Genomic DNA, 57,671 nt, shown 5'->3' on the forward strand with positions numbered 1-57,671 from the left:
CTGAGTTATATTTGGGATAATGCGCTTTAATTCACTCGTTCTCTTTGGTCCATTCATTAAAAAGTATAATACAAGGCCTTTCCATTTTCCTCCAATAACTTCCTTTGTCACTTCAAACCCACAGCTAAATTTTTTCATGTCTAAAGCTCTCCATTCCACATTTATTACTTTTTAGTTACTATATCACAAAAAAGTGGGTACTTCCGATAATGTGCTTACTGAAGGATACTATATCTTGTAAGTTGTTCTTCAAGTACTTAAAGGTACTAGACATAAAATAAAATTAATTCTAAAGGAGTGTTAAGTATGGGTAAATTTGAAGGTAAAATAGCGCTTGTAACGGGTGGAACAAGTGGGATTGGTCTTGCTACAGCACAAAAATTTGTAAACGAAGGTGCATATGTTTATATTACGGGACGTAGACAAAACGAACTTGATAAAGCTGTTAACCAAATTGGCAAGAACGTAACCGGTGTTCAAGGTGATATTTCTAAGCTTGAAGACTTAGACAAACTATATGACATTATAAAGCAGGAAAAAGGTAAGTTGGACATTCTTTTTGCTAATGCAGGCATCGGCAACTTCCTTCCATTAGGTGAAATTACTGAAGAGCAGGTTGATAGAACGTTCGACATTAACGTTAAAGGAACCATCTTTACTGTTCAAAAAGCATTATCACTATTCCCAGACAAAGTAGGTTCTATTATTGTAACGGGCTCTACTGCTGGATCAATTGGCAACCCAGCGTTTAGTGTATATGGAGCATCTAAAGCAGCATTAAGAGCACTAGTTCGCAACTGGATTCTTGACCTAAAAGGTACTGAAATCCGTGTAAATGTGGTTAGTCCAGGAGGTATTCTTACACCTGCCTACGATGAGCTTTTTGGTGATGCACTTGAAGAGGTACTGGAAAATAGCGGAAATACTGTTCCGGCTGGAAAAGTTGGGACACCTGAAGAAGTAGCAAACGCTGTATCTTTCCTTGCTTCAGACGAAAGCAGTTACTTGACGGGTGTTGAATTGTTCGTAGATGGCGGGCTAGCACAGGTATAATTTCACTGCGCAGAGATTACAAATAGTCCCCAAAAAAGGTTAATGGGGATTTACTTGAAGAAGTCGTATAAAAAAGTCGTTTTCCTTAAAGGACAGGGAATTCGACTTTTTTATATTTGAATTTGATTAACGTTGTAAATTCGCATTTTCCTGGGGCTACCACTAAATGACCTGTAAAAAAGATTACATTGTGAATAAATGTACTTAAAGTAACGGGGGCTCTTGACTTTTAATAAAAAATAATATCCCTGTCCTTGTATTCTAATACTTTTAAAAATATTTAAAGGAATCCTTATGTCCTGAATAACCACATAGGAAAATATGTTGTAGGTTGCTTTCTTTTTTTGTGGGGCATCCCACACAAGCTATCTCGTGATCTCACACCTGAACGTTTTTTATAGACTAGTACCGCGACAAGTTATATTACATATACATACCAATAAAGTAGACATTAAAAAGTGAAAGAGAGGATGGAAATGTGTGAAAATTCTTTTCCTTGAGAGTCATCCCATGTGGCTCTATGGTTTACCGAATGGGTTTAGGGAAGCAGGACATACCGTAATGATTTCCGGTCCTGTAAGTCGGGAAAATATCACTGAAATGATAGACGAATTTAAACCAGATCTAATAGTATCTATGGGATGGACACCAGAGCATTCAAGGGAAAAGCAGGCCTGGATTCGCAACGCTACTAAAAAGGTGAATATCCCTCTCGTTTATTGGGCAACTGAAGACCCGCTGCACACTCAAAACTTTACTATCCCGTTAATTAAAAAGATGAAACCGGATTTTGTTTTCACGGTTACGCCTTCTCTGTGTAAAACTTATGAAAGCATGGGGATTAAAGCAGCTCACTTAGACTTTGCATTTCACGAAAGTATACATCACCAGATTAAACCATTAGCGAAATACAGTTGTGATATAGCAGTGGTGGCTAATGCTTACCCTAATTTTCTTGAAGAACATCCGGAAGTGTTCCGTTCGTCCTCTTTAAAAACGCTTATTCGTCCTCTTATACGGAAGGGTATTCGCATTGATTTTTGGGGGAGAAACTGGGAAAAAATGAGTAAATATATAGGAAGAGAAATTCCCCGCAATTGGATCCATGGATACCTTGATTATACTGAAGCATATAAAGTTTACAGTTCAGCAAAAATCATTATCGGTTTGCAAAACTGTGAAAGCCAACTTACACAACGCACCTATGAGATTCTTGGTTCCGGGGGGTTTTTATTGACATCGGATACACCAGCAGTTCGAGGTAAATTCAAACCTGGCCGCGATCTCATCGTTTCTTCCTCCCCAAAAGAAACATTGGAAAAGGTTAAATACTATTTGAATCATGATAGCGAGAGAAAAAAGATTCAGATAAACGGTAAAAAGGCTGTAAAGAATGATTCCTATCGGCATAGAGCCGAGAGAATGCTTGAGGTGCTAAAAAGCAGAGGAATCATAAGAAACTTAGGGGAAACCATTCATTATGTAGATGTTCTCAAAGAAAAATACGTGATCCATCATGTTACTCCCGGTGAAACATTATCAATAATTGCCAGTAAGTATAATGTTTCCCTGCAGCAACTCATGGAGCTTAATCATTTCAAATCAGATCAAATATATGCTGGACAAATCATTAAGATTAGAGAGAAACTGTTTAGAAATATTAATAACAAATTATTCTAAAGGAGAGTAATATGAATGAAGGGGAAAATACCTAAAATAAGAAATCAAGCGAATAAAGTAAAAAGAACGCCTCGTTATATGGAATTTCCCGTGACATACGAAGTATATCATGTGGAATCCGGCGATACATTATGGACGATTGCCAAATCCTTTGAAATTCCGGTACAACAACTTATGAATCTTAATAAGCTTTCTTCAGATAGAATTTATCCTGGACAAATTATAAAGATAAGAGAAAGATAATCTTTGAGGTTTCGGAAGCGAATCAAATTGAAATGACAATCCTCATTTTTTTATTTGTGGGGAACTTGATATTTTTGGGGATGAAGGGGTTATGAGATGTTTCAAATGAGCTATTACTATTCTGGATTAGGATGGGACTTTATTCAACACGTTGATCAAACGAACGGAGTATTAAATGTTGTGTCTCCTGATTTTTTCTATATCAGAAAAGATGGATCATTACTTCTCCGTTCAGCTAATCCCGATGTGATTAAAGCTCTTCATAGAAGAAAATTAAAAGTAGTTCCTTTTCTAAGCAATCATTGGGATCAGGATTTGGGACGATTTGCATTAATGAACCGAGTTCTTTTAGCTAAACAAATTTCTCATGCAATAGAAGAACTGGATTTGGACGGAGTTATTATCGATATAGAAAACCTTACAGAAAAAGATCGGAATCTATTTACAGATTTTATTAGATTAGTAAGGAAAAGTATTCCTAAACATAAAGAAGTATCAGTTGCAGTGGCGGCAAATCCTTTTGGCTGGACGAAGGGCTGGCACGGATCATATGATTACGAGTATTTGGCTAAATATGCAGATTATCTTATGGTTATGGCCTATGATGAAAGCCGCCTTGCTGGGCCTACCGCAAGTGTAGGATGGGTGGAAAAGTCCATTCAATATGTTCTGACCCAAAAAATCTCTCCTCAAAAACTAGTTTTAGGATTGCCATTCTATGGCCGCTGCTGGATGGAAGGCCAATCTGCCTCTCAAGCCATTCCCCTTTACCTTGTTGATTCCTTAGTAAAAAGGCATAGCGGGACAATTATTTTTGACACCAAGAGTCAATCTCCAAAAGCTATTTTTACTGTCAATCACGATAACAAGGGGCCGTTGCCTTCGGGAACATATACATTATGGTTTGAAAATGAACAGTCACTCAGAGCAAAAATAAAACTCGCTCAAAAATATAATCTGAAAGGTCTTGGCAGCTGGAGTCTTGGACAAGAAGATGTGTCAGTCTGGAATACAGTGTTTAAAAATATATAATGATTTATAGTTCAGAAAAAAATTCGAAGATAATTGCAATGAATCTCTAAATGGACATACTGAAAGGAGTTTATTACGGGTGCGGGTAAAACAGTGAGGGCATTCCATAGGCCCTTCTCCCGAAATGTTCCATACGAGGCATTACATTGGGCTTGAAATACACATTCAAACTTATGTTATAGTACGCATTTCAAGTAATTACGGATGTGTTGAATTTATTCTGCTTCCATGATTCAAGTCATACACATGCTACCTTGATAGCAGGATTATTGCGTTTCATTCAGAATTGTTCAGGATCGATATGGAAGCGCACGAATAACTAGAACTTTAAAAGCATACACTCATATACTTCCTGAATGGATGCTGGTTTATCTAAAAAACATGATGAGAATTGATTGACCGCTCTCATTAAAGGATGGGGAAATCCAAGGCGCCAAAGTACGCATGGTGAAACATGACTTGTTGATAATCGACCATATAGTTTCTCCTTAGAAATGAGGCGGTTTTTACATAAAAAAGACGAGCGAATCCGGGGGGGGAATTCCACTCGCCGCTTTCTAATGAAAAGACGGGATGCTGGATGGCAGCTCGTCTGTTTTATTATAATTTAACGAACGTATGTTTGTAAAGGTGTCTTTTCGAATGAATTGGTTCATATAACCGTTAAGAACATATTCATTGTAAACATTCGCTAAGGTATGCTAAGATGCATGGACTATAAAGGAGTGATATGAAGTGAAGACATTGCGGTTAAACAATGTAACGTTAGAAATGGCTGCATATCAAGAGGAGAGCGAGCCGAAGCGAAAAATTGCATTTACCTTAAACGTTACGAGTGAGACTTACCATGATATCGCTGTCCTGTTGTATGAAAAAACGTTTAATGTCGAGGTTCCGGAACGCGATCTTGCCTTCCGGGGGGAAATGACAAATTATTCAACATCATTGACCAACCTGTACGAACCAGGGGCCGTCAGCGAGTTCTATATAGAAATAACAGAAATAGACAAAAACGCCGATTCATGATCGGTGTTTTTTATGTAAAAAAGCTGCCGGCCGGCAGCTTTTGAGAAAGCGAATTTCATATGTAAGGTGTTAAATTGTCCGTCTTGCAGTTTTTTGAATAAATGTGGAAATAAGGAGGTTTTAATAGGAGTCTCTGATGATCTTATAATTTTTATGATTAACAACTGTCAATGAATCTAACTCAAGATCCCGATAGTTATCCATGATCGTCACATCAACGATAACAGAATTCTCATTTACTTTTTCAACAACACCGGTTAATCCGTTTTTAAATTCAATGACATTCCCAACCTTAGCGATTTTCACAAGCTTCCTCTCCTTTAAACATAATAATGCCTTTTGAAAGTATTTTGCAGTATTTTCATTGAGAAGTAAAGCGATAAGGAGTTTTATCTCCCTTATGAATTGTTCTGTCGCTATAAAGATGATATATTGATTTTCGTCAATAGAAAGAAAAGGGGGGAATTTTTGTTGCGTCCCGAAGAAATAACAGAAATGATTGAACAGCTGCGCACCGGCGCCATAAATGAACTGAGAGTCCAGAAAGAGCATTTTCTTGATTTCAGGGCCGTGTTATCTAAACAAGATGATTTTAAACATTTCCGAGGAATTGCCCAGCAAGGCGGAGATGTTATCTTTCAATACTTAGAACAGCCAAGAAGCTGAAGGTTTCTCATACGTGAGAAGCCTTTTTATCATATATGACAGAATACAAGCCTTTTATTACAGCTGTCTGTAACAGGTGTAAATAAAATGTAAAGTGCCAAAGATGGATAAACATGTTTTAATTTAACAATATTTATAGAATTTCAGACTGTTTTTTTGCCATTAAGCAGTGAGTCATCCTCTTTATTCCATCCTGATACCTCCTTGGGAGAGTTGGAAAATCTTTTTCCGTGAAAATGAATGGATCTCTTGTTAAGGTTATGAAGTGTTTTTTGGAGCACTTTAAGGAGGAAACTGTATGACAACGAAATTCACTGCTCTGGCTGTTTTTCTTCTTTGTTTCATGCCTGCAGCCAAAATTGAGCATACACAAGCTTCACTACTGAGCGCAAAGAAGACAAAACATGAAGAAGCGAAATGGCTTACACATATAGATCGAAATACGAATGAATCTTTCCCTTCACTGTCTGCTGATAAAGACAAGAAAATAAAACCGATTAAGCTATCAGCACACACTGAAAAGAAAGATAAAGATAAACCGGACAAAACAAATGATGAGAAAGAAACATATACACAGTCTGAAAAAGAGTTGCTGTCCCGTCTCGTTCACGCAGAGGCCAAAGGAGAATCATATAAAGGCAAGGTCGCTGTAGCAAGCGTTGTACTGAACAGGACGGAGAAAAAAGGTTTTCCTGATACGATAAGAGGAGTTATTTATCAGAAAAACGCCTTTGAACCGGTCGCAAACGGGAGCATTAACCAAAAGCCTGATAAAGAATCGATTGAAGCTGCCGAAGAAGCGCTGTCCTCAAAAAATAGAGAAACAGATGCCATATTCTTTTATAATCCGAAAACAGCGTCAGATAATTGGATTCGTTCAAGAAAAATCGTAGAAAAAATCGGCAGACACGTTTTTGCCGTCTAAGCATAGAAGAGACAATTTGTCTCAGCTGTGCTTTTTTTCATATAAAGAGTAAAAATAAAATAATTTTTGAACTTGTCTCATATGATGTTGGTAGTACAAGAGACAAGGAGAGACATCATGAATCGATTTGTGAAAGGGATCATTCTTTTATCCATTGCCGCCTTTTTCGCTGAATGCCTTGAATTTGTCGTCAATATGATTTTGGCGCGGGAGCTTGGCGAGCATGGGATGGGGCTTTACATGAGTATTTTGCCCACGATCTTTTTAATTATTGTCATCGCGAGCCTGGAACTGCCGATATCCATTTCTAAATTCATTGCCGAGTCAAATCCTAAGCTTCATGAAAGCATGCTGAGGCACGCTTTCAGAATGACAGCCATTTTTACTGCTTTTTCTACTGCCGCCGCTAGTATTGCGCTTCCGTTTATTCCGGTATTTGATACATACCACCCGTTTATTAAAGGGATTGTCATCGGCTTAATTCCTGTTGTCGCCTTTACTTCAATCGCCAGGGGCTACTTTATGGGTGTGCAGAAAATGGGGAAGATCGCAATTGCCAATGTGCTGAAAAAAATCATCCAGCTCTTGTGCTTATTCCTCTTTTTTCAATGGTACTCATTTGAATTGGACATGGCTGTGCTGATTTCCTTGTTTGTTCTAGTCGTGAGTGATGTGGTCGTGCTTGTTTATTTATATTCACAATTTATCATGGCAAGGCGGGCGTTATCCGGCCAGCAGCACATTCATTTGCGCGGAAAGGATGTAAGGAAAAGACTGCTTGCTGTTTCAATTCCTACAACAGGACTGCGTATTTTTCATGCGGTTGTCAATGCAATTGAACCCTTTTTAGTAAAAGGAGCTCTTTTGGCTGCGGGCGTTGCCGGGACAGCGGCGATCGATCAATACGGAATGCTGGCAGGAGTGGCTGTGACGATAGGGTCGTTCCCTGCTTTTATTGCCCATTCGTTAATGGTCGTCATGATACCGAGTATTTCGGAAGCTTATGCACTTTCTCAGTATGACATCGTGTTAAAAAGGCTGAAGCAGTCGATTTTCATTACATTAGGTTACGGTATACCTGCCGTCTGGGTCATGTTCCAGTTTGCGGGACCTCTCACGCATTTGTTTTTTCACTCTCCTGAAGCGCAGTATTATTTGCAGCTGTTGTGGCCTTACTTTCTCTTTCATCTGTTTGTCATGCCGCTGCAGGCGTGCTTAATCGGGATGGGTTTTGTGAAAGAGGCTTTTTATCACAATGTATGGAGCCATATCGTTGCGCTAAGTATGATGTATGTACTGGGATCAATGGAGAATCTGCAAATGCTCGGGATTATCCTTGGAATGAACACTGGCATGATTCTTTTGACGAGCCTGCACTATGCCACGATCTGCAAAGCATTGAAGGTATCCGTATTCCTTACGGGAGGGACCAGAACGCCGCGAATTGAAGGATGATATAGGAACTGCAGGGGCAAGCTAATTGAAAAGCATGAAAGGAAGATTCCATGTTGACGAAGCGCTTGCTTACTATATACATTATGTTATTAGGGTTGATTGCATGGTTTCCATGTGCGGCACAAGCTGAGGAAAAACAGCCTGCTGTTCCCGCTGTTTTTCTTATGAAAACGATAGAAGGGGAGGACATCTCGATTCCGAATAAAGGGCAAAAAACAATTCTCCATTTTTGGACGTCATGGTGTCCGCCCTGCAAAAAGGAGCTTCCCCAGTTTCAATCGTTTTATGATGCCCATCCATCCGACAGTGTAAAGCTGGTAACGGTGAATTTAGTGAATTCGGAACAAAATCAACAAGTCGTTGAAGATTTTATTAAAGCAAACAAGCTGACGTTCCCGATTGTCCTTGACTCAAAAGGGGAATTGATGAAGGAGTATCATATCATTACGATCCCAACATCATTTTTGCTGAATGAAAAGGGAGAAATTGAAAAAACAAAAATTGGCCCGATGACAGCGGAACAACTGAAGGAATGGACGGAAGAATAGCTGAGAGCATAGACTCTCAGCTTTTTTCATATAGAGAAGAAGTGAATAAACATTAATGATAATTATTATCAAAAAGAAATTAAAATAATTATAATTGAAATTCTCTTCGTGCGTGCTATAATAAAGGAAGACATCAAGAATTAACTGACGATAAAGCTGCCTTTTGGGCAGCGATTTTGTTTTTATAAGAGAAATGAAGATGATTTACGTTCTCAATTAGAGAGGAGAATTCGATATGAATGAACAAGTTATCGTTCAACGCGACCCGCACGAGCCATTGAAAACAGACAAGAGGGAAAAAAACTGGGCACAGCACGCGGAGCTTATTGCAGCACTTGTATCAGGCGCTCTTATTTTGGCAGGCTGGCTCTTATCCGGATATCAGGTATTATCCATAATACTTTTCTTGCTGGCTTTTGTGATCGGCGGATTTGCTAAAGCAAAGGAAGGAATCGAAGAAACACTCGAATCCAAAACGCTGAATGTAGAACTTTTAATGATTTTCGCTGCCGTTGGTTCCGCCTTGATCGGATACTGGGCAGAGGGTGCTATTTTAATATTTATTTTTTCCTTAAGCGGAGCTTTAGAAACATACACGATGAATAAAAGCAGCAGAGATTTAACGTCTTTAATGCAGCTTGAGCCTGAAGAAGCGACATTGATGGTCAATGGTGAAACCAAAAGAGTTCCGGTTTCAGACTTGCAGGCCGGTGATATGATTGTGATCAAACCTGGAGAACGCGTAGCGGCAGACGGTATCATTGAATCGGGCTCGACAAGTCTTGACGAGTCGGCTTTAACAGGTGAATCAATGCCTGTAGAAAAAAACACAGGCGACACTGTATTCACAGGAACGGTGAATCGTAATGGCTCCTTGACTGTCCGTGTCACGAAAGCAAATGAAGATTCGTTATTCAGAAAAATTATCAAACTGGTTGAATCAGCGCAAAATAGTGTTTCACCCGCGCAGGCTTTCATCGAACGATTTGAAAATGCTTATGTGAAAGGTGTGCTAATTGCGGTGGCGCTCCTTTTATTCGTCCCGCACTTTGCGCTGGGCTGGAGCTGGAGTGAAACCTTCTACCGCGCAATGGTGTTTATGGTTGTCGCGTCACCTTGTGCGCTTGTCGCCTCTATTATGCCAGCGGCGCTGTCCCTGATTTCAAATGGCGCCCGCAACGGTATGCTTGTGAAAGGAAGCGTCTTTCTTGAACAGCTGGGCTCAGTGCAAATGATCGCCTTTGATAAAACCGGCACTGTAACAAAAGGCCAGCCTGCTGTAGAGACGATCAGAATAGCTGAAGGATTCAGTGAAGCGGAAGTTCTTGAGGCTGTCTATGCCATCGAAACGCAATCAAGCCATCCGCTCGCCCAAGCCATAACGGCGTACGCTGAAAGCCGCGGCGTGAATCAGTCCGGCTACATATCTATAGAAGAAACCTCAGGGTTTGGCGTTATGGCAGAAGTGTCGGGTGCGAAATGGAAGGTCGGTAAAGCAGGTTTTATCGGCGAGGAAATGGCAGCACAATTTTTGAAACAAACAGCATCAGATGTCATTCAAAGCGGTCATACAATTGTATTTGTGAAAAAGGATGATCAAATAGCAGGCTGTATCGCACTGAAGGACCAAATCAGGCCTGAAGCAAAAGAGGTCATGGAAGAACTGAACCGACTTGGGATTAAAACGGCCATGCTGACAGGAGATCACGAAGACACGGCTCAAGCGATTGCCAAGGAAGCCGGCATGACAACTGTCGTAGCAGAATGCCTGCCGGACCAAAAAGTGAATGAAATCAAACGGTTAAAAGAAGAATTCGGAACGATTGCAATGGTGGGTGACGGAATCAATGATGCGCCGGCACTCAAAGCGGCGGATGTCGGCATTGCGATGGGCGGCGGAACAGATGTAGCACTTGAAACCGCTGATATGGTCCTCATGAAAAACGATTTGAAAAAGCTCGTAAACATGTGCCGCTTGTCTCGGAAAATGAACAAGATCATCAAACAAAATATCGTGTTTTCTCTAGCTGTAATCTGCCTGCTGATTTGTGCAAACTTTTTGCAGGTGATGGAATTGCCATTTGGCGTGATTGGTCATGAGGGCAGCACGATTTTGGTCATACTAAACGGTTTAAGACTCCTAAAATAAAACCAGCAGCCCTAATCAGGCTGCTGGCTTTTTATGTATCAAGCTTTCCCTTCATTTTTGTCTTTTTCAGATCTTTTCATAACCAGGATGAGAGCGAGGATGCAGCAAAGGAAACCCGCTGCACAGCCTATGATAGAGCTGTAATAATAAAAGCCCACCATCTTCATCCCGATAAAAGGAGCGGAAATTCCCAAAACCGTTAAGAGCATGACTGCTTTTCGTCTGAAAAAATTCATCAGCAAACGGAACAACCCCCCTGCGATTGAACGTTACTGTCAGTATACAGGATGAGAAGCAGGAAATAAAATGCATTAGAAAATGAAGGCGTCGTGAAAGGCAAACACCGGTAAAACCTGTTACAATGGAAGACAGAACAATGCATTGCAAATGGCAGGGAGGAACAAGAAGTGAATAGAATACAACGCGTCTCTTCATGGCTGAAGGAAGCGGGGCATACTGCCGCATTTATTCATACAAAAGAAAATGTTTTTTACTTAACCGGTTTTTACACAGAGCCGCATGAAAGATTAATGGGGTTATTTGTTTTTCAAGAAGAGGAGCCTTTCTTTGTTTGTCCAGGAATGGAAGCAGGACAGGCCCGCAACGCAGGCTGGAATCATGAAATCATTGGCTATGCGGATCACGAAAATCCGTGGGAGCTGATAGAGAAGGCCTTGAAAAAGCGAAATATCAGCATACATACGCTTGCGGTAGAAAAGGATTCAATCTCGCTATCACGTGCAGAACAGCTGAAGCATGCGACTGGCGGGGCTCAATTTGTTTCAGCAGAAGAAACACTCAATCAATTTCGCCTGATTAAAGATGACAATGAGATTCGTTTGCTGAAAGAGGCGGCAAAGCTTGCAGATTACGGTGTTGAAGTCGGCACAGCCGCTTTGCGTGAAGGCATCAGTGAAGTGGAAGTGCTCGCTCAAATTGAGTATGAGCTGAAGAAAAAAGGAATTCAGGGCATGTCTTTCTCTACAATGGTTTTATTCGGAGAAAAATCTGGCCAGCCTCATGGAAATCCTGGTACAGCCACGTTGAAGAAAGGTGATTTTGTTTTATTTGATCTCGGTGTTATTCTTGATGGCTATTGCTCTGATATTACAAGAACGTTTGCATACAAAACCATCAATTCGAAGCAGGAGGCCATTTACGAGACTGTGCTTCAAGCGGAAAAAGCCGCGATTGAGGCAAGCAAACCCGGTGTGAGAATCGGAGATCTGGATTTAACTGCCCGCGGAATCATTGAAAAAGCGGGATATGGTGATTATTTTCCTCACCGGCTTGGGCATGGACTCGGAATTTCTGTCCATGAGTATCCATCAATGAGCCAGGCCAACGATACACTGCTGCAGGAAGGCATGGTCTACACGATCGAACCGGGGATTTATGTGCCTGAGATCGGCGGCGTGCGCATTGAGGATGACGTTCACGTAACAAAGGACGGAGCAGTTGCTCTGACCCAATATCCAAAGGAGTTAATCATACTGCCGTAATAGAAATAAAAAAGGACTTTGTTCTCGACATCGTCCTTTTTTATCTGCATTAAATAAAAAAATCATCAAATGTTCGAAAGGGTTTAATTTCATGTTTTTGGTTGAGAGGTTTTACAGCAAGACAGCTGCCACCGAGAACAGTGAGACATAACCCAATTAAAATGAAGAAACCCATGTGATCTTCTCCTTTCAGCTTAAAACACAAAAAGATATCTGGTACGTCCATATCATATTGTATGAAACGCATTCCAGATCAAGGGGATTTAGAAAGAAGGGAATCTATGGCTAATATTAAAGACATTGCAGAAAAAGCCGGTGTCTCTGTTACAACGGTTTCCCGAGTCATAAACAATCATCCATACGTCAGTGAAGACAAACGAAAAAGAGTGTTTGAGGCAATGGAATCATTGGAGTACACGAGAAATATTCACGCTGTACATTTGTCGAAAGGATTTTCAAACATGATTGGTGTTGTCTTGCCGACGGTTAATCTGCCATATTTTGCAGAGCTGATTGCAGGAATAGCCGACGCAGCCGCGGAATCCGGGGTTCACCTCTCTTTATTCCAAACAAACTATGAGGTACAAAAAGAAATCTTTGCGCTGTCCCAATTAAAGCAGTGCCAGGTTGACGGCCTGATTTTTTGCTCAAAGGCGCTTGCTGATGAGAAACTCATGGAATGGGAGGGCCCGATTTTGCTTTGCCAGAATTCAGATAATGCCCGCTTCCCAACCATCAGCATTCCTCACCAAGAAGCATTTCGGAACGGCTTGGACTATTTAATTGCCAAAGGGCACAAAAAAATAGCCATCTGTTTGGCAAGAAAAAAAGGCATGAACAGCCATTTTCGAATCAAAGCCTATAAAGAGGCATTGGAAGAGATCGGTGAGGCATTTCGTGAAGGCTGGGTAGTTGAGAAAGCGATTACAATCAATGATGGGAAGGCGCTTTTTCATAAATGGAAAACGTGGAAGGAAAAGCCGACGGCTATTTTTGTTGCCAATGACCAAGTCTCAGCAGGGCTTTTTCTTGAAGCAAAGAACCAGCGGGTGTCAGTACCGGATGAGCTTGCAATCTTAAGCGTTGATAACCACGAAATCAGCCAAGCGCTTGGAATCACAACGATCGATATTCAGACAAGGGAAATGGGAAAGCAGGCATTTGCCATACTGGAAAAAAGAATTCAAGGGCAGCCGATTGAAAGGAAAGTTCTGGATTACCGTCTCATCGAAAGATCGACTGTTTAGTGAATGCATTGAAAAAAGGTTTGACGTGCCTTCCGTTCGTTATGTACGATATGAGGTATTGAATGACAAAGGAGCTGAGGATCGTGAATGGGTCCTTCACAGTGAAAAAGGTACTGAATAATAACGTATTAATTGCTTCTCATCATAAATACAGCGAAGTCGTTTTAATCGGAAAAGGTATTGGTTTCGGAAAAAAACAAGATGATGTCATTGAAGATAAAGGCTACGATAAAATGTTCATTTTAAAAGACGAGAAGGAACAAAAACAGTTTAAAAAGCTCCTTGACTATGTTGATGAAAACCTCGTTGATATTTCAAACGATGTCATCTATCACATAAGCAATAGGACTAATCACTCATTAAATGAACATATTCACATTGCGTTGACAGACCATATCGCATTTGCGATCAAAAGGCAGCAGCAGGGATTTGATATGAAAAATCCATTTTTAATGGAGACTCAGTCACTATATCCTGAGGAGTACCAAATTGCCAAAGAAGTCATAGATATGATCAATGAAAAAGCGGGAATCTGCCTTCCAGAAGGGGAGATTGGTTTTATCGCTCTGCATATCCATTCAGCGTTGACAAACCGTCCGCTGTCCGAGGTCAATCAGCACTCTCAGCTCATGGCGCAGCTTGTCGAGGTGATTGAAGACTCATTTCAAATGAAAGTAAATAAGGAAAGTGTCAACTATTTGCGGCTGATCCGACATATCAGATTTACAATAGAAAGAATTAAAAAAGAAGAACCGACTAAAGAACCAGAAAAATTAATGTTGTTATTGAAAAATGAATATCCGCTATGCTACAATACAGCTTGGAAATTGATTAAAATCTTGCAGCAAACATTGAAGAAACCAGTTCATGAGGCGGAAGCGGTTTATCTGACGCTTCATCTGTACCGATTAACCAATAAAATGTCATAAATTCAGTTTATCCTTATAACGTGTTACTGATTCGATCAGGCATGAGTGATTGAGGGAAAAAAACGGGAAGTTCATTCTCGTTCTTTTGCGCACCCAATTTTGCTCATGCCTTTTTGTTGTGTAAAAGGGCAAATGTAAACGGTTAAACTGGAAGACTTACGCCTGTGAATTCGTTGTCATGATTTTTAGCTGTAAGGTCAGACTAGTAAAAAGAGGAGGTCAATTCTTATGTTTAAAGCATTATTCGGCGTTCTTCAAAAAATTGGGCGTGCGCTTATGCTTCCAGTTGCGATCCTTCCGGCTGCGGGTATTTTGCTTGCGATCGGGAATGCGATGCAAAATAAGGACATGATTCAGGTCCTGCATTTCTTGAGCAATGACAATGTTCAGCTTGTAGCAGGTGTGATGGAAAGCGCTGGGCAGATTGTTTTCGATAACCTTCCGCTTCTTTTCGCAGTAGGTGTAGCCATCGGGCTTGCCAACGGTGATGGAGTTGCAGGGATTGCAGCAATTATCGGTTATCTTGTAATGAATGTATCCATGAGTGCGGTTCTTCTTGCAAACGGAACCATTCCTTCGGATTCAGTTGAAAGAGCCAAGTTCTTTACGGAAAACCATCCTGCATATGTAAACATGCTTGGTATACCTACCCTGGCGACAGGGGTGTTCGGCGGTATTATCGTCGGTGTGTTAGCTGCATTATTGTTTAACAGATTTTACACAATTGAACTGCCGCAATACCTTGGTTTCTTTGCGGGTAAACGTTTCGTTCCAATTGTTACGTCAATTTCTGCACTGATTCTGGGTCTTATTATGTTAGTGATCTGGCCTCCGATCCAGCATGGATTGAATGCCTTTTCAACAGGATTAGTGGAAGCGAATCCAACCCTTGCTGCATTTATCTTCGGGGTGATTGAACGTTCGCTTATCCCATTCGGATTGCATCACATTTTCTATTCGCCGTTCTGGTATGAATTCTTCAGCTATAAGAGTGCAGCAGGAGAAATCATCCGCGGGGATCAGCGTATCTTTATGGCGCAGATTAAAGACGGCGTACAGTTAACGGCAGGTACGTTCATGACAGGTAAATATCCATTTATGATGTTCGGTCTGCCTGCTGCGGCGCTTGCCATTTATCATGAAGCAAAACCGCAAAACAAAAAACTCGTTGCAGGTATTATGGGTTCAGCGGCCTTGACATCCTTCTTAACGGGGATCACAGAGCCATTGGAATTTTCTTTCTTATTCGTTGCTCCAGTCCTGTTTGCGATTCACTGTTTGTTTGCGGGACTTTCATTCATGGTCATGCAGCTGTTGAATGTTAAGATTGGTATGACATTCTCCGGCGGTTTAATTGACTACTTCCTATTCGGTATTTTACCGAACCGGACGGCATGGTGGCTAGTCATCCCTGTCGGCTTAGGGTTAGCGGTCATTTACTACTTCGGATTCCGATTTGCCATCCGCAAATTTAATCTGAAAACACCTGGACGCGAGGATGCTGCGGAAGAAACAGCAGCACCTGGGAAAACAGGTGAAGCAGGGGATCTTCCTTATGAGATTCTGCAGGCAATGGGTGACCAGGAAAACATCAAACACCTTGATGCTTGTATCACTCGTCTGCGTGTGACTGTAAACGATCAGAAAAAGGTTGATAAAGACCGTCTGAAACAGCTTGGCGCTTCCGGAGTGCTGGAAGTCGGCAACAACATTCAGGCTATTTTCGGACCGCGTTCTGACGGGTTAAAAACACAAATGCAAGACATTATTGCGGGACGCAAGCCTAGACCTGAACCGAAAACATCTGCTCAAGAGGAAGTAGGACAGCAGGTTGAGGAAGTGATTGCAGAACCGCTGCAAAATGAAATCGGCGAGGAAGTTTTCGTTTCTCCGATTAGCGGGGAAATTCACCCGATTACGGATGTTCCTGACCAAGTCTTCTCAGGGAAAATGATGGGTGACGGTTTTGCGATTCTCCCTTCTGAAGGAATTGTCGTATCACCGGTTCGCGGAAAAATTCTCAATGTGTTCCCGACGAAACATGCGATCGGCCTGCAATCCGACGGCGGAAGAGAAATTTTAATCCACTTTGGTATTGATACCGTCAGCCTGAAGGGCGAAGGATTTACGTCTTTCGTATCAGAAGGAGACCGCGTTGAGCCTGGACAAAAACTTCTTGAAGTTGATCTGGATGCAGTCAAACCGAATGTACCATCTCTCATGACACCGATTGTATTTACAAACCTTGCTGAAGGAGAAACAGTCAGCATTAAAGCAAGCGGTTCAGTCAACAGAGAACAAGAAGATATTGTGAAGATTGAAAAATAAGGGTGTTAGTACGCCGTGCTTGTCAGATGACAAGTACGGTTGTATGATATAATATTGTGAAGTAATTAAGCTTTAAGTTAAAAGGAGAATGATAAAAATGGCACAAAAAACATTTAAAGTAACTGCAGATTCTGGAATCCATGCTCGTCCTGCGACAGTTCTTGTACAAACTGCTAGCAAATACGACGCTGACGTTAATTTAGAATATAACGGCAAAACAGTTAACCTTAAATCTATTATGGGTGTTATGTCTTTAGGTATCGCTAAAGGCGCTGAGATCACAATCTCTGCTTCCGGAGCTGACGAAAACGATGCTCTTAACGCTTTAGAAGAAACAATGAAAAGCGAAGGACTCGGCGAGTAATGCAAGAATTAAAAGGGATTGGTGCTTCAGCCGGCATCGCGATTGCAAAAGCATACCGGCTTGAAGAGCCAGATTTAACGGTTGAAAAGAAAAACATCTCTGATTCTGAAGCGGAAGTAAGCCGTTTTGATGAAGCGATTGCACGTTCAAAAGAAGAGCTCGAAAAAATCAAAGAGCACGCTTTGAAAGAACTGGGTCAGGATAAAGCTGATATTTTTTCTGCTCACCTTTTAGTTCTCAGTGACCCTGAGCTTCTGAACCCTGTGAAAGAAAAAATCAGCACTGATTCAGTGAACGCTGAATTCGCTTTAAAAGAAACGTCTTCTATGTTCGTTACCATGTTTGAATCTATGGACAACGAATATATGAAAGAGCGTGCGGCAGATATCCGCGATGTAACAAAACGCGTAACCGGCCACCTGCTTGGCGTTGAAATTCCAAACCCAAGCATGATCTCAGAAGAGGTTATTATTGTAGCTGAAGACTTAACACCGTCTGACACAGCCCAATTAAACCGTGAGTTCGTAAAAGGATTCACTACTGATATCGGCGGACGCACATCTCACTCTGCCATCATGGCACGTTCTCTTGAGATTCCAGCAGTTGTTGGAACGAAAGCGGCGACAGGCACGATCCAAAACGGCGTGACTGTTATCGTTGACGGTATCAATGGCGATGTCATTATTGACCCATCTGCGGAAACTGTAAAAGAGTATGAAGAAAAACATAATGCTTATTTGGCTCAAAAAGCTGAGTGGGCGAAGCTTGTCAATGAACCGACTGTCTCAAAAGATGGACATCATGTAGAGCTTGCAGCGAACATCGGTACTCCTGATGATGTAAAAGGTGTTCTTGAAAACGGCGGAGAAGCAGTTGGCCTTTACCGTACAGAATTCCTTTACATGGGAAGAGATCAGCTGCCTACAGAAGATGAGCAGTTTGATGCTTACAAAACGGTTCTTGAGCGTATGGAAGGAAAATCAGTCGTCGTGCGGACACTTGATATCGGCGGAGACAAAGAGCTTCCTTACCTGCAGCTTCCTAAAGAAATGAACCCGTTCCTGGGATATAGAGCGATTCGTCTTTGCCTTGAAGAGCAAGAAATCTTCAGAACACAGCTTCGCGCGCTGCTTCGTGCAAGTACATACGGAAACTTGAAAATCATGTTCCCTATGATTGCGACAGTTAACGAATTCAAAGAAGCAAAAGCGATCCTTCTTGAAGAGAAAGAAAAGCTCGTAAAAGCGGGACAGGCTGTATCTGACGATATTGAAGTCGGAATGATGGTTGAGATTCCGTCAACTGCAGTCATCGCTGATCAGTTTGCTAAAGAGGTTGATTTCTTCAGTATCGGAACAAACGATTTGATCCAATACACAATGGCAGCTGACCGTATGAATGAACGTGTATCTTACCTGTATCAGCCATACAACCCGGCAATCCTTCGCTTAATTACACTCGTAATTGAAGCAGCACACAAAGAAGGAAAATGGGTTGGCATGTGCGGAGAAATGGCAGGAGACGAGATTGCGATTCCGATCCTTCTCGGCTTAGGCTTAGATGAGTTCTCAATGAGCGCAACGTCTATCCTTCCGGCAAGAACACAAATCAGCAAATTGTCTAAACAAGAAGCTGAGTCATTCAAAGAGAAAATCTTATCTATGAGCACGACAGAAGAAGTTGTCGCGTTCGTAAAAGAAACCTTCAAGTAATGTACAAAAACCAGACGGCCTCCGGCCTGTCTGGTTTTTTTCATAAGTAAGGGGATAGAAGGACACAATAACATGGCTAGGAGGGATAGTATGTCAAACCAATTTAACGCAGGAGATACTGTTTATGTGATCTACAGAAATCCGCACGCCGCCAATGTAGCCCACATAAAGGAAGCCGAAATTGTGCACCATCCATACCATGAAGGCGAGCTTTCCCTGTTTATTTATGAAACCTATCACCCGTTCGCAGAGGACGATGCTGTGTTTGCAAGCTATGAAGAAGCTAAATCGCTTTACAAAGAACTCTTTGATATTGATCCGTATGAGTAACAAGGAAATCATTACAACTCATATCCTTTCCGCCTAGTGAGAAAAGTAACGTTAGTAAAGGAAAAGGATGTGGCATCATGCAGAACCCATTTGTTCCGCAGCTTGTATATATAGAACCGAGGGCGCTGGAATATCCGCTAGGCCAAGAATTACAAGAAAAATTTGAGAATATGGGCATTGAAATCAGAGAAACAACATCCCACAATCAGGTGCGTAATATTCCTGGGAAAAATCATCTTCAGCAATATCGCAATGCGAAATCAACTTTAGTTATCGGTGTCCGGAAAACATTAAAGTTTGATTCATCCAAACCCTCGGCTGAGTATGCCATTCCGTTTGCAACAGGCTGCATGGGGCATTGTCATTACTGCTACCTGCAAACAACCATGGGATCAAAGCCGTATATCAGAACTTATGTAAACGTCGAAGAGATTTTAGATCAGGCAGATAAGTATATGAAGGAGCGCGCACCAGAGTTCACAAGGTTCGAAGCATCATGTACGTCAGACATTGTAGGAATTGATCATCTGACACACACGCTGAAGCGCGCCATTGAACATTTTGGCCAAAGTGATCTCGGAAAGCTCCGATTTGTAACGAAATTTCATCATGTCGATCACCTATTAGACGCAAAGCATAACGGGAAAACGAGATTCAGATTCAGTATTAATGCCGACTATGTGATTAAAAACTTTGAGCCGGGAACTTCACCTCTTGATAAGCGGATAGAAGCGGCAGTAAAAGTTGCAAAAGCAGGCTACCCGCTAGGCTTTATTGTTGCTCCGATTTATATTCATGAAGGCTGGGAAGAAGGATACAGACATCTGTTTGAAAAGCTAGATGCTGCTTTGCCGCAGGACGTTAGACATGACATTACGTTTGAATTAATTCAACACCGTTTTACAAAACCGGCCAAACGAGTGATAGAGAAAAATTATCCGAAGACGAAGCTCGAATTAGATGAAGAAAAGCGCCGTTATAAATGGGGTCGTTACGGGATCGGAAAATATATTTATCAGAAAGATGAAGAGCATGCACTTCGAGAGGCACTTGAATCCTATATTGATACCTTTTTCCCTAAGGCAAAAATTGAATATTTCACTTAAACGGGCTGTTGTGATCAACAGCTCGCTTTTTTATAAAAAGGATTTTTCCATTCCATCAAAACGCCGTAATTCAATGATTCTTTATCCTCCAAATAATTGCTGACTACACGAATAGGTGAACGCCCGCAACGGAGGAGAAAGGACAGCACAGGGTCGTTTTTCCTGCCTTCCATCACATCTTCAACGTACTGAACAGCGCTGATCTCGTGTGCGTATTTATAATACAAAGGAATGCGGCCGCCGCCGAGAAGGCGTTCCAGTCTTTTATCAACAGTCAGCTCATACATCGTATTCATCAGCCATTTTCCGATTCCAAGCTTTCGATAATGAGGAGAAACAGAAATATCCACTACATATAAAGTATTTCCATGAGGTTCATGATTTTTAATCGATCCATTGTCAGTTGCTTGTGCCCATGTATGATCAGGAGAATCAGGCTCAAATTGTACAATAAGAGCAGTCATGGAACCGATAATTCTGCCATTGATGAGCGCGCATAAAGCGCCTTCCGGAAAGGTTTTGATATGGCTGGCAAGCTGGTCCTCTGACCACAGCAATTCCTGGGGAAACGGAGGAGGGAAACATTCTTCTTGAAGAGAAATCAGCCTCTCGATGTCAGTCTCAGTGTAGTTTCTGATGGTCAGAGCCTCAAATTTTCTGCCGTCATGCACATACATTTGTTTTAGTATGATCATCACTCTCCTTATGTTGTTTCATTATAACGAAGATTGAATTTTCAGTAAATATATTCCGATTTTCTTATAATTTATTTTTTGATTATTCATTTTTCAAACGAAAGGGCCGATATAGAAATTAGGAGGGGATTGGTTTGTTTAAAAAACTTCACATGAAGATTGCTGTTTTTGTTTCGATTATGTTAATCATCACAGTTGTTCTTTTAATGCTGTCTTCTTATTTGACGCTAAAACCGATGATTACAGAGGATGGGAAAAATACAACTCAAAACGTGACGCAGTCACTTGAACAAAATATTGAATTGCAATTAAAGAGTTATGCCATTTCGTTATCAAGATTGGCTAATGGGGAATTAACGCATACATTTGTAACGAAACCAAGTAAAGAAGCTGCTCGGCTGTTTCACGATGACATTAAGCAAATCAAAGACAACGATGATTATGTTGCGATGGCTTACATAGGCACCGCAAAAAAAGAAATGTTTACATATCCAAAAGCGGATTTCGCTGAGGATTACGATCCAACATCAAGACCATGGTATAAGCTTGCAGCTGAAACCCCGGATCAAGTTGTTTGGACGGAACCTTATAAAGATGTCGTGACAGGAGACATGATTGTTACTGCATCGAAAGCGATCTTAGACGGGCAAAAAGTGATAGGGGTTGCCAGCTATGACTTGAAACTCTCTGCTATCCAGAGTATGGTCAATAAACAAAAGGTGCCTTACAAAGGATTTGCCTTTTTAGCTGATGCGAGCGGCAATCTTTTAGCCCATCCGTCAAATCAAGGAAAAAATATATCAAAGGATCAAACACTGCAAACCATCGCATCCGAGAAAAAAGGGATACAAGATGTGAATGGGAAAATGGTTGTGTACCAAACGATTGGCGAGACAGGCTGGAAGGTCGGAACGCAATTTGATACCGATCAATTAATGTGGATTTCAGATAAAATGAATCGGGCAAATCTTTGGATATCATTGATTGCGCTTATCATAACAATTATTCTCAGCTACTTCCTGGCCAAAACGATAACCGGTCCGATACAGCAGCTGATCGTAAAAACGAAAGCTGTTTCCGCAGGCGATTTAACAGTGCGCGCGGAATCAAAATCTAAGGATGAAGTCGGTATTTTAACAAGAGATTTCAATCTGATGGTTGAAAATATGAAGGAAATGGTTGAGCAGGTGAGACTCTCTTCAGGGAAAGTATCTGACACCTCTGAACAACTAACGGCTGTCTCTGCCGAAACAAATGAAACAAGCGGACAAATTGCAAAAGCGATTGAAGAAGTAGCCGCAGGAGCATCGGAACAGGCTTCTGAAGTTGAAACCATTAATGAAAAATCGGAAAGCCTGTCAACGAAAATCAGGCAAATCGCTGAGGAGGCAGGCGGAATTAAAGAACGCTCAAAATCGTCCGAGGATGCAAGCTATAAAGGACTTGACGCGCTCGGCCAGCTGCTGATGAAATCAAACGAAGCCAATATGGAAACGAAAAAGGTTGAAACGATGCTGCTGGATTTGGAAAATCAAACTAAGAATATTGAAGAAGTCGTTACAGCGATTTCAAACATATCTGATCAAACCAACTTGCTTGCCTTAAATGCCAGTATTGAGGCAGCCAGAGCCGGAGAAAGCGGGCGCGGTTTTGCCGTCGTAGCCGATGAAGTGCGGAAGTTAGCTGAGCAATCAGCCCTTTCTACAAAGCATATCAGCGAGACTGTGAAGCTTATCCAGCTTGAGACAAAAGAGGCCTCTCACGCGATGGTTGAGGCAAGCAGAATGAATGATGAACAAAACAGTGCCATTCACGAAACTGGAGAGGTATTAAATACGATAACTGCAGAAATGCAGTCACTGGTACAAGGTATTGATCACATTTACGCGGAAATTCAAAGAATGAGTGAAGAACAGCTTGCGATATCTGAAGCTATTCAAAGCATTTCAGCCATATCACAGGAATCAGCTGCCGCAGCAGAGGAAGTGAACGCATCAACCGATGAACAGCTTGTCACCCTTGAGAAAGTCAAACACTCAACGGAAACACTAAAACATGCAAGCCAAGAGCTTATGAACACAATTGCAAAATTCACATTGTAATCCAATTACATCCCCAAACATCATTTGTTTTGGGGATTTTTTATTTTATAAGATGAATAGATATGGTAGTCTAGAAAATGAAGGAAAAATGATAAATTTTAACTAAAATCTAAACGAAACATCTGGGAGGAATGACCTTGAAAAAAACAATTGGTTTTATCGGTCTTGGAGTAATGGGAAAAAGCATGGCATCACATATTCTCAATGATGGCCATCCTGTATTGGTGTACACCCGGACAAAAGAAAAAGCAGAAAGCATACTTCAAAAAGGCGCGATCTGGAAAGATACGGTCAAAGATCTTTCGAAAGAAGCGGATGTTATCATCACAATGGTCGGCTATCCCAGTGATGTTGAAGAAGTGTATTTCGGAAGCAATGGAATTATTGAAAACGCAAAAGAAGGGGCATATCTTATTGATATGACGACATCTAAGCCTTCGCTTGCGAAGAAGATTGCTGAAGCGGCCAAAGAAAAAGCATTGTTCGCTTTAGACGCTCCTGTTTCCGGTGGAGACATCGGTGCACAAAACGGAACACTCGCGATTATGGTCGGTGGAGAAAAAGAAGCTTTTGAAGCCTGCATGCCGATTTTCTCTTTAATGGGAGAGAATATTCAGTATCAAGGACCGGCTGGAAGCGGACAGCATACCAAGATGTGCAATCAGATTGCAATTGCAGCCGGTATGATCGGTGTTGCTGAAGCGATGGCTTATGCCCAAAAATCAGGCCTAGAGCCGGAAAATGTTCTGAAAAGCATCACAACGGGCGCAGCCGGAAGCTGGTCACTGTCAAATCTTGCTCCCCGTATGCTGCAAGGCAACTTTGAACCGGGATTTTATGTGAAGCATTTTATTAAGGATATGGGAATCGCACTAGAGGAAGCAGAATTAATGGGGGAAGAAATGCCAGGCTTGTCGCTCGCAAAATCCTTATATGACAAGCTAGCTGCTCAAGGTGAAGAAAACAGCGGAACACAGAGTATCTATAAGCTTTGGGTGAAATAAAAAAAGATTGCCTGTACGAAACAGGCAATCTTTTTTTATTATTTTCCGATGAATTGTTGTGTCCAGATGCTTCCAGACTCAACGTAACCAACACCGATGTGAGTAAAGTTAGGGTTTAGAATGTTTTTTCTGTGTCCTTCACTGTTCATCCAAGCTTTTACTACTTCTTCTGGTGTCTTTTGGCCCTTCGCAATGTTTTCACCTGCTGTTTTGTAGCTGATTCCGAAAGATTTCATCATATCAAACGGTGAGCCGTATGTTGGGCTTTGGTGATCAAAGTAGTTTTTGTCTTTCATATCCTGAGATTTTGCGCGTGCAGATTTGCTTAACGTTTCATCAATTTGAAGCGGTTTTAAGCCTTGTTTTTGTCTTTCTGCATTTGTAAGTTCAACAACTTTTTTCTCATATGCACTTACAGATGAAGGTGCAGACGTTGTTGTATTTGTTTTTTCAGCAGTTGCGGGTGCTTTAGAAGCAGTGTTTTGATCAGCAGCTGCTTTTTCAGTAGTCTTTTGTGCAGGTTTTGCCGTTTCTGTCTTTTGAACATCCTGAACTTTCACGTTAGATTGCTTCGCATGTTTTTGAAGAAGCTGCTTCATCTCTTTTTCGTTTGCAGCGTTTAACGTTTTGATATTTGTGTTAATATGCAGTTTTTTCACTGCATCGTTAAGTGACATGTTTTGTACTGTGTTCCCCGTTTTTACTGTAACCACAGGCTGGCAGGAGAGTTCTTTCGCTGATGCTTGCTGTACGCCCCCGAATGTGAATAATCCAACCGCAGCGGCAGCAGATAAAATAAATGCTTTCTTCATTAGTTCGTAACCTCCTAGAGTTGTTTGTTTCTACAGAAAAATCATAACATAGCTTTTTTGTCATAAAGATTCCAGCACTTTCCTTTGACAAATAGAGATTGTCATTTTCGTAAAGTAAATCCGTTGAATCACTAAGAATAAGGGAATCAGCGGTATATATGATTTTATCGTACCGTTACATAGCTTCCTTTTTTTTGAACCGTTAGTTATATTTTAATGTGTTTTTATATTGACAGCTTTTTTTACTCCTTTTCGCTGTAACAACTATTACAAAGGTGTTACAATTAATCTCAGTATATGTAAATATATTGAATGATTTGAGAGGGGTAACCAGAAGTGACTGAAATAGGACGTGAACCAAAGAAAAAGAGCAAAGGAAACAGAGCAATCAGAATGAACCTTTTTTTCCTAGCTGTCTTTGTTCTATTCACTGCATTAATTTTTAAGCTCGGGGTTGTTCAAATTGTTGAAGGCGAACAGCATGAAGAAGACGCTGAGAAATCAAATGCAAAAACAGCTTACTATCCTGCGCCTCGCGGGAAGATGTACGACAGAAACCAGAAAGTTGCTGTCGACAACCAGAGCGTTCCAGAAATTGTGTATGTATCAACATCTAGCACAAAAACAGAAGATAAAATCAAAACAGCGAAGCGGCTTGCTTCTTTCATTCATATTGATACCGAATTTTTGAAGGAAAGGGATCTTCGTGATTACTGGATCGCAGCTCATCCGAAAAAAGCCGCCGCTCTACTTAAGGAATCAGAAAGCAATCTGAAAGGAGACCAGGCTTACAAGCTTCAAATAGAGCGTGTTCCGGATCAAGAATTAAAGGCTATTCAGCAAGATGACGAAGAAATGGAAACTGCTGCGATATATACAAGGTTTTCAAGCGGAAATGCTTACGAACCTCAAATCGTAAAGGCAATGAATCCAAATAAGAGCAATAGCAATGGAAAAAACGGAGCGCTGCTTGATGAGAAGAAAAACTCCTCGCAAAGACCAAAAAATGACTTAACATATGATGAAATTTCCATTGTTTCTGAGCATTTAGAAGAACTTCCGGGAATCGATATCGTAAACGATTGGACACGAAAATATCCTTATGACAAAACCCTTTATTCTGTTTTCGGGGGCGTCACGACACCTGATCAGGGCCTGCTGAGCGACCGGAAAGATTTCTACTTAACTAGAGGCTATGCGAATAATGACAGGGTGGGAAAAAGTTATTTAGAGTATCAATATGAAGAATATTTAAATTCGCATAAAGAAAAAGTGGAATACGTAGAAGATAATAAAGGAAATGTCGTCAGCCAAAAAACCATTGATAAGGGCAGCAGGGGATACGATCTTCAGCTTTCTTTTGACATGGAGCTTCAGGCAAAGGTAGAAAAGATCATTGAAGAAGAAGTAAGAAACAGCCGTGCACGCGGAAATTACATGCTTGACAGAGCCTTTGCCGTAATGATGGACCCGAATAACGGCGATATTTTATCAATGGCAGGGAAAAAGATAGATTTAAAAACCAACAAAATTGAAGATTATGCGATAGGGGCATTTACCACCCAATATGAAATGGGATCAGCAGTAAAGGGGGCCACCGTGCTAGCCGGCTATCAGGACGGAATTCCGCATTATAAATATTATGTCGATGCTCCAATGCTTTTAGGAACGAATCTTATAAAAAAATCTTATACTAATATGGGAACCATCAATGAATTAACCGCATTGCAAAAAAGTTCAAACGTATATATGTTCAATGTTGCCATGCATATTGCAGGCGTAACATACAAGCCGCATGGACCTCTTCCTGCTGACCAGAAGGATTTAAACAAAATGAGAAATTACTACAGCCAATTTGGCCTGGGAGTAAAGACAGGTATCGATCTGCCGCAGGAATCAGCCGGTATGCAAACTACACCTGATGCGGTAGGAGGGTTAATTTTAGACTTGGCCATTGGACAATACGATACATATACACCGCTTCAAATGGCTCAGTACATCTCATCAATTGCCAATGGGGGGTACCGCATTCAGCCAAGAATTGTTACAAGTATCCATGAGCCCAGCAAAAAAGAAGGCCTTGGGAAGACCATTGAACAAAGAAAGCCAAACATTCTCAACAAAATTAACAACTCAGAAAGTGACATTCAGCAGGTGAAGACTGGAATGAAGCTAGTTACCACTTCGGGAACAGCTAGAAATACATTTGCAGAGGATGTTTCCGGAAAAACAGGAACTGCTCAAACATTTTATTACGGAACAAATCGTAATTGGTGGGGAAAAAGCACGTACAATCTAACATTTGTCGGCTATTATCCGTCAAAAAATCCAAAAGTGGCTTTCAGTGTTGTTGTTCCTTCTGTAGCGAACGACCACGACCCGATCAACAAACTCATTGCCAAAAGAGCTATCCACGCCTACGCAGAGCTCGAAAAAAAACACAGTAAAAAATAAAAAACAGGGTGCACAACGAAAAGATTGTGTGCCCTTTCTTTTATTCAAAAATTGACGTTCACCATAAGAATAGAAGGAGAATACTCATTTTCTAGCGAATCATACTAGGTAAAAGTCAATCTGTATATGTCGAAACACGATGATCATGCAAAGGAGGGATTCTGTGGAACAGGATACGCAGCATGTTAAACCACTTCAAACAAAAACCGATATTCATGCAGTCTTGGCCTCTAATGGACGCATCATTTATATATCTGCCAACTCCAAACTGCATTTGGGCTATCTCCAAGGAGAGATGATCGGATCATTCCTCAAAACGTTTCTGCATGAGGAAGACCAATTTTTGGTTGAAAGCTATTTTTATAATGAACATCATCTGATGCCGTGCACCTTTCGTTTTATTAAAAAAGATCATACGATTGTGTGGGTGGAGGCTGCGGTAGAAATTGTTACGACAAGAGCTGAGCGGACAGAACGGGAAATCATTTTGAAAATGAAGGTTCTTGAAGAAGAAACAGGCCATCAATCCCTAAACTGCGAAAAACATGAAATCGAACCTGCAAGCCCGGAATCGACTACATATATAACGGATGATTATGAACGGTTGGTTGAAAATCTCCCGAGTCCGCTATGCATCAGTGTCAAAGGCAAGATCGTCTATGTAAACAGCGCGATGCTCTCAATGCTGGGAGCAAAAAGCAAGGATGCTATTATTGGTAAATGGTCCTATGAATTTATTGAAGAAGAATATCATGATATCGTGAAAAACAGGATTATACGAATGCAAAAAGGAATGGAAGTCGGAATGATTGAACAGACGTGGAAAAGGCTTGATGGCACACCTGTTCATTTAGAAGTGAAAGCATCCCCGACCGTCTACAAAAACAAGCAGGCTGAGCTGCTGCTGCTGATCGATATCTCTTCAAGGAAAAAATTCCAAACCATCCTGCAAAAAAGCCGTGAACGATATCAGCTGCTGATTCAAAATTCCATTGATACCATTGCGGTGATTCACAATGGAAAATGGGTGTTTATGAATGAATCGGGAATTTCCCTGTTTGAAGCGGCTACTTATGAGGACTTAATTGGCAAAAACATATACGATCAGCTGCATCCTTGCGATCACGAGGATGTAAAAGAGAGAATCCAAAACATCGCCGAGCAAAAAACAGAATCTGAAATTGTCAAGCAATCCTGGTTCACCTTTCAGAACAGGGTCATCTATACAGAGATGGTCTGCATTCCGACGACCTTTTTTGGTGAAGCGGCCGTCCAGGTCATTCTTCGGGACATTTCAGAGAGAAAACAAACAGAAGAATTGATGCTGAAATCGGAAAAATTATCAATCGCAGGGCAGCTCGCGGCGGGAATCGCCCATGAGATCCGCAACCCTCTTACAGCGATCAAAGGATTTTTACAGCTGATGAAACCGACAATGGAAGGCAACGAACATTACTTTGATATTGTGTTTTCTGAACTCAGCCGTATCGAATTAATACTCAGTGAACTGCTCATGCTGGCGAAACCTCAGCAAAATGCTGTCAAAGAATATTTGAACTTAAAAAAATTAATTGGTGAGGTTTCAGCCCTGTTAGAAACGCAGGCGAATTTAAATGGCATTTTTATCAGAACAAGTTATGAAAAAGACAGCATTTATATAAACGGGGATCAAAACCAATTAAAGCAGGTATTCATTAATTTAATCAAAAATGCAGTTGAATCAATGCCTGATGGGGGAACAGTAGACATTATCATAACCGAAGATGAGCATTCTGTTCATGTTACTGTCAAAGACGAAGGGGAAGGTATACCTGAAAAGGTACTAAACCGGATTGGAGAGCCATTTTTAACAACAAAAGAAAAAGGTACGGGGCTTGGATTAATGGTGACATTTAATATCATTGAAAACCATCAGGGAGTTATACATGTGGACAGCCATCCTGAAAAAGGCACAGCGTTTAAAATTTCATTTCCAAAAAAATAAAACAACGGCTTAAACGCCGTTGTTTATCGTCTGCATTGCTTCACGTTTTTTTAATACAAATAATTCTAAACGGTCCAGGCCTTCTCTCAGCGTGTCCAGCGAGTACGCAAAAGACAATCTTACATATCCTTCACCATATGTTGAGAACGAGCTGCCCGGCACGAGTGCCACACCAGCGTCTTCCAAAAGAGCCATACTAAAATCAAATGAAGTCATTCCAAATGATTTAATAGAAGGGAAGATATAAAACGCACCGGACGGTTTAACTACGTCAAGTCCCATGGAAACAAGACGGTCATAAACATAGTCCAGACGTTTTTTGTATTGTTCTCTCATAATCAATGCATCGTCAAAGCCGTTTGTGACAGCTTCAAGCGCGGCTTTTTGAGAAATGGATGAGGCGCACGACACATTGTATTGATGAACCTTTAAAATGTGCTTTGCAATGTCTTTCGGTGCAAATAAAAATCCAATTCTCCAACCGGTCATGCTGTGTGATTTTGACAAGCCGTTAATGACAATTGTTTGATCCCGCAAATGGTTTGCGATGGAGTAATGCGGTCTGTCATATGTTAATTCACTGTATATTTCATCGGACAATACGAAGACATTTCTGCCTTTTAAAAGGGCTGCGATGCTTTTCAGTTCTTCTTCAGATAAAGTCACGCCGGTAGGGTTTGACGGATAAGGAAGCACGACACACTTGGTGTTGGGTGTCAGAGCATCTTCAATCAGCCGGGCGGTAAGCTTAAAACCGTGTGACGTAGTATCAACAATGACAGGCTTGGCCCCGCACAAATTGATAATAGGTTCATAGCCCGGATAAATAGGCCCTGGCATAATGACTTCATCACCGGGAGATAAAATCGTCCGGAATGCAGCATCAATGGCTTGGCTTGCGCCTGTTGTGATGATAATTTCAGATTCAGCATCATAGTTGAAATCCGCTTTTTTCTTCATATAAAGCTGCACAGCTTGTCTCAGCTCCAGGTAGCCGGCATTCGGAGTATATGACGTCACGTTTTCATCAATGGCTTTTTTTGCGGCAGCTTTCACATGATGCGGTGTGAAAAAATCAGGCTGGCCGATTGTAAGTGAAATGACGTCTTCGTGTTGGGCTACAAGATTCGAGAATTTGCGTATTCCTGAAATTTCGATCTCTCTTGCTTTCGGATTCAGCAAATGTTCCATAATTCATCACCTTAACAAATATAATGAGTTTATCCTATTTTACCACTAGCTGATCATTTGTCACCTTTTTAACTGATATATTTCGATTGTATGCGCCTTTTTTCTAAACATACCTTTCTTTTCAGAAAAAAAGAAGACAACCAGCGATTTGATTGTCTTTATTGTATCATGTTCTATTATTGTTTATATGTGCCAATTTCATTAATAGCCATAATCAAAATGAAGGTCTTCGTGCCAAATCAGATACGGAGGATGCTCTTCTTGAAGGTCAGCTGATTCTTTCTTCATATTCAGGTAAGTTTCTTCACTGATATCCTCTAAAACAGTCATTTCGTTTTCTTTAAATATTACTAAGGTACCCATTATTTACACCCTTCTTTGGAAAAATCCTTGACTATTTTATCACTGTTAGTTGGAAAGTCAATGGTTATTAGGAAAAAAGTTTCTTTTTTGAGGAACGCGTCTTGTTGCCTTCGGAATTCGATTTTGAAGAGCTGCCATTCACTTTTTACAAATTACGCCGATATATACAGTACAATACTGAATGCGAATAGCGAGGGATTGAATTGTCGTTACAACAATACGAAATTTTATTGGATTCTGGTACAAATGAATTAGAAATTGTGAAGTTTGGCGTGGGTGAAAATGCTTTCGGAATTAACGTCATGAAGGTAAGAGAAATTATTCAGCCTGTCGAGGTGACATCAGTGCCTCACTCCCATCAGCATGTAGAAGGAATGATTAAACTCAGAGGAGAAATCCTCCCTGTGATCAGTCTCTTCTCATTTTTTGGAGTAGAGCCTGAAGGATCAAAAGATGAGAAATATATCGTGACTGAATTTAATAAACGGAAAATTGTTTTTCATGTCGGCTCTGTTTCTCAAATTCACAGAGTATCCTGGGAAGCGATTGAAAAGCCGACATCGTTAAATCAAGGAATGGAGCGGCACCTTACCGGGATTATTAAGCTCGAAGACCTGATGATCTTTTTGCCTGACTATGAAAAAATTATTTATGACATTGAATCAGATTCAGGTGTTGACACGTATAATATGCATACCGAGGGCTTCGATGAAAGAAGAACTGATAAAAAGCTTATCATTGTAGAGGACTCACCGCTTTTGATGCGCCTCTTGCAGGATGAATTAAAAGAAGCAGGGTACAACAATATCGCTTCGTTTGAAAATGGAAAAGAGGCATATGAATACATAATGAACCTTGCTGAAAACGAAACTGATTTATCAGAACAGATTGATATGATCATCACTGATATTGAAATGCCAAAAATGGACGGACACAGGCTCACAAAGCTGCTGAAGGAAAATCCGAAAAGCTCAGATGTGCCGGTTATGATTTTCTCATCGTTAATTACGGATGATCTGCGTCACCGCGGCGAAGTTGTAGGCGCAGATGAGCAAATCAGCAAGCCTGAGATCAGTGATTTGATTAAAAAAGTGGATACGTATGTTATTGAATAAATAAAAACAGCCGTTGCCAGAAAGAGGCACGGCTGTTTTTATTTTAAAAGTAACTCTCGCCAAGTTTTTTAAAGACCGGTTTATGGTAAGCTGGCTGCTGGCGATTTGGCACTAGCGGCTTTTCTTTCATGCCGACATATTCTTGCAATAGGTGTTTCGCTTTTGTTAAAGACATTTGAGCTTTAGGATTTCGGTACGATTGATTAAGTGTACCTAAATGCGGAAGATGTTCGAAGTCTTCTTTAGTTGGAGGCATGTGAAAATAGTAGTCTCCGATTGAGATAAGCACGTCCGATTGCTGTTGGCTGAACCTTGGATTTTTTGAAAAATGAAGCCCTATTTTCTTTCCTTTACCTTCTTTGACAAGCTTTTGCAAAGCCCGTTTTTTCAGCAGATATAGGTATTTAGGGTTGGGGGCGGTTTTTGCATGGCGGTTCACAGTGTAAACTGCTTTTGAAAGATTTTCTACGGTTGGCTGCAGATCTTTCGTATATGCATGGTCGTCCATTATTTCTCTCCTTTGCTCTTATCAATTTCTATATGTTTAGATTATACTTTTTTAAAGTTGAAATGCAAATATTGAATGTAAAAATGCGCTTTTTTCTAAGAAAAAAAGCGCATTTTTAACCTGCATTATACAGATCTTGCCTTCTTTTTCGGCTGTTCTTGAAATGCTTCCTGAACATTCACTTCCACAGCCTGAGCACTGTATTTTGGCAGTGCAATAAAATAAAAAATAAAAACGAGCAGGATAATAACACCCATGCCGTAATAAAGATAATCAATGTTTGAAACAAACTTAGGGAATAACAGCGCGACTAAGCCAAGTGTCAAAGACTGTGCAAACATCATAAAAGGGTCCTGCATGCCGCTTACACGTCCCATCAGTTTTGGATGAACAATTTTTGGCATCCACCCTCCGATTGCAATGTTGATCGGTCCGATACACATTCCCAGTGCAAAAGCTGCCGCGTAATACACCCATAAAATATTGGTGTAGCCGAGGACGAAGATCAGCAAACCTGCAATGAAAATCGGTATCGACATTAAAAAGTGCGGCTTCACTTTTTTAGAGATGAGCGTGCCGATTACGCTTCCTGCCAGAAGCCCAAACCCGAGTGCGATCGTAAATACAGACGTATGCCACTCATAACGGTCAGGCGCCAATCCATATTTCATTGTAAACATAGGCAATACGGCGAATCCTCCATTGACAAATCCAAAAATGAAGAAGCCAAAAATAAGAGATGCCAGCAATTTGTTTTTTAAAATATAGAGGATGCCTTCTCTAAAGTCATTTATTGAATCCTTAACAGAAGTCTTTCTCCAGCTGAATGCACCGTTTGGCTGTCGGGCTTCTTTTGGAATCCGGCAGCTGCGGATCAGCAGCCCGGAAATGATAAAGCTGACAAAATCAAGAATAATGGCGCCTTCAATACCGATTGTGTTGTACATAAACGCGCCTATACCGACTCCAAACACCATAAAAATGCTAAAAAGCATCTGATTAAGCCCTGCCGCTTTCGCATAATGCTCCTTCGGCAGAATGGCTTGTACCAAACTGTTTTCTGCCGGAAAGAAAAACTTTGTTACAGCGCTTCTGATAAATAAGATACAAAAAACAAGAGGAATATTGCCGGTAAATAAAGTGAAAAAAAGCACGACAGTCAGGCCTGCTCTGATCCAATCACAATTTTCTGCCACCTTTTTTCTGTCAAACCGGTCCGCGACGACTCCCACGATCAGAAATACAAATATGGTCGGAAGAGAATACATCAGCTCCGCCAAGGTCGTATATGAAGGCTGGCTGCTGAATCGGTCCAGCAAAAAAAAAGCAAAGGCCATGTTGCCTACTGTCGTGCCCATTTGAGAAGCGAGTGCTGCGAAAAATAGACGAACAAAATTACGATTTTTAAATATATCCATAAAAACGCTCCTTACCCTAAAGGTCCCACTTTATCATATTATAAACCGCCTGTTTTTGAAACAAATAAGAAAACATTACCGGTTAATCGTGACTCTCGTTCCGTTTGGCACAATTGAAGCAAGTTCGATCACGTCTTTGTTATGCATGCGAATGCAGCCTTTAGAAACAGCCTTACCAATCGAAGCGGGATTATTCGTCCCATGTATTCCGTAGTGCTGCTTTGAAAGGCTCAGCCAATAAGCGCCAAATGGGCCGCCGGGATTGCGCTGGCGGTTAATAATGTAAAACTCGCCAGTAGGCGTTTGCGTTAGTATTTTACCAACGGCGATGGGATAGGTTTTCATTACCCGATTATTTAGGAACAGCGTAAGGGTCTTCGCTCCGATTGAGACTGCGATATGATACGGAATTGTATAAGGGTCCGGCAGTCCGGGGATGACTATGGACTGTCCTGCGGTGAGCCCTGCCTGCAGTGACGGATTAGCCTGGAGTAATGCAGCCGTGCTGATTCTGAAATCAGCCGCGATGCTGTTCAGTGTATCACCTTGCTTCACCTGGTACGTAAGCAGTTTCCTCATCCTCCTTTTTTACTTATAAGTATTGATGAGGAGCCCATCCTGCTACATTAATTTGTGCTTTTTAAGGTGAAGACAGTGATTTCAGGCTTGGCCAGAAACCGCAAAGGCAGCCTGGTCATCCCGAGGCCTCGGTTTACGTAAATATGAGTGCTGCCCGTTTGATACATTCCCTCTGTGTAGACTTTTCCATATGGAGGCGTAATAATCGGTCCGTAAAAAGGCAGCTGAATCTGGCCGCCGTGTGTATGGCCGGAAAGCTGAAGGTTCACGGGATAATCTGTTGTTTTCAAGGCCGCATCAGGTTCATGGACGAGAAGAATGGAAAAAAGTCTGTCGCTCAGCCTTGAAAGGGTGCCTTCATAATCTGGGTTTCCCAGCATTAAGTCATCAAGCGAAGCAATCTCGATTTTGCTGCCATCTGCGAGTGACAATGTTTGATAGCCATTGCGATATACCGTGAAACCTCCGGCCGTCATCAGGCTTTTGTAAACGGCAGTTCCATAGCCTCCGTGATCATGATTGCCGTAAATACAAAGCTTGCCGAAGGGAGCATTAAGCTTTCTCAATAATGGAATGACTGCCTGGTGGTGCTGGTACGTATCAGGATTATCGATAATATCACCTGTAAAAACAATGAGATCAGGTTTAGATTCATTAATTGTAAGAATGACAGTTTTTAAATCTTCGAGAGTAAAGTAATCACTCAAGTGTGCATCGCTGAACTGCACGATTTTAAAACCGTCAAATCCGTGCGGGATGAGAGAGCTTTTTATTGTGTGTTCGGTTGTCTCGATCATATGCGGCTCGAGATACCTGGCATAGCCATATCCCCCGCCGGCCGTTAAAGCCCCGGCAGCAAGAGCGCCGAACATTCCTTTTAGAAATTGTCTTCTGGACATTTTTTTCATTTCAAACCAACCTTTAATAGAGTTTTTCTATTATATCATCTGTATCTGATAAAAATCTCATATGAGCATGTGCTGACAGAGGCAGGGATATAATGATAGAATATTATTGAATGAATACTCATTCATAATAGGAGGGATAAACATGGAAAAAAAGGCGGTAATTATTACCGGCGGGTCAAGCGGCATGGGAAAAGCGATGGCAAAAAAACAGGCTGAATTAGGGTGGCACGTTATGGTGACAGGGAGGAACCATGAGGCACTTGAGGAAACAAAAAAAGAAATTCAGACCTTTGAGGGACAGGTCGCTTGTTTTCAAATGGATGTCCGTTCCGATTCCGCCGCTTCAGACATGATTAAAGAAGCGGTAAAAGCCTTTGGCCGGCTTGACGCGCTGATTAACAACGCGGCCGGAAACTTTATTTGTCCGGCAGAAAAGCTGACGCCCAATGGATGGAAAGCCGTTATTGAGATTGTTTTAAACGGCACATTTTTTTGCAGCCAAGCAGCGGCAAGGCATTGGATTGACCAGAAGCAGCAGGGTGTCATTTTAAATATGGCAGCCACGTACGCTTGGGGAGCGGGAGCGGGGGTCGTTCATTCCGCTGCAGCCAAAGCGGGGGTATTGTCATTGACAAGAACGCTGGCCGTTGAATGGGGGAGCAAATACGGCATTCGTACAAACGCGATAGCCCCCGGACCGATTGAACGAACAGGCGGTGCGGAGAAGCTATTTGAATCGGAAAAAGCGATGGCCCGCACGATGAACAGTGTGCCGCTCGGCCGATTGGGCACACCGGAGGAAATCGCCGCTTTGGCAGCGTTTTTGCTTTCTGATGAAGCATCCTATATAAACGGGGATTGTATCACAATGGACGGGGGGCAATGGCTGAATCCTTATCCGTTTTAAAGAATATTAATCTTTGGATTCAATGTGGTATAATCAGACAAAGATAGAGAAGCAGGTGATAACATGTTGGATCCACTTGATATTTTAACGAACATTGATGATGTCCTTCCATATTACCAGGCGATTTTTAGTGCCGAGGAGCAGAAGGTTGTCGGATATGAGGTGCTTGGACGAATTTTGGCAGATTCAGAAATCCAAAGTCTCGGGCCCTTCTTTTTAGATGCGGGGATACCCGAAGAATATAAACTAGAGGTTGATAACAGAATTATCCGCCAGGCTCTTGACCGCTTTTTAGAGGCGGATTCTGATCTGCTGATTTTTATGAATCAGGATGCCAATCTGCTGATGCTGGATCATGGTGAAAGCTTTCTGGAGCTTCTGAAAGAATATGAAGCGAAGGGAATCGAACTCCACCGTTTTGTTCTTGAAATTACAGAGCACAATTTTGAAGGGGATATTGAGCAGCTCTACCATATGCTTGCATACTATCGTACATACGGAATTAAAATCGCAGTTGACAACATCGGAAAAGAAAGCAGCAACTTGGACAGAATCGCGCTGCTCTCACCAGATCTGTTAAAAATCGATTTGCAGGCGCTGAAAGTGTCACAGCCGTCACCGTCATATGAGCATGTGCTGTACAGCATATCTTTATTAGCAAGAAAAATCGGTGCGGCGCTATTGTATGAAGACATTGAGGCGAACTTCCAGCTACAGTACGCCTGGAGAAACGGAGGCCGTTATTTTCAGGGCTATTACTTGGTGTCTCCATCTGAAACGTTTCTAGAGAGAGATGTATTGAAACAAAGACTTAAAACTGAATTTCACCAATTTATCACACATGAGAAAAAGAAACTGGAGACCGTCTATGAGCACTCTGAACAGTTTTACAAACGAGTGCATCAGGCTGTGACCTCTTTGAGAAAAAACAATCTGTCTTCTGATGATGACTTTATTAAAAAGCTGGCGGAAGAGCTGACAGATTGCAGCTTCAGGATTTACATGTGTGATGAAGAAGGCGATCAGCTGACGGGAAATGTGTTTAAGCAAGACGGAGAATGGATTTATCAGCCGGAATATGCGGAAAAGAACTGGAGCTGGCGCCCTTATTTTCTGGAGAACATTATGAGAATGAGAAATCTCAGAAAAGGTTTTTTCAGTGATCTGTACAGTGATTTGGAAACAGGTGAAATGATCAGAACGTTTTCATATCCGATGGATGATCAGATGTATTTATTTATAGACTTGCCTTATTCTTATTTATATGAGCAGGACGGACTGATTTAACGGCTGAAAGGCCGTTTTTTTTTTATGAATTGAAAAAAATATCAAAAAACGATTGACATTGATACTGAGAATCATTATCATTTAATTATAGAGAGAAGCTACTCTCTGTTCCCCAACCCCTCTATCAGATCAAGATCCGAAAAAACTTGGCGCTACCCCCGCCAAGTTTTTTATTTGTCAAAGCATAGGACAATCCAATGAAACAATAAACCTAACTAGTGGTAAACGTTTAACACGGGGAGAAACATTCAGTGCCGAACACCCCTGACACTGCTGCACGGGTGAGGAGGAAAATTCGTTCTGAAATGTTTATTTCAGTTCTGTTGTTTACCTCTATCCAGCATGACTCCCATTGATTATGGCCACGCGGGACTTCACCAGAAAATTCAAAAGAAGGTTTTGACAACGTTGCAAAAAGGCATTCTTAATGCTGCCAAAGATTCGAAAAAAATTATAATTGTGTGCATGACATTCAAAAAAAGCCTCAAACTAAAGAAAAATAGTTTTTTTCACTTTTTTTCTTTGCTTAAATTCAGCAGTGAAAATGCCATCCTGTCCGACTTTATGGTATGATGCTCAATAGAACTTGTATTATAATAAATACTTGTTGATTTGAAGTTGCTTTTTGAAAGGAGTCTTTTTTTAGAATGTCACAATTAATGGGTATCATCACACGGCTGCAAAGTCTGCAAGAAACAGCGGAAGCGGCTAACGAGCCAATGCAGCGCTATTTCGAAGTGAATGGTGAGAAAATATGCAGTGTTAAATATTTCGAAAAAAATCAAACGTTTGAACTGACGGTTTTCCAAAAAGGTGAAAAACCTAACACATATCCGTTTGATAATATCGACATGGTTTCCATCGAAATCTTTGAACTTCTTCAGTAAGATTCCTGAAATAGGGGGGAACAAGCTTCCGCCTTTGCAAAAGTAATCGAAATAAACGGTAAGGAACATACTTGTTTCATGGTTGTAAATCCTTGAAAAGGAGTGTCGTGATGGCTGATTCTTTTCTGTTTTATAATCTTTCAGAAGCACAGATGACCTTTCAAGATGTGATGGAACGGCTTAAAGCCTTTGTTCAAAAGGACCCCCGTTCTTCTTATGTGTTATCGATCGGAACCGATTCACAGGTTTACCGCGACTACACAAAGTTTATTACCGCATTGCATTTGCATCGTACAGGCAAGGGAGCTTGGGGCTGCTTGAAAAATCATACAGTCGACAGACCCATACATAGCCTTCGGGAGAAGATTTCGTTAGAAACGGCGTACAGCCAAGAAACGGCCGCTCATATTCTTGATGGACACTTAATGGATATTACCGATCTGCTCCTGCCCTTTACCGGTGAGGGGGCGGATCTTACCTTTGAAGTTCACTTGGATATTGGGAAAAAAGGGCTTACAAAAGATCTGATCCAAGAAATGACTGGACGTATTACCTCCATGGGGATTGAGGCCAAAATAAAGCCGGATTCATACACTGCCTTCAGCTATGCAAATCGTTTCACAAAATAATTTGGCTGAAAAAGCCAAGGTAAATGTCGAATTATGCGGTTGACGTTTGTTATCTGATTACTTATTCTAGCGGTAGAGCTGAAAGTAAGTTGTCTTGCTTTCAGAGGTATTCAGTATAAAACAGGGGGCCTGATTGCGAATGAGTCTTATCGGTGAACGATTTACAGAAGAAGAACAAAAACTTCTGCTGAATATCCTGATCAACCATGAGTATGCCATCGAGCTATTAAGCAGTGAGATCAACGATATAGAGACAGGGACCAAAAACGTTGACGGAACCACCTACAAAAAACTTGTAACGCTATACGACCGATTTCGATTTGAAAATTAATGGGACACCCTATAATTGATACTCCACAAAGAGTATCTTTTTTATTGAAAGGAAACTTTTCGACAAATACTGATAAAGTTTATATTATTGCAATATAGGGAATGTATTGATGATGAAAATGAAAAGGGGTCGAAAACATGATAAGCTTACAATCAGATCAACTTCTTGAGGCAACAGTCGGACAATTTATGATTGAGGCGGACAAAGTAGCGCACGTGCAAGTCGGAAATAACCTTGAGCATGCATTATTAGTATTGACAAAAACCGGATACACAGCCATCCCGGTTCTGGATCCTTCCTACCGTTTACATGGCTTAATCGGGACAAATATGATCATGAACAGTATTTTTGGACTTGAGCGAATTGAGTTTGAAAAGCTTGACCAAATCACTGTTGAGGAAGTCATGCTGACCGACATTCCGCGCCTTCATATCAATGATCCGATTATGAAGGGATTCGGCATGGTCATTAATAACGGATTTGTCTGTGTTGAAAATGACGAGCAGGTATTTGAAGGGATTTTTACGAGAAGAGTCGTTTTAAAGGAATTGAATAAGCATATACGCTCGTTGAATAAGTAGGCTGTACGGCCTATTTTTATTATATAGGCAGAGTGAAAAAAGAAAGCGCATACATAATTTAAACGAGAATAGGGCTTGAATAAGAAACTAAGATTTTATTAGAATGGGAGATAAGAAAAACTTATTGATAACAAAAAGGAGGACGACATGCAGCTTCAAGAGCTTCATATGCTCGTAGTTTTAGCTGAGGAATTAAATATGAGAAAGGCGGCAGAACGGCTTTTTGTATCTCAGCCGGCTTTATCTCAGCGCTTACAAACCATTGAAAAGGCGTGGGGAACAAAAATCTTTTTAAGATCTCAAAAAGGATTAACGGTAACGCCCGCCGGTGAGAAAATCATTCAGTTTGCGAATGATGTGACATTAGAGCAGGAAAGAATAAGAGAAAATATTGACGAGCTTGAAGGTGAAATTCACGGCACATTGAAGCTTGCCGTCGCCTCCATAATCGGTCAGCATTGGCTCCCTAAAGTCCTGAAGACGTATGTGGAAAAGTATCCGAATGCAAAGATCTCGCTCATAACCGGGTGGAGCAGCGAAATGCTGAAAAGCTTGTATGAGGATCAGGTTCATATCGGCATTATAAGAGGCAACCCTGAGTGGAAGGGGCGCAAAGATTACTTAATGACAGATCATCTGTATTTAGTGGATACTGAAATTTCCTGCATCGAAGATATTGCCCATACAGAACGGCCGTTTATCCAGTTTAAAAGTGATAGCACTTATTTTCAGGAAATTCAGCACTGGTGGCATCAAAAATTTAAAACGTCGCCGAAACAGACGATATTGGTTGATCAGATTGAAACGTGCAAACAGATGGCGCTGCACGGAATCGGTTATGCCATTTTGCCGTCTGTTACCCTTCAAAATGAAGATAAAGTGAATAAAATGCCTCTTTTAGACATGAAAGGGCATCCGATCGGTCGGGATACATGGTTATTAGGCTATGAGCCTGCCTTTGAACTGAAACAAGTTCAAGCTTTTGTACAAGTGATAAAGGATATGCTGGATCAGGAAAATCCATTTTAAAGACAGCGAGGTGCTGTCTTTTTTTTATTTATCTGTTGACAATGAAAATCATTATCATTTAAAGTGATACATATGATATTGAAAATCATTATCAACTAATGGGGTGATAACATGGCTAAAGCCTTGATTACATATGCCAGCATGTCAGGAAATACAGAAGACATTGCCTTCATAATAAAAGATACGCTTCAGGAATATGAGTTGGATATCGATTGTGTCGAGATAGATGATATGGATGCGTCTTGTTTAACCTCCTATGATTATGTACTGATTGGCACCTATACATGGGGGGACGGCGATTTGCCCTACGAAGCGGAGGATTTTTTCGAAGAGGTCAAACAGATTCAGCTTAATGGTTTAAAAACAGCCTGCTTCGGGTCTGGCGATTATTCTTATCCAAAGTTTTGCGAAGCGGTGAATTTGTTCAATGTCATGCTGCAAGAGGCGGGAGCTGCTGTTTACCAGGAAACACTAAAAATTGAATTAGCGCCTGAAACAGATGAAGATGTGGAAAGCTGCCGAGCGTTTGCGAGAGGTTTTCTTGCATGGGCAGATTATATGAACAAGGAAAAAATCCATGTTTCATAAAGGGGCAACCGCTGTTACGGCATCGGCGTTTTCTGGATATTTTGTGGCGGTACAAAGAGAAGGCATTTTTCATTACTCTTTGGAGCAGGGCTGGAGAAAGCTTTTTCGTTTGAAAAGTAAGATACACTGTATCAGCTACATAGGGCCTTACTTATTTGGCGTTGGTGAAAAGGGAACAGTCATTCGTTCGGCTGATGAAGGGAAAACCTGGACGATGTCGAGCTTTCCGACAAATGCAACAGTGTGGGCGATTACCGGCAGAAACAACGGGTTTGTCTGCGCCCACGGTAAGCATTGTATTTATGTATCGGATGATTTTGGTGTCTCATGGCGCGTAGCCAAACCTTTTGCCGAATTTCATAATCCCCCTGTTATCCGGTCGTTATGCCTTCACGGGGGCAATCTTTTTATCGGCACGCAAATACACGAATATTTTGGCGGCATTTGGGCTTACGACATTAAGCGTGACACTGTCCAAGTTGTCAAAAAAGAAAAAAACCGGATGACGGCATCCATGCTCGTGTTCAATGAAAATTGGCTGGTGGCGGCGATGGGTTCTGTGAAAGGAAAGCACGGTGCTGTCACTGTAAGGAATCTTTTGAATGGTGAAGAATTCACCATACAATCCAGTATGATCAGAAATGAAGAATCATTTCTTGATCTTTCAGAGGATGATGGCATTATATATGTCACTACAACACAAGATGAAAATGGTTTTTCGAGAATTTACCAGGTTGATCTCGAAGCCCGGTCGTTAAAATGGTTCGATACCATTAAGGGACATGGATGGAGAGTGGCCAATCAGAAAGAGAATTTCTTTTGCGCAGGCTTGTATGAATGTAAATTTGTCCAGCCGTACGAAGTTTCAGCAATGATTCATTAGAGGAGGAACAAGGAATTGGCGAAGATTTTGCTCATTTATGCAACAATGTCAGGCAACACTGAAGCTATGGCAGATTTGATTGAAAAGGGGCTTCAGGAGGCGTTAGCAGAAGTAGACCGTTTCGAAGCAATGGATATTGATGATGCCCAGCTGTTTACCGATTATGACCATGTCATAATGGGAACCTACACGTGGGGAGACGGAGATCTGCCTGATGAATTTTTAGATCTTGTTGAAGACATGGAGGAGATTGATTTTTCCGGCAAAACATGCGCTGTATTCGGTTCCGGTGATACAGCATATGAATTTTTCTGCGGAGCGGTTGATACGCTAGAGGCAAAAATAAAAGAACGCGGTGGAGACATTGTGCTGCCTTCGGTAAAAATCGAAAATAATCCAGAAGGTGAAGAAGAGGAAGAATTAATAAACTTCGGGAGACAATTCGCAAAGAAAAGCGGGTGCGCTGTCTGATCACTCACTGGGAACTGCTAAAACGGCTGTTCCTTTTTTTCTTGTCTTTGTATCTTTCCTTTGATACAGTAATGAGGTAGAAAATCAGGAGGAGGACTATACATATGAAAATGATGGACGCAAATGAAATTATTTCATTTATTCAAAATAGTACAAAATCTACACCTGTAAAGGTTTACGTGAAAGGTGAGCTGGAAGGAATCAATTTCGGTGAATCTGCGAAAGCTTTTATCAACGGAAACACTGGTGTCGTTTTCGGTGAATGGAGCGAAATCCAAACAGCAATCGAAGAAAACCAAAGCAAAATCGAAGACTATGTGGTTGAAAATGACCGCCGCAATTCTGCGATCCCAATGCTTGATCTTAAAAACATCAAAGCGCGTATCGAGCCGGGCGCGATCATCCGCGACCAAGTTGAAATCGGTGATAACGCAGTCATCATGATGGGTGCTTCTATTAATATCGGTTCAGTCATCGGCGAAGGCACAATGATTGATATGAACGTTGTGCTTGGCGGACGAGCTACTGTCGGAAAAAACTGCCATATCGGCGCGGGTTCTGTACTTGCGGGCGTTATTGAGCCGCCATCCGCTAAACCGGTTGTGATTGAAGACGACGTCGTAATCGGCGCAAATGCTGTTGTGCTTGAAGGTGTAACAGTAGGTAAAGGAGCTGTTGTTGCTGCGGGAGCGATCGTGGTAAACGACGTTGAGCCATACACTGTCGTTGCAGGCACACCAGCTAAAAAAATCAAAGACATTGATGAAAAAACAAAAGGCAAAACTGAAATCAAGCAGGAATTACGCCAGCTGTAAGGAAAAGTTTGATAAAAAAGGCGTGGATAATATATCCACGCCTTATTCGTATAGGCAGGAGGAATAGAAATGAAGATAGAGGAGCTCATCGCAATTCGCAGAGATCTGCATCGTATACCGGAGCTTGGATTTCAGGAGTTCAAAACCCAGCAGTATTTATTAAATGTCTTGGAACAATATCCGCAAGACAGAATTGAAATTGAGAAATGGCGAACAGGGCTTTTTGTAAAAGTGAACGGGACGGCGCCGGAAAAAATGCTGGCGTACAGAGCCGATATCGATGCGCTTTCTATAGAAGAGCAAACTGGTCTTCCATTCGCATCAGAGCATCACGGCAACATGCACGCCTGCGGTCACGATTTGCATATGACGATTGCACTCGGCATTATTGATCATTTTGTTCACCACCCAGTCAAACATGATTTGCTTTTTCTGTTTCAGCCGGCAGAGGAAGGGCCTGGCGGAGCGGAACCAATGCTTGAGAGCGATGTATTAAAAAAGTGGCAGCCTGATTTCATCACTGCGCTTCATATTGCTCCAGAGCTTCCGGTAGGCACCATTGCGACAAAAAGCGGCCTTCTATTTGCGAATACATCAGAGCTAGTCATCGATCTGGAAGGCAGAGGGGGACATGCGGCATATCCGCATTTGGCTGAGGATATGGTTGTAGCGGCAAGTACACTTGTCACCCAGCTGCAAACGATTATCTCTAGAAACACAGATCCGCTAGACAGTGCTGTTATTACAGTTGGTACCATTACCGGAGGCTCGGCACAAAATATCATTGCAGAAACGGCCCACCTGGAAGGCACGATCCGCACGCTTTCTGAAGAATCGATGAAACAGGTAAAGGAGCGGATTGAAGATGTAGTGAAAGGAATCGAAATCGGATTCCGCTGCAAAGGAAAAGTGACATATCCGTCTGTATATCACCAAGTTTACAATACGAGCGGATTAACAGAAGAATTTATGTCTTTTGTTGCTGAACATCAACTGGCGACAGTAATTGAAGCAAAAGAAGCAATGACTGGAGAGGATTTTGGCTACATGCTGAAAAAATATCCCGGCTTCATGTTCTGGCTCGGCGCTGATTCTGAACATGGGCTTCATCATGCTAAGCTGAATCCCGATGAAAATGCGATAGAAACAGCGGTTCATGTCATGACAGGTTATTTTTCTGTTTATGCCAATTAAGTACAAATGAAAGAATAAAATTCCATAAAATGAGCACTCTAGTAAACGGAGGTGTTCAAAAATGGCTAAAAAAATTGGAATTGAACAATCATTATCAGATGTAGAAGCTGCTTTAAAAGAAAAAGGATATGACGTTGTAATGATGAAAAGCCCTGCTGATGCTCAAGGCTGTGACTGCTGTGTCGTAACAGGTCTTGATAATAATGTGCAAGGGATAGCCGATACGGTAACACAAGCACCTGTCATTACAGCTTCCGGGATGACGGCTGAAGAAATTTGCAGCGAAGTTGAAAGCAGAATTCAGTAATATAAAAACCGAAGCAAAAAGCTTCGGTTCTTTTATTTATTCTGTTTCTTTAGGGGAAGCGCGGTCGAACGCGTTCTTTATTTCTTTTCTCAACACTCGTTCGACTCGCCACTGTTCCATATTTTCTGTTTTGGCAATGACCCTGATTACAATTTCGGAAGTCCCCAGTTCTTGAATGCCGATGACATTTGGGCCTTCTTTTATTTGCGGAAGAGCCGCTGCCGTTTCATCACAAACCTGCTGTAAAATATGAATCATTTCATCAATATTTCTTTCAGCCGGCACTTTAATGTCAACAAGAGCCTGCATGGTACCACGAGAATGATTGCTCACGTTTGTGATGTTTCGGTTGGGGATGTAATGCAGTGTTCCGTCAAAGCTGCGGATTTGAGTTGTCCTTAAGCCAACCTGCTCGACAATTCCGTCAAAGGTGGAAACGGTAATATAATCTCCGACATCCAATTGTTTCTCAAGCAAAATAAAAAAACCTGTCACGATATCACTGACAAGCCCTTGGGCGCCAAATCCGACAGCCAGGCCGACGATTCCTGCCCCCGCTAAAAGAGCGCTTGGATCATAATGAAACAAATCTAGAACCATGACGAAAAATATGAAAATCAATGTATAAGCAAATATGTTAAGAGTCAGGCTTCGGAGTGTATGTGCACGTCCGATAGACAAGCTATTCTGCTCCTCGAATTTTGCAAACAGATGTTTAATGATTTTCATGCCTAATGATCGAACGATAAAATAGAGCAATATCATAATGGCGAGTTTAATGAGCAGAACACCGGCATTTGTAATCAGTCCCGCCCAATCATATTGTTTAATAAAGTCCATGTTGAGCTCCTTTTCTAATTGATTGCTGCACATTGAGACTAGTTACCCTGTACATGACCATGTTAAACGTTTTATTCAAAAATGTCGAAGCCAAAGACATACATGATTTGTTAAAAATTGACTCAGGAAATCTGCTTTTATATAATGGCATTGCAATATAACTAAAAATGGTTAATCACCCTTTATTTTCATGCGATTTTGACCTTTAAGCCAAACAATAAATTGGAGGGATACATATGGCAGAACGTATGGTAGGTAAACAAGCTCCTCGTTTTGAAATGGAAGCAGTCCTTGCAAGCAAAGAATTCGGCAAAGTAAGTCTTGAGGAAAACATGAAAAACGACAAATGGACAGTGCTATTCTTCTATCCAATGGATTTCACTTTTGTTTGTCCGACAGAAATTACAGCAATGTCTGACCGCTATGACGAGTTCGAAGATCTTGATGCAGAAGTCATCGGGGTTTCAACTGATACCATCCATACTCATTTAGCTTGGATCAATACAGACCGCAAAGAAAACGGTCTTGGCCAGCTGAAATACCCGCTTGCTGCTGATACAAACCATGAGGTATCCCGGGAATATGGCGTTTTAATCGAAGAAGAAGGTGTGGCTTTGCGCGGATTGTTTATTATTAATCCTGAAGGGGAGCTTCAATATCAAACTGTTTTCCATAACAACATTGGGCGTGATGTTGATGAAACGCTTCGTGTTCTCCAGGCGCTGCAAACTGGCGGACTCTGTCCGGCTAACTGGAAACCAGGCCAAAAAACACTTTAATTCTTTCCAAGAACGAAAAGCGGTCTAGCATATTCGTTAGGCCTCTCTTTTAAAATAGGAGGGAAAAAGCAATGAAATTACGTCAGCCCATGCCGGAATTGACGGGAGAAAAAGCTTGGTTAAATGGTGAAGTGACGAGAGAGCAATTGATTGGGGAAAAGCCGACGCTTATTCATTTCTGGTCCATCAGCTGCCACTTGTGCAAAGAAGCGATGCCGCAAGTGAATGAATTTCGTGATAAATATCAAGATCAGCTGAATGTTGTAGCTGTACACATGCCCCGTTCCGAAGATGATCTTGATCTTGGTAAAATTAAAGAAACAGCTGCTGAACACGATATCACTCAGCCGATTTTTGTTGACAGTGACCATGCTTTAACCGATGCATTTGAAAATGAATACGTACCTGCGTATTATGTGTTTGATAAAACAGGACAGCTCCGTCACTTCCAAGCCGGCGGGAGCGGTATGAAAATGCTTGAAAAACGTGTGAACCGCGTTCTGGCTGAAACGGAATAGGTATCTGACTAAATAGTATTTCCTAAAAACCTGATCACATCAGGTTTTTTATTTGTGCAAAAAGCAATGGAAGAAGAGTAAGAAGCTTATTTTTCCAAATTTGGGTATAGGAATTGATGGTTTGTTTGATTGATACGCTAGAAAACACAGCTAATTTTTGATGTTTTTCCTCAATTTTAGATAAATCTCATATGTCATAACTCGAAAATTGTAGATATTACACTAAATTTCTTTAAAGAAGTAAGTAAAATATATATTTTCAACATTATACCAAATAAACTAGAAAGCCCCTTAATCCCTTGAGAATAAAGGACTCTTTTGAAAAATAAAACATTTTCAGAAAATAAGGAATTTTTCATAGAGTAAATATAATAGTAAAATGCTAAAATAATAGTTGATAAAATTACTTTTGTAATCTAATATCTTAATTAAAGATGTTAATTTTGATAGGGGGTACATTGAGGAATGTTTAATGAAAGAGAAGCTTTGCGCTTGCGGTTAGAACAATTAAATGAAGCTGAAGTGAAAGTCATTCGTGAATATCAAATTGAACGTGATAAAATATACGCAAAATTAAGAGAGCTGGACAGAAATGGAAGCCCTTCCGAAATCAAAAAGGATTTCCGTTCTGAAAAAAAACCTGACTCTCTGCCGGTTCTCGCTGAGCTTGCGGCTCAGGAAATCAGAAGCTATCAGCCGCAATCACAGCAGCAGTCTGTTCAGCCTCAGCTTCAATCTATTTCCTCTCTTCCTGCCGGTATACCAGACGGAACAACACGAAGAAGAAGAGGAACGGCAAGACCGGGATCAAAAGCAGCTAAGCTGCGTGAAGCTGCTATTAAAACATTAAAACGCCACAACGCGGCGATTAAGAGCTCGGAGCTTCAAAAAGAGATTGAAAAAGAAAGCGGTCTTGAAATCCCTAATATGACAACGTTTATGCAAAGCTTAATTAAAATGTACCCGGAAGTGAAAAAGCCATATCGCGGGCAGTACATTTTAGAGGGTGAAATCGAATCTGCAGAATCAGCTGAATCAGCTAATGAATAAATATAAAGAAAAACTGCTTGGCATCGCTCAAGCAGTTTTTTTATTGAGGTTTTTTCTGTGAAGGTTTGTTTTCTTTTTCAAGATTAAGCTTATACACCCACTTTTGATAAGGCTTTTCTTCAGCGGCTCTGTTTTTCAGCTCTTCGATTGTATGGCTCTTGGCCTGGTCTGATGATTGGGCGCGGGCAAGCTGTTTTTGGAGCACATGTATCTGTTTGGTGACATCTTCAAGGATGGTCTCTACATGATATGGCTGCGCGTAGGCCGCTGGAGCTTCTTCTTCCGTTTTTTCTTTTTGTTTCGTGCCGCCATCAATATCGGCAAAATGAGAAGCAATCCAGGCATCGCTTTCATCAAGCTGCCGTTTATACGATATAATAGTTTCGTGAAATAATTTTTCTTTCGTTTTTTCTATGTCTAGCAGTCTTTCTTTCGTTTCTATGATTCGATCTTTCATATGATCAACTTCTATTTTAATATGTTTTAGCTGATATTCTTTTTCTACCATTTGCTCTTTTAGACGCCCGTTTTCGGCTTTTATCAATTCGGCTTGCTGTTTTGCCTGAAGCAGTGCATTTTGTTCCTGCTCAATCGAGGCTTGAAGTTCGCTGATCCGTTTATGAAGATTTTTATTTTCTTCTTCGATTTTGACTTTAGCAATATGAAGTTTATGTTTTTCTTCGATTTCGGCTCTGCGTTTATAGGTTTCAGCAGATAGAAGCTCCTGCAAAACAACGATTTTATCAAGCAGTTCAGCTCTTATTTGGTGCAGGGTTTGGCTGGTGTGGGAGGCATGTTTTTCTTTTGTTGACATATGTGTTAATTCGGCAGACAGCTGCTGGAGTTTTTCTTTCATATCGGTATTTTCTTTGAGCAGTTTGTTATTTTTCTGATGAAAGTAGCTTGCTTCAAGTTCAGCAATCAGCTTATGGCACCTTGAAAGCTCGGATTTTAAATAAAGGTTCTCCTGAGACACGTCGTGGAAAAAAGGACCTGATCTTTTCATTCGAACCATCTCCCTCATGATGTTAACACTACAATATGCAAATACTGAACAGCTATTCCTCTTTAATAAACAGACAAGCAGTAGCGTTGAGCCTTTGCTTTTGCTATGCTTTTAACGAAACTAGAGGTGAGATGATATGAAGCATGTAAACGTACTGCTGGCAGGGGGAGCCTCACGTCGCTTTGGAGAACCGAAGGCGTTTGTCAAATGGAAGGGCAGGATGCTTTACGAATGCGCTAAAGAGGCACTTGGAGAACAAACGGTTATCATCAGCCGTCCCGAATTTATTGATAGATTTCAAGAAAACGGTGAAAATGAAGTGTATCAAGATGCTGAGCCATTTCAAGGCATGGGGCCATTGGCTGGTATATATACCGCTTTTAAAAAGACAGACGGTGATCTTTATACTGTTCTTTCCTGTGACACACCGCTGATACAAAGAAGGACGATGCTGGAGCTCAAACGTCTGATGATTGCCGGTGCGGACGCGGTAGTCCCAATTTCAGACGGACAAGTGCAGCCATTGATTGCGATTTACCACAAACGTATCATGCCAGTTCTATACGATCAGCTTTCTGAGAAGAGGTTGAGAATATCAGATTTATTAGGCAGAATTTCGGTTTGTTACGTACAGGCTGAAGATATCGGAGCAAACCCGGCAGAGTTTATCAACATTAATACACGTGATGATTTTAGCTGTTTGGAAGAAAAATCGAACTCCCTCAAGCGGGACTGACGGGGCAATAACATGATAAGATGACATAAAAGATAAGGAGAACAGGTTTGATGGAGGAACGTTATTCACGGCAAATCAGATTTAAGCAAATTGGGGAAGAGGGTCAGAAAAGACTGGCAGACAGCCATGTGCTGATTGTCGGAGCGGGAGCGCTCGGCACTGCAGGAGCTGAAGGGCTTTCGAGAGCGGGAGTCGGTACGATTACCATTATTGACCGTGACTATGTGGAGTGGAGCAATCTTCAAAGGCAGCAGCTTTATACAGAAAGCGATGCCAAACTCCGCATGCCGAAAGCCATGGCTGCCAAAGAGCATCTATCAGCGATTAACAGCGAGATACATATTGAGGCGTATGTTACCGAAGGAACAGCCGAAACGCTTGAGCCGCTGATTGAAAAAGCAGATGTCGTGATCGACGCGACAGATAATTTTGAAACCCGCATGCTGATAAACGATCTTGCCCAGAAAACAAAGACACCTTGGGTCTATGGCGCCTGTGTAAGCAGCCAGGGAATGTTCATGACAGTCATTCCCGGAGAAACCCCTTGTCTGTCTTGTTTGTTTGAGCAAATTCCTGTCGGCGGGGCGACGTGTGATACTGCCGGCATTATTCCGCCTGCTGTGCATATCGTTTCAGCATATCAGCAGGCTGAGGCATTAAAGCTGTTAACCGGCCAAATAGAAGCAATACAGCGGGGTTTTGTGACATTTGATGTCTGGAACAATTCGCATATGAAGATTAACGTTAATCATGTACGCCGTGAGGAATGCCCATCTTGCGGAGCAAATGCGGTATATCCTTATCTTCAGGATTGGAACACACCAAAAGCTGCTGTACTATGCGGCCGTGATGCAGTGCAGGTAAGGTCAGAATCATTAAAAAGAATCCCGAAACAGGAGCTCATTAAGCGGCTGAAAACAATCGGCAAGGTCGAGGCTAATGCGTTTTTGCTGCATATTTTTTACGAGGATTTCAGAATTGTCATTTTCAATGACGGACGGGCACTGGTGCATGGAACAAATGATGTGAAAGAAGCCAACTCCGTGTTGGCAAGAGTGATTGGACTGTAACAACAGGAGGGGTCAGAATGCTGGAGAAAAGAACACCGATACCGGTAGACGAGGCAGTTCGGCGTGTCTGCAATTTTCAAAAACAAGGTGAAACAGAATGGGTGGCGCTTGAAGACAGCCTTCATCGGTTTTTAGCCGAAGATATAACTGCGGATCACCACGTACCTGCGTTTGACCGTTCGCCATACGATGGTTTTGCTGTCAGAGCGTGCGATACGGCAGAAGCTTCACGTGAAAACCCAGTTCGGTTTGAAGTTATTGACCATATTGGAGCGGGAGCAGTATCTGAAAAAGAACTTGGCCCGTTTCAGGCCGTGCGGATTATGACTGGCGCGCAAATCCCTGAAGGGGCAGATGCAGTCGTCATGATTGAACTGACTCAAGCCTTTGAGGAGAATGGGAAGTCATTTATGTCTTTAAAACGCCGCTTTCAGACGGGGGATAATATTTCAAAAACAGGTGAGGACGCTCAAAAAGGGAGTGTTTTACTGACAAAGGGCACCCGGGTGACACCAGGAGTGACGGCTCTTTTGGCAACATTCGGATACGCATCTGTGCCTGTCGTGAGAAAGCCTGTAGTCGGGATTATCGCAACCGGTACCGAATTGCTGAATGTCAGTGATCCGCTGGAACCGGGAAAAATCCGCAACAGCAATGCGAGTATGGTATATGCGCAAGTGATAGAAGCTGGCGCAACACCGCTTTATTTAGGGAAAATCTCTGATGAGCTGGATAAAAGCTTTGCTGCAGTGAAAGAAGCGATGAAAAAGGTGGATTTCCTGATCACAACTGGCGGTGTGTCAGTCGGTGATTTTGACTTTTTGCCTGCGATCTATGAAAAACTCGGAGCAGACGTGCTGTTTAATAAAGTTGCCATGCGCCCGGGCAGCGTGACAACGGTGGCGCATGCAAACGATATGCTGCTGTTTGGCCTTTCAGGTAATCCGTCGGCATGCTATGTCGGTTTTGAACTGTTTGTCAAACCGATAATCCAGACATGGCTGCTCAATGAAACACCGCATTCAATTTGTGCGGAAGCTGTTTTGACCAAGGATTTTCCGAAGCCGAACCCATTTACCCGATTTGTTCGTGCGCTCGTGCACCATCAGGAAGGGAAGCTGTTGGCGACACCCGTTGGCTTAGATAAGTCGAGCTCTGTCACATCACTTGCAGATGCCAATGCATTTATTATCCTGCCGGGCGGCACGCGAGGCTACGAATCTGGCAGAACGGTTCAAGTGCTGCTCATCAGAGAAGAGAATGGAAGTGAATGGCCTTGGTCCGTCCTTTCCCGATCGTCCAAGTTGTAGGATTTCAAAACAGCGGGAAAACAACGTTTATTGAGCGCATTCTTGAAAAAGCCTCTGAACAGGGAGTCCATTTGGGCTGCCTGAAGCACCATGGTCACGGCGGTGAACCGCAAACGCTCACGGAAGGAAAAGACACGGACCGTTACAAGGCGGCAGGTGCTGGTGTAACTGCGGTAGAAGGTGCTGGTGTGTTACAGCTGACTGCCCGCCGCAATTGGGATTTGGCACGGCTGATCGAGTTATACCAATTTCTTGAAACAGACTGTCTTCTGATTGAAGGCTTTAAAAAAGCCCCTTATCCTAAAGTGGTTATCCTAAGTGAAAAGGAAGATCTGGAAGCGCTGCAAGCAGTAAATATAATCGCCATCATCTATAGAAAAAAAGAGCATATGACAGAGCATCAGGGATTACCCGTTTTTCATGCGGATGATCCGGTTGCCGTGGATTTTGTGCTTTCACAGCTGAAGGGGGAATCTGCATAATGGAACGGTTTGAGATTACGAAAACACCCATTAATACTGAAAACATCATCAAAAAAGTGGAGAAACGGGAAGCAGGAGCCATTACGACATTTATTGGTACGGTTCGGGAATGGACAAACGGAAAAAGAACGGTTCGGCTTGAATATGAGGCATATGAACCGATGGCCGTGCAAATGCTTGCTCAAATCGGCGCTGAAATCGAAGAAAAATGGGAAGGTGCCTCAGCTGCGATCACGCACCGTATAGGTGTGCTCGATATCGGTGAAGCAGCGGTAGTGATTGCTGTATCTTCTCCCCATCGAAAAGCCGCATATGAAGCCAATGAGTATGCGATTGAACGCATTAAACAGATTGTGCCGATTTGGAAAAAAGAAATTTGGGAAGACGGTGAGCAATGGATCGGCGACCAGCTAGAAACAATAGCTTATCCGAACGGAAAACCAGACCTAAGCGAGGGAGAGCAGCATGATTAAAATTCTTTTATTTGCAGGACTGGCTGAACAGGCCGGTACACAAGCAATAGAAATAGATGTGGAACAAGCAACCACAGATGAAATAAAAGCGAGTCTAAAAGAACAATACGGTCTTGAATCTATTGATACGGCTATGATTGCCGTTAACGAAAGCTATGTAAAAGAAAATACCTCTGTATCTTCGGGTGACACGGTAGCCATCATACCGCCGGTCAGCGGGGGATGAAAACCGGACGGCATTTCAGCCGTCTGGTTTTTCTGTATTTCATTGGCATATCCCCAAGTATCCTCAGCATACAATGATTTTCTGTAAGCGGCGTTTATTCTACATATGTTACTCCCTATAAAGTAAGAGACTCACTCCATAATTAGACTGAAATTTTGAAAAATAATAGAAATTTATTTCGGGTATCGATATAGTGAAGATGATAAATGTTGGAAAGGTGCTGGATATGGAGACATTTAAAAGATTAAAAATGTATTATTGGCCGTACAGAAAAGTGTTTATGTGGTCGCTTCTAGCCATGCTTTTGATGACTGCAATTACTGTCGTTTATCCGATTATCCTGCAAATTACAATTGATGAGATCGTGCTGGGACGGCAGTATCAGCTTGCGGCGTGGGTCAGCTTAGGATTTATTGCGGTAATGGTTTTGAAAGGAATGGCTACCTTTTTTCATCAGTATTTAGGTGATATGTTCGGGATCAAATCCGTTTATCGGCTGAGAAATGGTCTGTATGAAAAACTGCAGCGGCTTTCTTTTTCTTACTATGATAACGCGAAAACAGGAGATTTGATGTCCAGGCTGACTGCTGATGTTGAAGGGCTTCGTTTTTTCTTATCATACGGTCTCGCTGAGCTCATTCGCTTCGGCCTGCTGGTAGCCATCAGCCTGTCGGTTATGTTTTACTATTCTGTTCCTCTCACGCTTGTGACAATAGCTGTTCTGCCATTTCTCGCGGTTGCGGTATACCGGTTTGACAAAAGAGTCCATCCCGCCTTCAGAGGCATCCGCCAATCGTTTGCGAAACTCAATACAAAAGTCCAAGAAAATATCAGCGGCATTAATACGGTTAAATCTCTTTCAAGGGAAGATTTTCAGATCAGCACTTTCAATAAAGCCAATGCAGAATACAGGGCGCAGTATTTACAAACATCATCCATCTGGTCTGCGTATTTCCCTTTAATGGAGTTCATTGGTAACATTTGTATTGTAGCTCTCCTCTCATACGGCGGTTACTTGGTTATGCAAAATCAGCTCAATCCCGGCGAGCTTGTTGCTTTCTTCAGCCTTGTCAATTATATGATGTGGCCCATTATGAACTTAGGTTTTGTCATCAATATGTTCTCTCAAGCAAAAGCGTCAGGGGAACGCCTGCTCGACATTCTGGAAAAAGAAGAAGACATTACAGATCATCCTCATGCTTTGCATAAACAAAAATTAACCGGAGATGTCCATTTCAAAAATGTTTCTCTTGCATACGGGAAAGAACAAACAAACGCGCTGTGCAATGTAAGCTTTGAGGCAAACAGCGGGAAGGTAATCGGACTGTTGGGCCCGACAGGTTCAGGCAAAAGCTCAGTGACACAGCTTCTCACCAGATTTTACAGTCCTGTTGGCGGAATGATTACCATTGATCACAAACCAATCACGGATTATTCGTTAAAAACCCTTCGCTCCAATATCGGGGTCGTACTTCAAGAATCCTTCCTGTTTTCATCTACGATTAGATCAAATATTTCGTATGGGCGGCCGGATGCCTCAATGGAAGACGTCATCGAAGCGGCAAAAAGGGCGCAGGCTCATAACTTTATTATGGAGCTTCCTGATGGGTATGACACCATGCTGGGAGAGAGGGGAATGGGGCTTTCCGGCGGGCAGAAACAGCGTATTGCCATTGCGAGAGCCATCTGCTTGAACCCGAGCATTTTAATATTGGATGATGCCACAAGTGCAGTAGATATGCAAACGGAGCACAGCATACAGCTTGCCTTAAAAGAAGTCATGAAAAACCGCACAACCTTTATCGTCGCTCACCGCATTTCTTCACTGAAACACGCCGATGAAATTCTCGTTTTTAATAAAGGACGCATTCGTGAAAGGGGAACACATCATGAGCTTCTTGAAAAAGGCGGCTACTATAAAAAGATTTACGATTTGCAATACCGCGATGTCAAAATGATTAATGAGCCGCATGAGGTCGGATAGGGAGGGGCCAAATGAAACAAGTGAAAAAACAGGGGATTTTAGAGCGTTTCTATTACTCTTCAGATGAAATCATTGAAAAGCCGTTTAACTGGGCTCAAATGTGGCGGCTGCTGAGCTATGTCAAACCATATCGAAAAACAATTTTGCCGCTTTCTTTTCTCACCGTATTAATTGGCACTGCTGTGAAGCTTGTGATCCCCATTTTGATCGGCGTTTATGTTCTTGATCATGCGATTACAGGGAGAAACTCGGAGCTGCTGATTCAGCTCATTTTTATTATTAGCGGTTTATATGTCCTCAATTACGCCGCCAATGTGTTAAGAATCAGGTGGATGAATCAGCTTGGCCAGCATGTCATTTACGATTTGCGACAGCATTTATTTACCCATGTGCAGCGCTTATCCCATCGATTTTTTGATCAGCGGTCGGCGGGATCGATCTTAGTCAGGATCATGAATGATATTAACTCTCTTCAGGAGCTCTTTACAAGCGGAGTCATCAATTTGTTGACCGACTTGCTGCTTCTGGCCGGCGTGATTATTATTTTGTTTACGCTGAGCCCTGAGCTGACTATAGCCATCATGGTGACATTGCCGATTATGTTTTTTATTTCAACAAGTCTCAGAAAAAAAATACGCCGATCCTGGCAAACGGTACGGCTGAAGCAATCGAAGCTCAACTCTCATCTAAACGAAAGCATTCAGGGCATCCGGGTCACACAGGCATTTACGCAGGAAGAAGAAAACATGGCGTATTTTGACGGTGTCAATCAGGAGAACTACGAATCATGGCGGGAAGCAACTAGAAAAAATGCCATGTTCCGTCCGCTGGTAGAAATGACGAATGCGATTGGGACGGCTGTCTTGATTTGGTATGGAGCCACACTCATCATGAATGAAACCATTACGATTGGCGTCTTCGTTTCTTTTGCTTTCTATCTGGGAATGTTTTGGGAACCTATTTCAAGACTGGGTCAGGTCTATAATCAGCTGTTAATGGGGATGGCATCATCAGAACGGATTTTTGAGTTTCTGGACGAACAGCCAAATGTCAAGGAGAAGCCCAATGCCATTCATAATGAAAAGATAAATGGGGAGATCAGTTTTGAAGAGGTTGAATTTTCGTATGATGAAAAACGAAAAGCCCTTTACGCCATTTCTTTCTCTATTCCGGCGGGCTCGACGCTTGCGCTTGTCGGGCATACAGGGAGCGGGAAGACGACGATTGCCAATTTAATCAGCCGTTTTTATGATGCGACCGGAGGCACCATTAAAATAGACGGTATACCGATTAAGGATCTTTCCCTTGCCAGTCTGCGCTCTCAAATCAGCATTGTCCTGCAAGATACATTTATTTTCTCTGGGACCATCATGGAAAATATTCGTTTTGGAAGGCCAAATGCTTCGGATGAAGAAGTGATGAAAGCCTCCCAAGCGGTCGGAGCGGATGAGTTTATTTCCGATTTAGCGGAAGGATACGCAACAGAGGTAGAGGAAAGGGGCAGCGTACTGTCTGCCGGTCAGCGTCAGCTTATTTCATTTGCAAGAGCATTGCTCGCCGATCCGGCTATTATCATCCTTGACGAAGCAACGGCAAGCATTGATACAGAGACAGAAGTAAAAATTCAGCAAGCGTTAAAAACGCTTCTGAAAGGGCGTACAGCAGTGATGATCGCTCACAGATTGTCTACGATCCGCGACGCCGACCGCATCATTGTTCTTGATCACGGCAGGAAAATAGAAGAAGGGAACCATGATCAGCTGCTCGCTAAAGGAGGCATTTATGCCGGGCTTGTGAAAGCGCAATACAGCACAGCGATAGAATAATATGAAAAGCCTTCAATATTGAAGGCTTTTGGAA

60 protein-coding genes (1 of these 60 only partly in view) are annotated in these 57,671 nt (G+C 41.8%); 47 read left to right on the forward strand and 13 right to left on the reverse strand.

The features are described 5' to 3' along the window. Positions 1–138 carry the 5' end (the start) of a winged helix-turn-helix transcriptional regulator gene (locus NSQ16_RS07450; RefSeq protein WP_014417586.1) on the reverse strand. It extends 219 nt beyond the left edge of the window, so the window shows 138 of its 357 coding nt (coding positions 1–138); it begins with the start codon at positions 136–138; its stop codon lies beyond the left edge, outside the window. 168 nt (positions 139–306) lie between these two features. Between NSQ16_RS07450 and NSQ16_RS07455 the strand changes: the two genes are divergently transcribed. The 5 genes from NSQ16_RS07455 (at position 307) to NSQ16_RS07475 (ending at position 5,034) form a co-directional block, all read left to right on the forward strand. Continuing rightward, the gene (locus NSQ16_RS07455; protein WP_160221538.1) at positions 307–1,053 is read left to right on the forward strand and encodes a glucose 1-dehydrogenase; all 747 of its coding nucleotides are present in this window, start codon (positions 307–309) and stop codon (positions 1,051–1,053) included. Between the two features lie 480 nt (positions 1,054–1,533). Beyond that, a complete protein-coding gene (gene ykvP, locus NSQ16_RS07460) occupies positions 1,534–2,733 on the forward strand; it encodes a spore protein YkvP (protein ID WP_003245384.1) in 1,200 nt (399 codons plus the stop codon). A gap of 15 nt (positions 2,734–2,748) precedes the next feature. Next, the gene (locus tag NSQ16_RS07465; protein ID WP_003245197.1) at positions 2,749–2,976 is read left to right on the forward strand and encodes a LysM peptidoglycan-binding domain-containing protein; all 228 of its coding nucleotides are present in this window, start codon (positions 2,749–2,751) and stop codon (positions 2,974–2,976) included. A 96-nt stretch (positions 2,977–3,072) separates the two neighbouring features. Continuing rightward, positions 3,073–4,008, forward strand: a complete 936-nt coding sequence (locus tag NSQ16_RS07470) for a glycosyl hydrolase family 18 protein (RefSeq protein WP_160221539.1) — start codon at positions 3,073–3,075, stop codon at positions 4,006–4,008. A 735-nt stretch (positions 4,009–4,743) separates the two neighbouring features. Further along, a complete protein-coding gene (locus tag NSQ16_RS07475) occupies positions 4,744–5,034 on the forward strand; it encodes a YkvR family protein (protein ID WP_003245399.1) in 291 nt (96 codons plus the stop codon). Positions 5,035–5,154: 120 nt separating this feature from the next. Here the strand turns inward: NSQ16_RS07475 and NSQ16_RS07480 are convergent, their stop codons facing one another. Beyond that, positions 5,155–5,340, reverse strand: a complete 186-nt coding sequence (locus NSQ16_RS07480) for a YkvS family protein (protein ID WP_003232446.1) — start codon at positions 5,338–5,340, stop codon at positions 5,155–5,157. Positions 5,341–5,505: 165 nt separating this feature from the next. Between NSQ16_RS07480 and NSQ16_RS07485 the strand changes: the two genes are divergently transcribed. The 5 genes from NSQ16_RS07485 to pfeT all read left to right on the forward strand — a co-directional run bounded on the left by NSQ16_RS07485 (position 5,506) and on the right by pfeT (position 10,777). Then, the gene (locus NSQ16_RS07485) at positions 5,506–5,700 is read left to right on the forward strand and encodes a hypothetical protein (RefSeq protein WP_003218622.1); all 195 of its coding nucleotides are present in this window, start codon (positions 5,506–5,508) and stop codon (positions 5,698–5,700) included. Between the two features lie 298 nt (positions 5,701–5,998). Then, positions 5,999–6,625, forward strand: a complete 627-nt coding sequence (locus tag NSQ16_RS07490) for a cell wall hydrolase (RefSeq protein ID WP_160221540.1) — start codon at positions 5,999–6,001, stop codon at positions 6,623–6,625. A 117-nt stretch (positions 6,626–6,742) separates the two neighbouring features. Next, a complete protein-coding gene (ykvU, locus tag NSQ16_RS07495; protein ID WP_003245552.1) occupies positions 6,743–8,080 on the forward strand; it encodes a sporulation protein YkvU in 1,338 nt (445 codons plus the stop codon). 50 nt (positions 8,081–8,130) lie between these two features. Then, positions 8,131–8,628, forward strand: a complete 498-nt coding sequence (gene stoA, locus NSQ16_RS07500) for a sporulation thiol-disulfide oxidoreductase StoA (RefSeq protein WP_014479641.1) — start codon at positions 8,131–8,133, stop codon at positions 8,626–8,628. Between the two features lie 235 nt (positions 8,629–8,863). Next, the gene (pfeT, locus tag NSQ16_RS07505; RefSeq protein WP_110109632.1) at positions 8,864–10,777 is read left to right on the forward strand and encodes a metal-transporting ATPase PfeT; all 1,914 of its coding nucleotides are present in this window, start codon (positions 8,864–8,866) and stop codon (positions 10,775–10,777) included. 38 nt (positions 10,778–10,815) lie between these two features. Here pfeT and NSQ16_RS07510 read toward each other — a convergent pair whose 3' ends face one another. Continuing rightward, positions 10,816–11,019 (reverse strand): hypothetical protein, encoded by a 204-nt coding sequence (locus NSQ16_RS07510; RefSeq protein WP_015715796.1) that lies wholly within the window; start codon positions 11,017–11,019, stop codon positions 10,816–10,818. 165 nt (positions 11,020–11,184) lie between these two features. Here NSQ16_RS07510 and papB point away from each other — a divergent pair, with 165 nt between their 5' ends. The 8 genes from papB to splB all read left to right on the forward strand — a co-directional run bounded on the left by papB (position 11,185) and on the right by splB (position 20,295). Beyond that, positions 11,185–12,279 (forward strand): di/tri-peptidase, encoded by a 1,095-nt coding sequence (papB, locus tag NSQ16_RS07515; RefSeq protein ID WP_160221541.1) that lies wholly within the window; start codon positions 11,185–11,187, stop codon positions 12,277–12,279. Between the two features lie 281 nt (positions 12,280–12,560). Then, positions 12,561–13,526: a LacI family DNA-binding transcriptional regulator gene (locus NSQ16_RS07520; RefSeq protein WP_160221542.1), complete on the forward strand. Its 966-nt coding sequence runs from the start codon at positions 12,561–12,563 to the stop codon at positions 13,524–13,526. 62 nt (positions 13,527–13,588) lie between these two features. After that, positions 13,589–14,455: a ptsGHI operon transcription antiterminator GlcT gene (gene glcT / locus NSQ16_RS07525; protein WP_046380987.1), complete on the forward strand. Its 867-nt coding sequence runs from the start codon at positions 13,589–13,591 to the stop codon at positions 14,453–14,455. Positions 14,456–14,683: 228 nt separating this feature from the next. Beyond that, complete coding sequence (gene ptsG / locus NSQ16_RS07530; protein WP_029727001.1) at positions 14,684–16,783, forward strand: PTS glucose transporter subunit IIABC; 2,100 nt, start codon at positions 14,684–14,686, stop codon at positions 16,781–16,783. Positions 16,784–16,880: 97 nt separating this feature from the next. After that, positions 16,881–17,147 (forward strand): phosphocarrier protein HPr, encoded by a 267-nt coding sequence (locus NSQ16_RS07535; RefSeq protein ID WP_003154654.1) that lies wholly within the window; start codon positions 16,881–16,883, stop codon positions 17,145–17,147. Then, on the forward strand, positions 17,147–18,859 hold the full coding sequence (ptsP, locus tag NSQ16_RS07540; protein ID WP_003218638.1) for a phosphoenolpyruvate--protein phosphotransferase: 1,713 nt from the start codon (positions 17,147–17,149) through the stop codon (positions 18,857–18,859). The genes NSQ16_RS07535 and ptsP overlap by 1 nt, the downstream gene beginning before the upstream one ends. Before the next feature lie 90 nt (positions 18,860–18,949). Continuing rightward, positions 18,950–19,189, forward strand: coding sequence for a splAB operon transcriptional regulator SplA (splA, locus tag NSQ16_RS07545; RefSeq protein WP_003218644.1), 240 nt, complete (start codon positions 18,950–18,952; stop codon positions 19,187–19,189). Positions 19,190–19,266: 77 nt separating this feature from the next. Beyond that, positions 19,267–20,295, forward strand: a complete 1,029-nt coding sequence (gene splB, locus NSQ16_RS07550) for a spore photoproduct lyase (RefSeq protein WP_327836671.1) — start codon at positions 19,267–19,269, stop codon at positions 20,293–20,295. Between the two features lie 14 nt (positions 20,296–20,309). Here splB and NSQ16_RS07555 read toward each other — a convergent pair whose 3' ends face one another. Further along, positions 20,310–20,990 (reverse strand): GNAT family N-acetyltransferase, encoded by a 681-nt coding sequence (locus tag NSQ16_RS07555; RefSeq protein WP_131227368.1) that lies wholly within the window; start codon positions 20,988–20,990, stop codon positions 20,310–20,312. A gap of 134 nt (positions 20,991–21,124) precedes the next feature. Between NSQ16_RS07555 and mcpC the strand changes: the two genes are divergently transcribed. Together mcpC and NSQ16_RS07565 are read left to right on the forward strand one after the other, a co-directional pair. Further along, positions 21,125–23,092 carry a methyl-accepting chemotaxis protein McpC gene (gene mcpC / locus NSQ16_RS07560; RefSeq protein WP_327836674.1) on the forward strand — a complete coding sequence of 656 codons (1,968 nt, stop codon included), beginning with the start codon at positions 21,125–21,127 and terminating at the stop codon, positions 23,090–23,092. 137 nt (positions 23,093–23,229) lie between these two features. After that, positions 23,230–24,096: an NAD(P)-dependent oxidoreductase gene (locus NSQ16_RS07565; RefSeq protein WP_003245029.1), complete on the forward strand. Its 867-nt coding sequence runs from the start codon at positions 23,230–23,232 to the stop codon at positions 24,094–24,096. A 38-nt stretch (positions 24,097–24,134) separates the two neighbouring features. Here the strand turns inward: NSQ16_RS07565 and NSQ16_RS07570 are convergent, their stop codons facing one another. After that, positions 24,135–24,908: a CAP domain-containing protein gene (locus NSQ16_RS07570; protein ID WP_003244693.1), complete on the reverse strand. Its 774-nt coding sequence runs from the start codon at positions 24,906–24,908 to the stop codon at positions 24,135–24,137. 336 nt (positions 24,909–25,244) lie between these two features. Here NSQ16_RS07570 and NSQ16_RS07575 point away from each other — a divergent pair, with 336 nt between their 5' ends. Then, positions 25,245–27,362, forward strand: a complete 2,118-nt coding sequence (locus NSQ16_RS07575; RefSeq protein WP_339232661.1) for a penicillin-binding protein 2 — start codon at positions 25,245–25,247, stop codon at positions 27,360–27,362. A 163-nt stretch (positions 27,363–27,525) separates the two neighbouring features. Beyond that, entirely contained in the window at positions 27,526–29,346 is a 1,821-nt protein-coding gene (kinA, locus tag NSQ16_RS07580; RefSeq protein ID WP_015715804.1) for a sporulation histidine kinase KinA, read from the forward strand. 9 nt (positions 29,347–29,355) lie between these two features. On the opposite strand, the gene NSQ16_RS07585 is transcribed toward kinA, so the two are convergent. Next, positions 29,356–30,537 (reverse strand): aminotransferase A, encoded by a 1,182-nt coding sequence (locus tag NSQ16_RS07585; RefSeq protein WP_014476653.1) that lies wholly within the window; start codon positions 30,535–30,537, stop codon positions 29,356–29,358. A 201-nt stretch (positions 30,538–30,738) separates the two neighbouring features. Further along, positions 30,739–30,900 (reverse strand): hypothetical protein, encoded by a 162-nt coding sequence (locus tag NSQ16_RS07590; RefSeq protein WP_003245246.1) that lies wholly within the window; start codon positions 30,898–30,900, stop codon positions 30,739–30,741. A 203-nt stretch (positions 30,901–31,103) separates the two neighbouring features. Between NSQ16_RS07590 and cheV the strand changes: the two genes are divergently transcribed. Continuing rightward, entirely contained in the window at positions 31,104–32,015 is a 912-nt protein-coding gene (cheV, locus tag NSQ16_RS07595; protein ID WP_014476655.1) for a chemotaxis protein CheV, read from the forward strand. Between the two features lie 43 nt (positions 32,016–32,058). On the opposite strand, the gene NSQ16_RS07600 is transcribed toward cheV, so the two are convergent. From NSQ16_RS07600 to NSQ16_RS07615, 4 genes are all read right to left on the reverse strand, one after another. After that, positions 32,059–32,523, reverse strand: coding sequence for a YkyB family protein (locus NSQ16_RS07600; RefSeq protein WP_003232406.1), 465 nt, complete (start codon positions 32,521–32,523; stop codon positions 32,059–32,061). 125 nt (positions 32,524–32,648) lie between these two features. Beyond that, entirely contained in the window at positions 32,649–33,941 is a 1,293-nt protein-coding gene (locus NSQ16_RS07605; protein ID WP_003245267.1) for an MFS transporter, read from the reverse strand. Between the two features lie 75 nt (positions 33,942–34,016). Continuing rightward, on the reverse strand, positions 34,017–34,511 hold the full coding sequence (locus NSQ16_RS07610; protein ID WP_072174092.1) for a L,D-transpeptidase family protein: 495 nt from the start codon (positions 34,509–34,511) through the stop codon (positions 34,017–34,019). A gap of 56 nt (positions 34,512–34,567) precedes the next feature. Beyond that, positions 34,568–35,428: a metallophosphoesterase gene (locus tag NSQ16_RS07615; protein ID WP_003232400.1), complete on the reverse strand. Its 861-nt coding sequence runs from the start codon at positions 35,426–35,428 to the stop codon at positions 34,568–34,570. 142 nt (positions 35,429–35,570) lie between these two features. On the opposite strand from NSQ16_RS07615, the gene fadH reads away from it, so the two are divergent. The 13 genes from fadH (at position 35,571) to NSQ16_RS07680 (ending at position 45,337) form a co-directional block, all read left to right on the forward strand. After that, the gene (gene fadH / locus NSQ16_RS07620; RefSeq protein ID WP_003232398.1) at positions 35,571–36,335 is read left to right on the forward strand and encodes a 2,4-dienoyl-CoA reductase; all 765 of its coding nucleotides are present in this window, start codon (positions 35,571–35,573) and stop codon (positions 36,333–36,335) included. Positions 36,336–36,398: 63 nt separating this feature from the next. Continuing rightward, complete coding sequence (locus tag NSQ16_RS07625) at positions 36,399–37,622, forward strand: EAL-associated domain-containing protein (protein ID WP_003232391.1); 1,224 nt, start codon at positions 36,399–36,401, stop codon at positions 37,620–37,622. Positions 37,623–38,269: 647 nt separating this feature from the next. Beyond that, the gene (locus NSQ16_RS07630; protein WP_003218671.1) at positions 38,270–38,509 is read left to right on the forward strand and encodes a DUF1797 family protein; all 240 of its coding nucleotides are present in this window, start codon (positions 38,270–38,272) and stop codon (positions 38,507–38,509) included. A 110-nt stretch (positions 38,510–38,619) separates the two neighbouring features. Continuing rightward, entirely contained in the window at positions 38,620–39,138 is a 519-nt protein-coding gene (locus NSQ16_RS07635) for a ribonuclease H-like YkuK family protein (protein ID WP_003232389.1), read from the forward strand. Positions 39,139–39,271: 133 nt separating this feature from the next. Continuing rightward, positions 39,272–39,469, forward strand: a complete 198-nt coding sequence (gene abbA, locus NSQ16_RS07640) for an AbrB antirepressor AbbA (RefSeq protein ID WP_010886502.1) — start codon at positions 39,272–39,274, stop codon at positions 39,467–39,469. 137 nt (positions 39,470–39,606) lie between these two features. Beyond that, positions 39,607–40,050, forward strand: a complete 444-nt coding sequence (gene cbpB, locus NSQ16_RS07645) for a cyclic-di-AMP-binding protein CbpB (protein WP_003218674.1) — start codon at positions 39,607–39,609, stop codon at positions 40,048–40,050. A gap of 147 nt (positions 40,051–40,197) precedes the next feature. Then, positions 40,198–41,079 (forward strand): transcriptional regulator CcpC, encoded by an 882-nt coding sequence (gene ccpC, locus NSQ16_RS07650; RefSeq protein ID WP_003232387.1) that lies wholly within the window; start codon positions 40,198–40,200, stop codon positions 41,077–41,079. A gap of 111 nt (positions 41,080–41,190) precedes the next feature. Continuing rightward, entirely contained in the window at positions 41,191–41,667 is a 477-nt protein-coding gene (locus NSQ16_RS07655; RefSeq protein WP_014479661.1) for a flavodoxin, read from the forward strand. Continuing rightward, positions 41,657–42,550 carry a hypothetical protein gene (locus NSQ16_RS07660; protein WP_003232385.1) on the forward strand — a complete coding sequence of 298 codons (894 nt, stop codon included), beginning with the start codon at positions 41,657–41,659 and terminating at the stop codon, positions 42,548–42,550. The genes NSQ16_RS07655 and NSQ16_RS07660 overlap by 11 nt, the downstream gene beginning before the upstream one ends. Before the next feature lie 15 nt (positions 42,551–42,565). After that, positions 42,566–43,021 (forward strand): flavodoxin, encoded by a 456-nt coding sequence (locus tag NSQ16_RS07665; protein ID WP_015715806.1) that lies wholly within the window; start codon positions 42,566–42,568, stop codon positions 43,019–43,021. A 104-nt stretch (positions 43,022–43,125) separates the two neighbouring features. Beyond that, positions 43,126–43,836: a 2,3,4,5-tetrahydropyridine-2,6-dicarboxylate N-acetyltransferase gene (gene dapD / locus NSQ16_RS07670; RefSeq protein WP_003218680.1), complete on the forward strand. Its 711-nt coding sequence runs from the start codon at positions 43,126–43,128 to the stop codon at positions 43,834–43,836. Between the two features lie 69 nt (positions 43,837–43,905). After that, positions 43,906–45,030, forward strand: coding sequence for an N-acetyldiaminopimelate deacetylase (locus NSQ16_RS07675; protein ID WP_327836688.1), 1,125 nt, complete (start codon positions 43,906–43,908; stop codon positions 45,028–45,030). Positions 45,031–45,091: 61 nt separating this feature from the next. Beyond that, complete coding sequence (locus tag NSQ16_RS07680; protein WP_003232382.1) at positions 45,092–45,337, forward strand: YkuS family protein; 246 nt, start codon at positions 45,092–45,094, stop codon at positions 45,335–45,337. Between the two features lie 36 nt (positions 45,338–45,373). Here NSQ16_RS07680 and mscT read toward each other — a convergent pair whose 3' ends face one another. After that, a complete protein-coding gene (gene mscT, locus NSQ16_RS07685) occupies positions 45,374–46,177 on the reverse strand; it encodes a small-conductance mechanosensitive channel protein MscT (protein WP_327836690.1) in 804 nt (267 codons plus the stop codon). Positions 46,178–46,413: 236 nt separating this feature from the next. Here mscT and ahpA point away from each other — a divergent pair, with 236 nt between their 5' ends. The 3 genes from ahpA (at position 46,414) to rok (ending at position 48,524) form a co-directional block, all read left to right on the forward strand. Further along, complete coding sequence (gene ahpA, locus NSQ16_RS07690; RefSeq protein WP_003245371.1) at positions 46,414–46,956, forward strand: biofilm-specific peroxidase AhpA; 543 nt, start codon at positions 46,414–46,416, stop codon at positions 46,954–46,956. Between the two features lie 71 nt (positions 46,957–47,027). Beyond that, the gene (ykuV, locus tag NSQ16_RS07695; RefSeq protein WP_015252187.1) at positions 47,028–47,474 is read left to right on the forward strand and encodes a thiol-disulfide oxidoreductase YkuV; all 447 of its coding nucleotides are present in this window, start codon (positions 47,028–47,030) and stop codon (positions 47,472–47,474) included. 465 nt (positions 47,475–47,939) lie between these two features. Next, a complete protein-coding gene (gene rok / locus NSQ16_RS07700; protein WP_014113628.1) occupies positions 47,940–48,524 on the forward strand; it encodes a transcriptional regulator Rok in 585 nt (194 codons plus the stop codon). A gap of 40 nt (positions 48,525–48,564) precedes the next feature. Here rok and cse15 read toward each other — a convergent pair whose 3' ends face one another. After that, positions 48,565–49,530, reverse strand: a complete 966-nt coding sequence (gene cse15 / locus NSQ16_RS07705; protein ID WP_076457764.1) for a spore protein Cse15 — start codon at positions 49,528–49,530, stop codon at positions 48,565–48,567. A 136-nt stretch (positions 49,531–49,666) separates the two neighbouring features. Between cse15 and NSQ16_RS07710 the strand changes: the two genes are divergently transcribed. The 8 genes from NSQ16_RS07710 to NSQ16_RS07745 all read left to right on the forward strand — a co-directional run bounded on the left by NSQ16_RS07710 (position 49,667) and on the right by NSQ16_RS07745 (position 57,637). After that, on the forward strand, positions 49,667–50,266 hold the full coding sequence (locus NSQ16_RS07710; protein ID WP_339232663.1) for a molybdenum cofactor guanylyltransferase: 600 nt from the start codon (positions 49,667–49,669) through the stop codon (positions 50,264–50,266). Positions 50,267–50,316: 50 nt separating this feature from the next. Beyond that, complete coding sequence (locus NSQ16_RS07715; RefSeq protein ID WP_283934325.1) at positions 50,317–51,336, forward strand: molybdopterin-synthase adenylyltransferase MoeB; 1,020 nt, start codon at positions 50,317–50,319, stop codon at positions 51,334–51,336. 17 nt (positions 51,337–51,353) lie between these two features. Then, positions 51,354–52,646 carry a gephyrin-like molybdotransferase Glp gene (gene glp / locus NSQ16_RS07720; RefSeq protein WP_339232667.1) on the forward strand — a complete coding sequence of 431 codons (1,293 nt, stop codon included), beginning with the start codon at positions 51,354–51,356 and terminating at the stop codon, positions 52,644–52,646. Continuing rightward, entirely contained in the window at positions 52,607–53,128 is a 522-nt protein-coding gene (gene mobB, locus NSQ16_RS07725; RefSeq protein ID WP_042974935.1) for a molybdopterin-guanine dinucleotide biosynthesis protein B, read from the forward strand. The genes glp and mobB overlap by 40 nt, the downstream gene beginning before the upstream one ends. Continuing rightward, a complete protein-coding gene (locus NSQ16_RS07730; RefSeq protein ID WP_339232669.1) occupies positions 53,128–53,601 on the forward strand; it encodes a molybdenum cofactor biosynthesis protein MoaE in 474 nt (157 codons plus the stop codon). Before mobB ends, NSQ16_RS07730 begins: the two co-directional genes overlap by 1 nt. Further along, on the forward strand, positions 53,594–53,827 hold the full coding sequence (gene moaD, locus NSQ16_RS07735; protein ID WP_014476678.1) for a molybdopterin converting factor subunit 1: 234 nt from the start codon (positions 53,594–53,596) through the stop codon (positions 53,825–53,827). The genes NSQ16_RS07730 and moaD overlap by 8 nt, the downstream gene beginning before the upstream one ends. A gap of 226 nt (positions 53,828–54,053) precedes the next feature. Next, entirely contained in the window at positions 54,054–55,811 is a 1,758-nt protein-coding gene (locus NSQ16_RS07740) for an ABC transporter ATP-binding protein (RefSeq protein WP_029317738.1), read from the forward strand. Between the two features lie 11 nt (positions 55,812–55,822). Further along, positions 55,823–57,637 (forward strand): ABC transporter ATP-binding protein, encoded by a 1,815-nt coding sequence (locus tag NSQ16_RS07745; RefSeq protein WP_230488532.1) that lies wholly within the window; start codon positions 55,823–55,825, stop codon positions 57,635–57,637. Positions 57,638–57,671: the final 34 nt, after the last annotated feature.

Origin of the sequence: Bacillus sp. PS108 (assembly GCF_037963335.1) — a bacterium.
Classification (GTDB): Bacteria; Bacillota; Bacilli; order Bacillales; family Bacillaceae; genus Bacillus; species Bacillus subtilis.

Coding starts and splice junctions, on each gene's coding strand:
- NSQ16_RS07585 (WP_014476653.1), bottom strand. CDS start 30,537: ATGGAACATTTGCTGAATCCGAAAGCAAGAGAGATCGAAATTTCAGGA.
- ptsG (WP_029727001.1), top strand. CDS start 14,684: ATGTTTAAAGCATTATTCGGCGTTCTTCAAAAAATTGGGCGTGCGCTT.
- NSQ16_RS07715 (WP_283934325.1), top strand. CDS start 50,317: ATGGAGGAACGTTATTCACGGCAAATCAGATTTAAGCAAATTGGGGAA.
- NSQ16_RS07490 (WP_160221540.1), top strand. CDS start 5,999: ATGACAACGAAATTCACTGCTCTGGCTGTTTTTCTTCTTTGTTTCATG.
- NSQ16_RS07555 (WP_131227368.1), bottom strand. CDS start 20,990: ATGATCATACTAAAACAAATGTATGTGCATGACGGCAGAAAATTTGAG.
- NSQ16_RS07600 (WP_003232406.1), bottom strand. CDS start 32,523: ATGGACGACCATGCATATACGAAAGATCTGCAGCCAACCGTAGAAAAT.
- NSQ16_RS07710 (WP_339232663.1), top strand. CDS start 49,667: ATGAAGCATGTAAACGTACTGCTGGCAGGGGGAGCCTCACGTCGCTTT.
- mobB (WP_042974935.1), top strand. CDS start 52,607: ATGGCCTTGGTCCGTCCTTTCCCGATCGTCCAAGTTGTAGGATTTCAA.
- ykuV (WP_015252187.1), top strand. CDS start 47,028: ATGAAATTACGTCAGCCCATGCCGGAATTGACGGGAGAAAAAGCTTGG.
- NSQ16_RS07730 (WP_339232669.1), top strand. CDS start 53,128: ATGGAACGGTTTGAGATTACGAAAACACCCATTAATACTGAAAACATC.
- NSQ16_RS07655 (WP_014479661.1), top strand. CDS start 41,191: ATGGCTAAAGCCTTGATTACATATGCCAGCATGTCAGGAAATACAGAA.
- NSQ16_RS07465 (WP_003245197.1), top strand. CDS start 2,749: ATGAAGGGGAAAATACCTAAAATAAGAAATCAAGCGAATAAAGTAAAA.
- ykvU (WP_003245552.1), top strand. CDS start 6,743: ATGAATCGATTTGTGAAAGGGATCATTCTTTTATCCATTGCCGCCTTT.
- NSQ16_RS07635 (WP_003232389.1), top strand. CDS start 38,620: ATGGCTGATTCTTTTCTGTTTTATAATCTTTCAGAAGCACAGATGACC.
- NSQ16_RS07535 (WP_003154654.1), top strand. CDS start 16,881: ATGGCACAAAAAACATTTAAAGTAACTGCAGATTCTGGAATCCATGCT.
- mscT (WP_327836690.1), bottom strand. CDS start 46,177: ATGGACTTTATTAAACAATATGATTGGGCGGGACTGATTACAAATGCC.
- glcT (WP_046380987.1), top strand. CDS start 13,589: ATGACAAAGGAGCTGAGGATCGTGAATGGGTCCTTCACAGTGAAAAAG.
- NSQ16_RS07590 (WP_003245246.1), bottom strand. CDS start 30,900: ATGGGTACCTTAGTAATATTTAAAGAAAACGAAATGACTGTTTTAGAG.
- ccpC (WP_003232387.1), top strand. CDS start 40,198: ATGCAGCTTCAAGAGCTTCATATGCTCGTAGTTTTAGCTGAGGAATTA.
- glp (WP_339232667.1), top strand. CDS start 51,354: ATGCTGGAGAAAAGAACACCGATACCGGTAGACGAGGCAGTTCGGCGT.
- NSQ16_RS07680 (WP_003232382.1), top strand. CDS start 45,092: ATGGCTAAAAAAATTGGAATTGAACAATCATTATCAGATGTAGAAGCT.
- stoA (WP_014479641.1), top strand. CDS start 8,131: ATGTTGACGAAGCGCTTGCTTACTATATACATTATGTTATTAGGGTTG.
- splA (WP_003218644.1), top strand. CDS start 18,950: ATGTCAAACCAATTTAACGCAGGAGATACTGTTTATGTGATCTACAGA.
- NSQ16_RS07675 (WP_327836688.1), top strand. CDS start 43,906: ATGAAGATAGAGGAGCTCATCGCAATTCGCAGAGATCTGCATCGTATA.
- NSQ16_RS07570 (WP_003244693.1), bottom strand. CDS start 24,908: ATGAAGAAAGCATTTATTTTATCTGCTGCCGCTGCGGTTGGATTATTC.
- NSQ16_RS07745 (WP_230488532.1), top strand. CDS start 55,823: ATGAAACAAGTGAAAAAACAGGGGATTTTAGAGCGTTTCTATTACTCT.
- NSQ16_RS07520 (WP_160221542.1), top strand. CDS start 12,561: ATGGCTAATATTAAAGACATTGCAGAAAAAGCCGGTGTCTCTGTTACA.
- cbpB (WP_003218674.1), top strand. CDS start 39,607: ATGATAAGCTTACAATCAGATCAACTTCTTGAGGCAACAGTCGGACAA.
- NSQ16_RS07625 (WP_003232391.1), top strand. CDS start 36,399: ATGTTGGATCCACTTGATATTTTAACGAACATTGATGATGTCCTTCCA.
- ptsP (WP_003218638.1), top strand. CDS start 17,147: ATGCAAGAATTAAAAGGGATTGGTGCTTCAGCCGGCATCGCGATTGCA.
- moaD (WP_014476678.1), top strand. CDS start 53,594: ATGATTAAAATTCTTTTATTTGCAGGACTGGCTGAACAGGCCGGTACA.
- NSQ16_RS07660 (WP_003232385.1), top strand. CDS start 41,657: ATGTTTCATAAAGGGGCAACCGCTGTTACGGCATCGGCGTTTTCTGGA.
- NSQ16_RS07615 (WP_003232400.1), bottom strand. CDS start 35,428: ATGAAAAAAATGTCCAGAAGACAATTTCTAAAAGGAATGTTCGGCGCT.
- NSQ16_RS07630 (WP_003218671.1), top strand. CDS start 38,270: ATGTCACAATTAATGGGTATCATCACACGGCTGCAAAGTCTGCAAGAA.
- dapD (WP_003218680.1), top strand. CDS start 43,126: ATGAAAATGATGGACGCAAATGAAATTATTTCATTTATTCAAAATAGT.
- NSQ16_RS07455 (WP_160221538.1), top strand. CDS start 307: ATGGGTAAATTTGAAGGTAAAATAGCGCTTGTAACGGGTGGAACAAGT.
- rok (WP_014113628.1), top strand. CDS start 47,940: ATGTTTAATGAAAGAGAAGCTTTGCGCTTGCGGTTAGAACAATTAAAT.
- NSQ16_RS07470 (WP_160221539.1), top strand. CDS start 3,073: ATGTTTCAAATGAGCTATTACTATTCTGGATTAGGATGGGACTTTATT.
- ahpA (WP_003245371.1), top strand. CDS start 46,414: ATGGCAGAACGTATGGTAGGTAAACAAGCTCCTCGTTTTGAAATGGAA.
- cse15 (WP_076457764.1), bottom strand. CDS start 49,530: ATGAAAAGATCAGGTCCTTTTTTCCACGACGTGTCTCAGGAGAACCTT.
- fadH (WP_003232398.1), top strand. CDS start 35,571: ATGGAAAAAAAGGCGGTAATTATTACCGGCGGGTCAAGCGGCATGGGA.
- splB (WP_327836671.1), top strand. CDS start 19,267: ATGCAGAACCCATTTGTTCCGCAGCTTGTATATATAGAACCGAGGGCG.
- NSQ16_RS07740 (WP_029317738.1), top strand. CDS start 54,054: ATGGAGACATTTAAAAGATTAAAAATGTATTATTGGCCGTACAGAAAA.
- NSQ16_RS07605 (WP_003245267.1), bottom strand. CDS start 33,941: ATGGATATATTTAAAAATCGTAATTTTGTTCGTCTATTTTTCGCAGCA.
- pfeT (WP_110109632.1), top strand. CDS start 8,864: ATGAATGAACAAGTTATCGTTCAACGCGACCCGCACGAGCCATTGAAA.